The organism is Bradyrhizobium sp. Pha-3 (assembly GCF_042258325.1).
Taxonomy (GTDB): Bacteria; Pseudomonadota; Alphaproteobacteria; order Rhizobiales; family Xanthobacteraceae; genus Bradyrhizobium; species Bradyrhizobium elkanii.
In genome coordinates, this window is sequence record NZ_CP170151.1 from 2725742 (window position 1) to 2782634 (window position 56893).

The 56893-nt window shown below is 65.2% G+C and carries 50 protein-coding genes and 1 pseudogene (2 of these 51 cut by a window edge); 24 read left to right on the forward strand and 27 right to left on the reverse strand.

Annotated features, from left to right (window positions below; genetic code table 11):
• On the reverse strand, positions 1-951 hold the 5' portion of the coding sequence (locus ACE10X_RS12740) for a SulP family inorganic anion transporter (protein WP_038386524.1). It extends 774 nt beyond the left edge of the window; the window shows 951 of its 1725 coding nt (coding positions 1-951); the start codon lies at positions 949-951; the stop codon falls past the left edge of the window.
• 53 nt (positions 952-1004) lie between these two features.
• Positions 1005-1604, reverse strand: a complete 600-nt coding sequence (locus tag ACE10X_RS12745; protein ID WP_038386523.1) for a TetR/AcrR family transcriptional regulator — start codon at positions 1602-1604, stop codon at positions 1005-1007.
• A gap of 204 nt (positions 1605-1808) precedes the next feature.
• On the opposite strand from ACE10X_RS12745, the gene ACE10X_RS12750 reads away from it, so the two are divergent.
• On the forward strand, positions 1809-3053 hold the full coding sequence (locus ACE10X_RS12750; protein WP_038386522.1) for an efflux RND transporter periplasmic adaptor subunit: 1245 nt from the start codon (positions 1809-1811) through the stop codon (positions 3051-3053).
• A 23-nt stretch (positions 3054-3076) separates the two neighbouring features.
• Positions 3077-6259, forward strand: a complete 3183-nt coding sequence (locus ACE10X_RS12755) for an efflux RND transporter permease subunit (RefSeq protein ID WP_038386521.1) — start codon at positions 3077-3079, stop codon at positions 6257-6259.
• A gap of 36 nt (positions 6260-6295) precedes the next feature.
• Here the strand turns inward: ACE10X_RS12755 and ACE10X_RS12760 are convergent, their stop codons facing one another.
• From ACE10X_RS12760 to ACE10X_RS12775, 4 genes are all read right to left on the reverse strand, one after another.
• Positions 6296-6514, reverse strand: coding sequence for a hypothetical protein (locus ACE10X_RS12760; RefSeq protein ID WP_016845043.1), 219 nt, complete (start codon positions 6512-6514; stop codon positions 6296-6298).
• Between the two features lie 260 nt (positions 6515-6774).
• A complete protein-coding gene (locus ACE10X_RS12765) occupies positions 6775-7575 on the reverse strand; it encodes an SDR family NAD(P)-dependent oxidoreductase (protein WP_038386520.1) in 801 nt (266 codons plus the stop codon).
• Position 7576: 1 nt separating this feature from the next.
• Positions 7577-8131, reverse strand: a complete 555-nt coding sequence (locus ACE10X_RS12770; RefSeq protein WP_038386519.1) for a carboxymuconolactone decarboxylase family protein — start codon at positions 8129-8131, stop codon at positions 7577-7579.
• A 47-nt stretch (positions 8132-8178) separates the two neighbouring features.
• On the reverse strand, positions 8179-9129 hold the full coding sequence (locus ACE10X_RS12775) for a hypothetical protein (RefSeq protein WP_304556589.1): 951 nt from the start codon (positions 9127-9129) through the stop codon (positions 8179-8181).
• 233 nt (positions 9130-9362) lie between these two features.
• Here ACE10X_RS12775 and ACE10X_RS12780 point away from each other — a divergent pair, with 233 nt between their 5' ends.
• The 4 genes and pseudogenes from ACE10X_RS12780 to ACE10X_RS12795 all read left to right on the forward strand — a co-directional run bounded on the left by ACE10X_RS12780 (position 9363) and on the right by ACE10X_RS12795 (position 16375).
• Positions 9363-12836 (forward strand): indolepyruvate ferredoxin oxidoreductase family protein, encoded by a 3474-nt coding sequence (locus ACE10X_RS12780; protein WP_038386516.1) that lies wholly within the window; start codon positions 9363-9365, stop codon positions 12834-12836.
• A 239-nt stretch (positions 12837-13075) separates the two neighbouring features.
• Positions 13076-13507 carry a hypothetical protein gene (locus ACE10X_RS12785; protein WP_304556587.1) on the forward strand — a complete coding sequence of 144 codons (432 nt, stop codon included), beginning with the start codon at positions 13076-13078 and terminating at the stop codon, positions 13505-13507.
• A gap of 308 nt (positions 13508-13815) precedes the next feature.
• A pseudogene (locus tag ACE10X_RS12790) lies at positions 13816-15395 on the forward strand (alkaline phosphatase D family protein).
• Between the two features lie 161 nt (positions 15396-15556).
• Entirely contained in the window at positions 15557-16375 is an 819-nt protein-coding gene (locus tag ACE10X_RS12795; RefSeq protein WP_038386513.1) for an aldo/keto reductase, read from the forward strand.
• Positions 16376-16446: 71 nt separating this feature from the next.
• Here the strand turns inward: ACE10X_RS12795 and ACE10X_RS12800 are convergent, their stop codons facing one another.
• Complete coding sequence (locus ACE10X_RS12800; RefSeq protein WP_080583444.1) at positions 16447-16677, reverse strand: hypothetical protein; 231 nt, start codon at positions 16675-16677, stop codon at positions 16447-16449.
• 231 nt (positions 16678-16908) lie between these two features.
• Here ACE10X_RS12800 and ACE10X_RS12805 point away from each other — a divergent pair, with 231 nt between their 5' ends.
• Complete coding sequence (locus ACE10X_RS12805) at positions 16909-18189, forward strand: amidohydrolase family protein (protein WP_038386511.1); 1281 nt, start codon at positions 16909-16911, stop codon at positions 18187-18189.
• A gap of 300 nt (positions 18190-18489) precedes the next feature.
• On the opposite strand, the gene ACE10X_RS12810 is transcribed toward ACE10X_RS12805, so the two are convergent.
• Together ACE10X_RS12810 and ACE10X_RS12815 are read right to left on the reverse strand one after the other, a co-directional pair.
• Complete coding sequence (locus tag ACE10X_RS12810; protein WP_038386510.1) at positions 18490-19728, reverse strand: PLP-dependent aminotransferase family protein; 1239 nt, start codon at positions 19726-19728, stop codon at positions 18490-18492.
• A 60-nt stretch (positions 19729-19788) separates the two neighbouring features.
• On the reverse strand, positions 19789-20331 hold the full coding sequence (locus tag ACE10X_RS12815) for a DUF3124 domain-containing protein (protein ID WP_038386509.1): 543 nt from the start codon (positions 20329-20331) through the stop codon (positions 19789-19791).
• A gap of 59 nt (positions 20332-20390) precedes the next feature.
• On the opposite strand from ACE10X_RS12815, the gene ACE10X_RS12820 reads away from it, so the two are divergent.
• The 4 genes from ACE10X_RS12820 to ACE10X_RS12835 all read left to right on the forward strand — a co-directional run bounded on the left by ACE10X_RS12820 (position 20391) and on the right by ACE10X_RS12835 (position 25901).
• Complete coding sequence (locus ACE10X_RS12820; RefSeq protein WP_028339524.1) at positions 20391-22124, forward strand: cation:proton antiporter; 1734 nt, start codon at positions 20391-20393, stop codon at positions 22122-22124.
• A 251-nt stretch (positions 22125-22375) separates the two neighbouring features.
• Positions 22376-23452, forward strand: coding sequence for a 3,4-dihydroxy-2-butanone-4-phosphate synthase (gene ribB / locus ACE10X_RS12825; protein WP_028339523.1), 1077 nt, complete (start codon positions 22376-22378; stop codon positions 23450-23452).
• 148 nt (positions 23453-23600) lie between these two features.
• Positions 23601-24815 carry an acyl-CoA dehydrogenase gene (locus tag ACE10X_RS12830; RefSeq protein WP_028334515.1) on the forward strand — a complete coding sequence of 405 codons (1215 nt, stop codon included), beginning with the start codon at positions 23601-23603 and terminating at the stop codon, positions 24813-24815.
• Between the two features lie 168 nt (positions 24816-24983).
• A complete protein-coding gene (locus ACE10X_RS12835) occupies positions 24984-25901 on the forward strand; it encodes an MBL fold metallo-hydrolase (protein WP_038386504.1) in 918 nt (305 codons plus the stop codon).
• 4 nt (positions 25902-25905) lie between these two features.
• On the opposite strand, the gene ACE10X_RS12840 is transcribed toward ACE10X_RS12835, so the two are convergent.
• Together ACE10X_RS12840 and ACE10X_RS12845 are read right to left on the reverse strand one after the other, a co-directional pair.
• Positions 25906-26763, reverse strand: coding sequence for a DUF1499 domain-containing protein (locus ACE10X_RS12840; protein ID WP_038386503.1), 858 nt, complete (start codon positions 26761-26763; stop codon positions 25906-25908).
• A 311-nt stretch (positions 26764-27074) separates the two neighbouring features.
• Complete coding sequence (locus tag ACE10X_RS12845) at positions 27075-28703, reverse strand: fatty-acid--CoA ligase (RefSeq protein ID WP_038386502.1); 1629 nt, start codon at positions 28701-28703, stop codon at positions 27075-27077.
• A gap of 76 nt (positions 28704-28779) precedes the next feature.
• Here ACE10X_RS12845 and ACE10X_RS12850 point away from each other — a divergent pair, with 76 nt between their 5' ends.
• A complete protein-coding gene (locus ACE10X_RS12850; protein WP_038386501.1) occupies positions 28780-29988 on the forward strand; it encodes an extensin family protein in 1209 nt (402 codons plus the stop codon).
• 17 nt (positions 29989-30005) lie between these two features.
• On the opposite strand, the gene ACE10X_RS12855 is transcribed toward ACE10X_RS12850, so the two are convergent.
• Positions 30006-30683 carry a L,D-transpeptidase gene (locus ACE10X_RS12855; protein WP_028339518.1) on the reverse strand — a complete coding sequence of 226 codons (678 nt, stop codon included), beginning with the start codon at positions 30681-30683 and terminating at the stop codon, positions 30006-30008.
• Between the two features lie 337 nt (positions 30684-31020).
• Here ACE10X_RS12855 and ACE10X_RS12860 point away from each other — a divergent pair, with 337 nt between their 5' ends.
• Both ACE10X_RS12860 and ACE10X_RS12865 read left to right on the forward strand, forming a co-directional pair.
• Complete coding sequence (locus ACE10X_RS12860; RefSeq protein ID WP_038386507.1) at positions 31021-31998, forward strand: magnesium transporter CorA family protein; 978 nt, start codon at positions 31021-31023, stop codon at positions 31996-31998.
• Positions 31999-32128: 130 nt separating this feature from the next.
• Positions 32129-32350: a hypothetical protein gene (locus tag ACE10X_RS12865; protein WP_063709281.1), complete on the forward strand. Its 222-nt coding sequence runs from the start codon at positions 32129-32131 to the stop codon at positions 32348-32350.
• A 256-nt stretch (positions 32351-32606) separates the two neighbouring features.
• Here ACE10X_RS12865 and ACE10X_RS12870 read toward each other — a convergent pair whose 3' ends face one another.
• A complete protein-coding gene (locus ACE10X_RS12870; protein WP_038386500.1) occupies positions 32607-33359 on the reverse strand; it encodes an SDR family NAD(P)-dependent oxidoreductase in 753 nt (250 codons plus the stop codon).
• A gap of 37 nt (positions 33360-33396) precedes the next feature.
• Positions 33397-34038 carry a pyridoxamine 5'-phosphate oxidase gene (gene pdxH, locus ACE10X_RS12875; RefSeq protein WP_018270355.1) on the reverse strand — a complete coding sequence of 214 codons (642 nt, stop codon included), beginning with the start codon at positions 34036-34038 and terminating at the stop codon, positions 33397-33399.
• Between the two features lie 108 nt (positions 34039-34146).
• Here pdxH and ACE10X_RS12880 point away from each other — a divergent pair, with 108 nt between their 5' ends.
• The gene (locus ACE10X_RS12880) at positions 34147-34554 is read left to right on the forward strand and encodes an RT0821/Lpp0805 family surface protein (RefSeq protein ID WP_304556577.1); all 408 of its coding nucleotides are present in this window, start codon (positions 34147-34149) and stop codon (positions 34552-34554) included.
• Positions 34555-34672: 118 nt separating this feature from the next.
• Entirely contained in the window at positions 34673-35641 is a 969-nt protein-coding gene (locus ACE10X_RS12885) for a DnaJ C-terminal domain-containing protein (RefSeq protein ID WP_038386499.1), read from the forward strand.
• A gap of 375 nt (positions 35642-36016) precedes the next feature.
• On the opposite strand, the gene ACE10X_RS12890 is transcribed toward ACE10X_RS12885, so the two are convergent.
• Together ACE10X_RS12890 and ACE10X_RS12895 are read right to left on the reverse strand one after the other, a co-directional pair.
• Positions 36017-36781, reverse strand: a complete 765-nt coding sequence (locus tag ACE10X_RS12890) for an anti-sigma factor (protein ID WP_304556575.1) — start codon at positions 36779-36781, stop codon at positions 36017-36019.
• Between the two features lie 67 nt (positions 36782-36848).
• Entirely contained in the window at positions 36849-37337 is a 489-nt protein-coding gene (locus tag ACE10X_RS12895; RefSeq protein WP_304556573.1) for a sigma-70 family RNA polymerase sigma factor, read from the reverse strand.
• Positions 37338-37564: 227 nt separating this feature from the next.
• Here ACE10X_RS12895 and ACE10X_RS12900 point away from each other — a divergent pair, with 227 nt between their 5' ends.
• The 4 genes from ACE10X_RS12900 (at position 37565) to ACE10X_RS12915 (ending at position 41466) form a co-directional block, all read left to right on the forward strand.
• Entirely contained in the window at positions 37565-38164 is a 600-nt protein-coding gene (locus ACE10X_RS12900) for a histidine phosphatase family protein (protein ID WP_038386492.1), read from the forward strand.
• Between the two features lie 75 nt (positions 38165-38239).
• Positions 38240-39328: a chorismate synthase gene (aroC, locus tag ACE10X_RS12905; RefSeq protein ID WP_038386491.1), complete on the forward strand. Its 1089-nt coding sequence runs from the start codon at positions 38240-38242 to the stop codon at positions 39326-39328.
• A 44-nt stretch (positions 39329-39372) separates the two neighbouring features.
• On the forward strand, positions 39373-40566 hold the full coding sequence (locus tag ACE10X_RS12910) for an adenylate/guanylate cyclase domain-containing protein (RefSeq protein WP_038386490.1): 1194 nt from the start codon (positions 39373-39375) through the stop codon (positions 40564-40566).
• A gap of 12 nt (positions 40567-40578) precedes the next feature.
• Positions 40579-41466: a DMT family transporter gene (locus ACE10X_RS12915; RefSeq protein ID WP_038386489.1), complete on the forward strand. Its 888-nt coding sequence runs from the start codon at positions 40579-40581 to the stop codon at positions 41464-41466.
• An 11-nt stretch (positions 41467-41477) separates the two neighbouring features.
• On the opposite strand, the gene ACE10X_RS12920 is transcribed toward ACE10X_RS12915, so the two are convergent.
• Both ACE10X_RS12920 and clpS read right to left on the reverse strand, forming a co-directional pair.
• Positions 41478-42242 carry a hypothetical protein gene (locus tag ACE10X_RS12920; protein ID WP_244435893.1) on the reverse strand — a complete coding sequence of 255 codons (765 nt, stop codon included), beginning with the start codon at positions 42240-42242 and terminating at the stop codon, positions 41478-41480.
• 90 nt (positions 42243-42332) lie between these two features.
• Positions 42333-42638, reverse strand: coding sequence for an ATP-dependent Clp protease adapter ClpS (gene clpS, locus ACE10X_RS12925; protein ID WP_038386488.1), 306 nt, complete (start codon positions 42636-42638; stop codon positions 42333-42335).
• A gap of 233 nt (positions 42639-42871) precedes the next feature.
• Here clpS and ACE10X_RS12930 point away from each other — a divergent pair, with 233 nt between their 5' ends.
• Positions 42872-43723 carry a DUF1194 domain-containing protein gene (locus tag ACE10X_RS12930; RefSeq protein WP_028339506.1) on the forward strand — a complete coding sequence of 284 codons (852 nt, stop codon included), beginning with the start codon at positions 42872-42874 and terminating at the stop codon, positions 43721-43723.
• Positions 43724-43828: 105 nt separating this feature from the next.
• On the opposite strand, the gene ACE10X_RS12935 is transcribed toward ACE10X_RS12930, so the two are convergent.
• From ACE10X_RS12935 to ACE10X_RS12975, 9 genes are all read right to left on the reverse strand, one after another.
• A complete protein-coding gene (locus tag ACE10X_RS12935; RefSeq protein WP_038386487.1) occupies positions 43829-44662 on the reverse strand; it encodes a nucleotidyltransferase domain-containing protein in 834 nt (277 codons plus the stop codon).
• Positions 44663-44715: 53 nt separating this feature from the next.
• A complete protein-coding gene (locus tag ACE10X_RS12940) occupies positions 44716-45957 on the reverse strand; it encodes a class I SAM-dependent RNA methyltransferase (RefSeq protein WP_038386486.1) in 1242 nt (413 codons plus the stop codon).
• Positions 45950-46711: a TlyA family RNA methyltransferase gene (locus ACE10X_RS12945; RefSeq protein WP_038386485.1), complete on the reverse strand. Its 762-nt coding sequence runs from the start codon at positions 46709-46711 to the stop codon at positions 45950-45952. Before ACE10X_RS12945 ends, ACE10X_RS12940 begins: the two co-directional genes overlap by 8 nt.
• Positions 46708-47271 (reverse strand): nucleoside 2-deoxyribosyltransferase, encoded by a 564-nt coding sequence (locus ACE10X_RS12950; RefSeq protein ID WP_038386484.1) that lies wholly within the window; start codon positions 47269-47271, stop codon positions 46708-46710. Before ACE10X_RS12950 ends, ACE10X_RS12945 begins: the two co-directional genes overlap by 4 nt.
• A gap of 99 nt (positions 47272-47370) precedes the next feature.
• Complete coding sequence (gene dxs / locus ACE10X_RS12955; RefSeq protein ID WP_375764205.1) at positions 47371-49299, reverse strand: 1-deoxy-D-xylulose-5-phosphate synthase; 1929 nt, start codon at positions 49297-49299, stop codon at positions 47371-47373.
• 582 nt (positions 49300-49881) lie between these two features.
• Positions 49882-50133 (reverse strand): exodeoxyribonuclease VII small subunit, encoded by a 252-nt coding sequence (locus ACE10X_RS12960; protein ID WP_028339500.1) that lies wholly within the window; start codon positions 50131-50133, stop codon positions 49882-49884.
• Between the two features lie 128 nt (positions 50134-50261).
• Complete coding sequence (locus ACE10X_RS12965; protein WP_038386482.1) at positions 50262-51188, reverse strand: histone deacetylase family protein; 927 nt, start codon at positions 51186-51188, stop codon at positions 50262-50264.
• A 288-nt stretch (positions 51189-51476) separates the two neighbouring features.
• Positions 51477-53147: a bifunctional UDP-sugar hydrolase/5'-nucleotidase gene (locus tag ACE10X_RS12970; protein ID WP_304556562.1), complete on the reverse strand. Its 1671-nt coding sequence runs from the start codon at positions 53145-53147 to the stop codon at positions 51477-51479.
• 61 nt (positions 53148-53208) lie between these two features.
• Positions 53209-53970, reverse strand: a complete 762-nt coding sequence (locus ACE10X_RS12975; protein WP_038386481.1) for a crotonase/enoyl-CoA hydratase family protein — start codon at positions 53968-53970, stop codon at positions 53209-53211.
• A 399-nt stretch (positions 53971-54369) separates the two neighbouring features.
• Between ACE10X_RS12975 and paoA the strand changes: the two genes are divergently transcribed.
• The 3 genes in view from paoA to paoC are tightly spaced (at most 30 nt apart) and all read left to right on the forward strand, a layout consistent with a single transcriptional unit that may run on beyond the window.
• Positions 54370-55011, forward strand: coding sequence for an aldehyde dehydrogenase iron-sulfur subunit PaoA (gene paoA / locus ACE10X_RS12980; protein ID WP_038386480.1), 642 nt, complete (start codon positions 54370-54372; stop codon positions 55009-55011).
• Positions 55008-55958 carry a xanthine dehydrogenase family protein subunit M gene (locus ACE10X_RS12985; protein WP_038386479.1) on the forward strand — a complete coding sequence of 317 codons (951 nt, stop codon included), beginning with the start codon at positions 55008-55010 and terminating at the stop codon, positions 55956-55958. The genes paoA and ACE10X_RS12985 overlap by 4 nt, the downstream gene beginning before the upstream one ends.
• Positions 55959-55988: 30 nt before the next feature.
• On the forward strand, positions 55989-56893 hold the 5' end (the start) of the coding sequence (gene paoC, locus ACE10X_RS12990) for an aldehyde oxidoreductase molybdenum-binding subunit PaoC (RefSeq protein WP_038386478.1). The gene runs 1303 nt beyond the window's last position; the window shows 905 of its 2208 coding nt (coding positions 1-905); it begins with the start codon at positions 55989-55991; its stop codon lies beyond the right edge, outside the window.

Below are 56893 nucleotides of genomic sequence, written 5' to 3' on the forward strand. Positions count from 1 at the left end.
CGTGCGCGATCCGCTGCTGCTGATCGGAAAACCCTGAAAAAAGCCGGCCGCCAGATTGGCCGCGCCGAGCCCCACCATCTCCTGGTTGGGATCAACACGATCGCCCAATCGTCCCGCATAGGCGCGCGAAAGCACGCTGGTGTCGGCGAACGACACCAGCGCGACGGCGCTGCCGCCGATCAGCACCTGCACGATGTCGCCATAGCCGATCCGGGGAATGGCAAATCCCGGCAGGCCCTGGGGAAGCGAACCCAGGACTGTCACGCCGACGCGTGCCCCGAGATCGAAAACCCCGGTGATGACCGTCGCCGCGACGACGGCAATCAGAATGCCCGGGAGCCGCTTGTTCCGGGCGAGCAGCAGGATCACCGCCAGCGTCGCAAGGCCGATCCCGAGGGTCGCCCAATTCGTCTTTCCGTCGACGATTGCTCCGATGACCGCCCAGAGGCTGCGCAGAGGTCCATCGCCTTCAATGGAAAAGCCGAACAGCTTTGGCAGCTGGCTGATCAGCACGGTCAGGGCTATTCCGTTCATGTAGCCGTAGCGGATCGGCTTGGAGAGAAGCTCGGTCAGGAATCCCAGCCGCGCGATGCCCGCGACGATGCATATCGTTCCGGAGACGACTGCCATCATGGCGGCCAGGGTTGCCGGGCGCAGGGGATCGCCGCCCGACAGCGGAACGACGACGCCGAGGATGATGGCCGCAAGCGCCGAGTCCGGTCCAAGGACAAGGATGCGGCTCGGCCCGAACAGCGCGTACACGAGCAGCGGAACGATCGTCGCATAGAGCCCGTAGATGCCGGGCAGGCCGGATGCTTCCGCATAGGCGATGCCGACCGGGACCAGCATGGTCGCGAGCACCAGCCCGCCGACGATGTCGTGTGGGAGCCATGCCGCTTGATATCGACGCAGCGTGTCGAGACCCGGCAGCCAGCCGGTCCAATGATTCATCCCCGGTCACTCCCAACTTCGTTGGGGCTCGCAGGCGCTTGACGTGAACTGCTCTACCCCTTCGCCTGCTCATCAAACGCCTTCAGCGACACCGCTGCAATCTCGCGCAGCGCGTTGCGGTCGGCACCCGAGGAGGCCATCACGCACATGCCTGATGTCACCGCGGAGAGATAGCGGGCAAGGGTGGCCGCATCGGCGCTTTCACCCAGGTCGCGTTCGGCCTTTGCGCGGACGAAACGTTCGTGCAACTGGTCCTCGGTTCGGGTGCGGCGAGCTGCCAGTTCAAATGGAACATTCTCCGAGCCGGTGCCGCAGGCAAGGCCGCCCTGCACCAGCAGGCAGCCCGGCGGGTTGGCGGGATCGGTCTGGGCGTCCGCGTGCTCCATCAGAAATCGTTCGGCCACCTCTCGGGCGGTGGCGGCGCCCAAAACCTTTTCCATCCAGGCGTCGCGCTTCTCGGTGTAACGGTCGAGCGCGGCCTTCAGCAGACCCTCCTTGCTGCCGAAGGCGGCATAGAGACTCGGGGGATTGATGTTCATCGCCTCGGTGAGCTGGGCGATCGTCGCGCCCTCGTAACCGTGGCGCCAGAACACATCCATGGCCTGGTCCAAAGCGGCGTCCGCGTCGAAAGCGCGGGGGCGTCCCATTCCCATATTTCGTTGCTCCGTAAGCCGGGTGCCGTTTCTATGACGAATTGTCCCTGGCTTATCCTCTTGTTGCACGTGATGTTTTTCCGCGACTTCCCATTTCCCCATGAATGAGATAAGAAATTCATAGTGCTCGATACATAAGTATCTTGCGAACCGGCGTCCAGCTCCACATCTGTAGCGAACACTACAGATATCTGGAGCGCGTGAATGCCCTCGTCAACCCAAAATCCCCGTTCCGGCCGCTTGCGACGTGTCGTCGGCGGTATCGTGATCCTTGGCGCCGTCGCGGTGGCCGGTTCGATCGCGACCGGTCACTATTTTCATGCCGCACAGGCGACCGCGACTGCCGCGGCTCCCGAGCCGGCGGTCCCGGTCACCGTTGCCGTGATCCAGCCGCGGCCGACCACGCTGTTCGATGACTTTTCGGGCCGGCTCGAAGCCGTCGACCGTGTCCAGCTCCGGCCGCGGGTGGCGGGCGCGATCCTGTCGACCAACTTCACCGAGGGCGCGCTGGTGAAGTCCGGCGATATCCTGTTCAAGATCGACCCTGCGCCCTACGCCGCCGAGGTCGATCGCGCCCAGGCGCAGCTTGAGGCCGCCAAGGCCCGCGTCGTGTTCACCACGAGCGAAGTCGAGCGCGGCGCGCAGCTGGTTGGCAACAACATCGTGACCAAGCGCGATTTCGACCAGCGCGACAACGCCAATCGCGAGGCAGTCGCCAACGTCAAGGCCGCCGAGGCCGCGCTCCAGACGGCCAAACTCAATCTCGACTACACCGAGGTGCGGGCACCGGTCGACGGCCGGGTCGGCAGGATCGAGGTCACCGTCGGCAATCTCGTCGCGGCAGGTACGTCTTCGCCGGTCCTGACCTCGCTGGTCTCGGTCAATCCGATCTATGCGAGCTTCGATGCCGACGAGGAAGTCGTGCTGCGCGCGCTGAACTCGATCGCGGACGCCTCCGGCAAGCGCGGCAATCTCGACCAGATTCCGGTCGACATGGTGACGTCGGGCGGCCTCGGCGCCAAGGGGCACATCCAGTTGATCGACAACCAGGTCAACGGGCAGAGCGGCACCATCCGGGTCCGCGCGGTGTTCAAGAACGAAGACGGCCGGCTGATCCCCGGGCAATTCGCCCGCGTGCGCATGGGCCAGCCCAAGCAGCAGACGCTGGTGCTGATCGACGAGCGCGCCGTCGGCACCGACCAGGACAAGAAGTTCGTCATGCTGGTCGGCGACGACAGCCGTGCGGTCTATCGCTCCGTCACGCTCGGCGGCGCGGTCGATGGCCTGCGGATCGTCACCGCCGGCTTGAAATCCGGCGACCGCATCGTCGTCAACGGCCTGCAGCGCGTGCGTCCGGGTGCGCTTCTGAAGATGGAAGTCGCCGAAATGGGCGCGCGCGGCATGCAGCAGGCATCCACTGAAACCAACCAGCACGTCGTGCAGCGCTAGGCGCTGCGCGCGGGGGCGGAGCCATGAATCTCTCAAAATTCTTTATCGACCGGCCGATCTTCGCCGGCGTGCTTTCGATCCTGATCTTCCTGGCCGGCCTGATTTCGCTGCTGGCGATGCCGATCTCTGAATATCCCGACGTGGTGCCGCCGTCGGTCGTGGTGCGCGCGACCTATCCCGGCGCCAATCCGAAGGTGATCGCCGAGACCGTCGCGACCCCGATCGAGGAGCAGATCAACGGCGTCGAAGGCATGCTCTATATGTCGAGCCAGGCGACCACCGACGGCGCGATGACGCTGACGGTGACGTTCCGGCTCGGCACCGACCCCGACAAGGCGACCCAACTGGTACAGAACCGCGTGCAGCAGGCCGAGCCGCGCCTGCCGGCCGTGGTGCGCCAGCTCGGCATCATCACCAAGAAGAGCTCGCCCGACCTCACCATGGTCGTGCATCTGCTGTCGCCGAACAACCGCTATGACATGACGTATCTGCGCAACTACGCGGTGCTCAACGTCAAGGACCGGCTGGCGCGGATCGACGGCGTCGGCGACGTCCAGCTCTATGGCGCCGGCGACTATTCGATGCGAGTCTGGGTCGACCCGCAGAAGGCCGCCGAGCATTCGCTGACCGCGAGCGACGTCGTGCGCGCGATCCAGGCCCAGAACGTCGAGGCCGCCGCCGGCGTGGTCGGCTCCTCGCCCAGCGTCAAGGGCATCGACCTCCAGCTCTCCGTCAACGCCGAGGGACGGCTGTCGACCGAGGAGCAGTTCGGCGACATCGTGGTCAAGACCGGTTCGGCCGGCGAAGTGGTGCGGCTGCGCGACGTCGCGCGGGTCGAGCTCGGCGCCTCCGAATACGGCCTGCGCTCGCTGCTCGACAACAAGCAGGCGGTCGCCATCCCGATCTTCCAGGCGCCCGGTTCGAACGCGCTGGAGATCTCCGACCATGTTCGCGCGACGATGGCCGAGATCAAGAAGAACATGCCGGAAGGCGTGTCGTACCAGATCGTCTACGATCCGACGCAATTCGTGCGCTCGTCGATCGAGGCCGTCATCCACACGCTGCTCGAGGCGGTGGCGCTCGTCGTGCTGGTCGTGATCCTGTTCCTGCAGACCTGGCGCGCCTCGATCATCCCATTGATCGCGGTCCCGGTGTCGATTGTCGGCACTTTCGCGGTGATGCATGTGTTCGGCTTCTCGATCAACGCGCTCAGCCTGTTCGGCCTGGTGCTGGCGATCGGCATCGTGGTCGACGACGCCATCGTCGTGGTCGAGAACGTCGAGCGCAACATCGAGTCCGGCCTGTCGCCGCGCGACGCCACCAACCAGGCGATGCGCGAAGTGTCCGGCCCGATCATCGCGATCGCGTTGGTCTTGATCGCGGTGTTCGTGCCGCTCGCCTTCATCTCCGGCCTCACCGGACAGTTCTACAAGCAGTTCGCGCTGACCATCGCGATCTCGACCGTAATCTCCGCGATCAATTCGCTGACGCTGTCGCCGGCGCTGTCGGCGCTGCTGCTGAAGGGCCATCATGAGCCGAAGGACTGGCTGACCCGGGTCATGGAAAGGTCGCTCGGCTGGTTCTTCCGCGGCTTCAACAAGGTCTTTACCAAGTCCTCCGAGAACTACGGCCGCACCGTCACCAAGGTGATCTACGGCAAGGCCGTGGTGATCGGCCTCTACGTGCTGCTGATCGGCCTGACCGGCGTGCTGTTCAAGCAGGTGCCTGGTGGATTCGTGCCGGGCCAGGACAAGCAGTATCTGGTCGGCTTTGCCCGGCTGCCCGATGGCGCGACGCTTGACCGCACCGAGGAAGTGATCCGCAAGATGAGCGACATCGCGCTGACCCAGCCCGGCGTCGAAAGCTCGGTGGCGTTCCCCGGCCTGTCGATCTCCGGCTTCACCAACTCCTCCAACGCCGGCATCGTGTTCTCGACCTTGAAGCCGTTCGACGAGCGCAAGGATCCCTCGCTCAGTGGTCCGGCGATCGCGGCGGCGCTGAACAAGAAATATGCCGGCATCCAGGATGCCTTCATTGCCATGTTCCCGCCGCCGCCGGTCAACGGTCTCGGCACCATCGGCGGCTTCAAGCTGCAGATCGAGGACCGCGCGGGCCTCGGCTATGAGGCGCTGAACGACGCGACCAAGGCGTTCATGGCGGCGATGCAGAAGGCCCCGGAGATCGCCGGCGTGTTCTCGAGCTTCCAGGTCAACGTGCCGCAGCTGTTCGCCGACATCGACCGCACCAAGGCGTTGCAGCTCGGCGTGCCGGTCACGGAAGTCTTCAACACGCTGCAGATCTATCTCGGCTCCTATTACGTCAACGACTTCAACAAATTCGGCCGCACCTATTCGGTCTATGTGCAGGCGGACGCGCCGTTCCGCGCGCGTGCCGACGACATCAGGCAGTTGAAGGTGCGCTCGTCGTCGGGCGACATGGTGCCGCTGTCGGCGCTGCTGAAGGTCCGCCAGAGCGCGGGGCCGGAGCGTGCGATCCGCTACAACGGCTTCCTGTCGTCGGACATCAACGCCGCTGCGGCGCCGGGTTATTCCTCCGGTCAGGCCCAGGAGGCGGCGACGCGGATCGCGGCCGAAACGCTGCCGCCCGGATTCGCTTTCGAATGGACCGACCTGACCTATCAGGAGTTCATCGCCGGCAATTCCGGAATCTGGGTGTTTCCGCTGGCGATCCTCTTGGTGTTCCTGGTGCTCGCCGCGCTCTATGAAAGCCTGGCGCTGCCGCTCTCGATCATCATGATCGTGCCGATGGGGCTATTGGCCGCGATGTTCGGGGTCTGGCTGTCGAAGGGCGACAACAACGTCTTCACCCAGATCGGCCTGATCGTGCTGGTCGGATTGTCGGCCAAGAACGCCATCCTGATCGTCGAATTCGCGCGCGAGCTCGAATTCGCCGGGTGGTCACCGATCCGTGCCGCGATCGAGGCGAGCCGGCTGCGGTTGCGGCCGATCCTGATGACGTCGATGGCGTTCATCATGGGCGTGCTGCCGCTGGTGCTGTCGACCGGCGCGGGCTCGGAGATGCGGCGCGCGATGGGTGTCGCGGTGTTCTCCGGCATGATCGGCGTCACGGTGTTCGGCCTGTTCCTGACGCCGGTGTTCTATGTGCTGCTGCGCAGCCTCACCGGGATGAAGCCGTTGACGCAGCACGGCGAGACGACCATCCCCGGAAAAGCACACGCGGCATGATGCCGCGTGTGTAAGCTTGATGTCAGCTTCGAAGGATCAGGCTGCGATATCGAGCAGCAGCAGTGACGAACCGCGGACCAGCACCTTGCGGCCCGCGGGCGTCAGCTCAAACGAGTCTCCTCGCACCGCAACATAGCCGAGCGTGACCAGGCTTTCGACAGCAAAGCGGTTCAGCCGTGAAGGGTTTGCTGCGGGGGCCCGCAACGCTTTCAGCGCATCCCACTGATCGGGTCTGAGTTCGAATTCTTCGCTCATCGGTCTAGGCACTCCAGGAGTTCTTGGCGTGCGAGATACAGAGCGCAGATGAATTTCGTGCGACCACAACGAGTCAGGATTTCGATTTATGTGGACGCGTCGTCACATCGCCGTGTCATTGGAATACTTCAATTTTTTCGAATCATTGCGGCGCATTGACGCGTGATGTCGTCACAGTGATTAACTGCACATCGTCACATAGGTTAATCGTCTCGATTAACCGGGTTAATCACCTGGATTAATCGGGTTAGTCGTCGCGGTTAACCGCGACGCACACTTGCGCCGCCATCGACCGGCAACGTCACACCTGTGATGAAATTGGCCTCATCGGAGGCGAGAAACAGCGCGGCATTGGCGACGTCCCAGCCGGTGCCCATCTTGTGACGCAGCGGCACCTTGCTATCGCGCTCAGCCTCGACCTCGGCGCGGCTCTTCTTGAATTCGCGGGCGCGCGTGTCCACCGCCATCGGTGTGTTCATCAATCCCGGCAGGATCACGTTTGCGCGAATGCCATATTGCGCATTCTGGTAGGCGAGCTGTTCGGTGAAGGCGATCATCGCCGACTTGGTCGCCTTGTAGGCGACGTAGGGATAGGTCGTGATCGCGGCCATCGACGAGATGTTGATGATCGAGCCACGCTGCTGCGTGCGCATGATGGGGATCACGTGCTTGGCGGCGAGGATGCAGCTCTTCAGGTTGATCGCCACGCAGCGATCGAACGCCTCCTCGGTGATATCAAGCAGTTCGGCATCGCCGCCGGAGAGGCTGACGCCGACATTGTTGTGCAGGATGTCGACACTGCCCCAACGGACATGTGCGTCCGCCACCATCGACTTGATGTCGGCATTTTTGGTGACGTCGGCCTTGAAGGCGACTGAAGTCCCGCCTGTGGCCGCGATCAGGTCGACCGTCTCCTGCGCCGAAGCCAGATTGTGATCGACGCACAGCACCCTGGCGCCTTCGCGCGCGAAGGTCAGCGCGGTGGCGCGGCCGTTGCCGATGCCCTCGCCGGGGCTCTGGCCGGCGCCGACGACGATGGCGACGCGATCTTGCAGGCGCATGTCACTTCACTCCCTGTAGCGGGTACTGCTGCAGTACCTCCTTGTAGTGCGGTTCGTTGTCGATCTGCATGGTGGCGAGCACGCGCACCACGGCGCAGTAGAACGCGATCGTCAGCACGAGGTCAGTCATGTGCTCGTCGGAGAGATATTGCTTGATCTCGGCGAAGGTCGCATCCGACATCGCGAGCTCGCGCACCATCTCACGGGCGCCTTTGAGGATCGTCTTCGCCAGCGGCTCGAGCTTCGAGGGTCTACCATCGGTCTCCGCGATCAAGCCCCGGATGTCCTCGTCGGTGACGCCGAACTCCTTGCCGATCTTCACATGGTGGGTGAACTCGTATTCCGACTGCTCGAGCCAGCCGACCTGCAGGATCGCGAGTTCGCGTAAGCGCGGATCGAGCTTGCTCTTGAAGCGGATATAGCTGCCGACGCCGTTAAAGGCGCGCGCCATGTCCGGCGAGTTCACCAGGAGCTTGTGCAGATTGGTGTTGCGCTTGAGCATGTCGCGATATTCGGGAGCGACCTGATCGGCTTCGAGATAGGGCAGGCGGGCCATTGTTGTTGTCCTTGGTTCGGCGGCTTGCGGAAGAGGCGGCTGTTGTTTCAGCCGTAGAGGGCTTTGTGCTCACTGGCGTAGTTGGCGTAGGAGTCCTTCATGCTGGCGCCGTTGAGCAGCATGGTCGCAACCAAGGCGTTGTCGGCATCGAACACCGTCGAGCGCACCCACATGCTCTCGGTGCGCTTGCTGCCGGACAGCGCCACGACCTCGCGCTCGACCCAATAGGTCTCGCCGGGGAATAGCGGCCCGCGCAAAAGACGGATCTCCTGGTCGGCGAACAGCCCGACCGCGGGGCCGCGGACCGGCAGCCGGTCCTCGCGCGCGCGGTACTGGAACAGCACGCTCAGCATCTCCATCGGGATGATGGCGCGGCCCCAGGGATTGTGCTCCAGCGAATAGTAGTCCGACGGCTCGGTGATCACTTTGAGCTTGTCGGCCAGCGAAAACGGATAGAGGTCGCCCATGTTCTGGTCGAAATCCATCTTGATCGCCTGCCGCGGCGTCTTCATGCCGAGCTTGATGTCGGCGAGGATGACGGGATCGGTCAGCGGCTTCAATTCGCCAAGCCGGCGGCTGAGCGCCGTCTCGGTGCCGTCGCCGTCGATCGAGGCGGTGCCGCGCAGGATCTCGGTGCCGTCGCGCTTGATCATCCCGATCGTGCAAACGGTCTGCCCCGGCTTCGGCTTCTCGATCTGGGCCTGCACCTCTTCGCCTTCGAACACCGGGTTGCGGTAGTGCGCCGAGAGGCATCCCGTCATGAACCAGGCGCGGCCCCAGATCCGCTCGCACAGCGGCGCGAACTGGCTGAAATGGGTCGGTCCCTCGATCGTGCCGCCGCGGAAGCCGAGCTTCTGCGCCGTTGCATCGTCGTGAATCGAGGCGTGGGAATCGTAGGTCTGGGCCTGCAGCATCTGCTTCGGGCTGCGCCAGGGACCCACCAGCAGATCGCCGTTCTCCACGATTTCCGTCGTGAATGCGGATTCGACTGTAATCATCCTTGGTCTCCCTTTGCGCGCCACCGTTTCAAAGATGCCGGGGTTCGGCAAGCCTCGCAGAGCAACAAAGCCTCGCAGAGCAACAAGGCCCCGCATGCGCAACATGAGATATGTGCTGCGGCCATGGAACGGGGCTGTTCATGCATAACAAAATCAGTGCATGCTGATGCATGATCATTTCCGAAGATAATGAGACCGGTTCGGACCGGCGTGGCTGACTGACGGGGAAACTGATGGCGTTGATGGAAGTTGGACTGGACGACAAGTACCGGTTGGATACGAAACGAATCTTCCTCTCCGGTACCCAGGCGCTGGTCCGATTGCCCATGTTGCAGCGCGAACGCGACCGCGCTCACGGGCTGAACACCGCCGGTTTCATCTCCGGTTACCGCGGCTCGCCGCTCGGCATGTACGACCACGCGCTGTGGCGGGCGAAATCCTTCCTGAAGGAGCACGACATCGCCTTCGTTCCGGGCCTCAACGAGGATCTGGCGGCGACCGCGGTGTGGGGCAGCCAGCAGGTCGGCATGTTCCCCGGCGCCAAGGTCGATGGCGTGTTCGGTATCTGGTACGGCAAGGGCCCCGGCGTCGACCGCTCGCTCGACGCGCTCAAGCACGCCAATTCCGCCGGCACCTCGCCGAACGGCGGCGTGATTGCGCTGGCCGGCGACGACCATGGCTGCCAATCCTCCACGCTGGCGCATCAGAGCGAGCAGGTATTTGCCTCGGCGCTGATGCCGGTGGTCAATCCGGCGACGCTGCAGGACTATCTCGACCTCGGCATCCTCGGCTTCGCGCTGTCGCGCTATTCCGGCTGCTGGGTCGGCTTCAAGGCGATCTCCGAGACGGTGGAAAGCTCGGCCTCGATCGTCAGCGACCCCGATCGCATCAAGATCATCACGCCCGACGATTTCGAGATGCCACTGGGCGGGCTCTCGATCCGCTGGCCGGATCCGCCGCTGGAGGCCGAGCGCAGGCTGCACGGGCCCAAGATGGAGGCGGTCGCGGCCTTCGCCCGCGTCAACCGCTTCGATCGCATCGTGCTGGATTCCAAGCCGGCACGGCTCGGCATCATGGCGACCGGCAAGGCCTATCTCGATCTGCGCCAGGCGCTCGCCGATCTCGGCATCACCGATGCCGATGCGCAGGCGCTCGGCCTGCGCATCTACAAGGTGGCGCTGACCTGGCCGCTCGAAGCGCGCGGCGCGCGCGCCTTCGCCGAGGGCCTGCAGGATGTGCTTGTCGTCGAGGAGAAGCGCGGCTTCATCGAGGACCAGCTGGTCCGCATCCTCTACAACATGGACGCCGCGAAGCGTCCCTCGGTGGTCGGCAAGCGCGACGAGAGCGGCGCTCCCTTGCTGCCAAGCGAAGGCGAGCTGACGCCGACCATGGTCGCCGCCGCTGTGGTGGCGCGGCTGCGCCGGCTCGGTCACCGCAGCCCGCTGCTGGAGCAGCGTTTGGCAAAACTCGAGGCGTTCGATCGCCCAGCCGAGGGCACGGGCACCGCGAAGCTGCAGCGCACGCCGTATTTCTGCTCGGGCTGCCCGCACAACTCGTCGACCAAGATTCCCGAGGGCAGCCGCGCCATGGCCGGCATCGGCTGCCACGGCATGGCGCTGTCGGTGCCGAACCGCAACACCCAGACCATCTCGCATATGGGCGCGGAGGGGGTGAGCTGGATCGGACAGGCGCCGTTCACCAGCGAACAGCATGTGTTCCAGAATCTCGGCGACGGCACCTACACGCATTCCGGCTTGCTGGCGCTGCGTGCGGCGGCCGCGGCCGGCGTCAACATTACCTACAAGATCCTCTACAACGATGCGGTGGCGATGACCGGCGGCCAGCCGGCCGAGGGCGGCTTTACGGTGTCGCAGATCGCGCATCAGGTCGCCGCCGAGGGCACCAGGAGGCTTGCGATCGTCTCCGACGATCCCGACAAATATCCCGCCAATTATTTCCCTCCCGGCGCGACCATTCATCATCGCCGCGAGCTCGATGCCGTGCAGCGCACCCTGCGCGAGATCGAAGGCCTCACCGTCCTGATCTACGACCAGACCTGCGCCGCCGAGAAGCGCCGTCGCCGCAAGCGCGGGCTGTTCCCCGATCCGGCCAAGCGCGTCTTCATCAACGAGCGCGTCTGCGAGGGTTGCGGCGACTGCTCGGTGGCGTCGAACTGCGTCTCGGTGCAGCCGCTGGAGACCGAACTCGGCCGCAAGCGCCGCATCGACCAGTCGAACTGCAACAAGGATTTCTCCTGCATCGAGGGCTTCTGCCCGAGCTTCGTGATGGTGCAGGATCCCAAGCTGCGTAAGGCCGACCGTACCGCCGCCGATCCCAAGGCGTTGTTCGCCGATTTGCCGACGCCGCCTGTCGCCACGTTGAGCAATCCCTACAACATCCTGATCACCGGCATCGGCGGCACCGGCGTCATCACCATCGGCGCGCTGCTCGGCATGGCCGCACATGTCGAGGGACTCGCCTGCTCGACGCTCGACTTCACCGGCCTGTCGCAGAAGAACGGTGCCGTGATGAGCCATGTCCGGCTCGCGCCCGCCTCCGACATGCTGACCACGGTGCGCATCGCGCCGGGCAACGCCAACCTGATCCTCGGCTGCGACCTCGTCGTCACCACCAGCGTGCCGGCGCTGAGCCGAGCCGAGCGCGGCGTCACCCGCGCCGTCGTCAACGCCGATCTCTTGCCGACCGCGAGCTTCGTGATCGATCCCGATATCGACTTCGAAGCCAGCTCGATGCGCGATGCGCTGAACGGAGCGGTGACACCTGGCGATCTCGACATCCTCGATGCGACGGGGCTTGCCACCGCGCTGATGGGCGACAGCATCGCCACCAACGCCTTCATGCTCGGCTTTGCCTTTCAGCGCGGCGCGATCCCGCTGTCGCTGGAAGCGATCCTGAAGGCGATCGAGCTCAACGGCGCCGCTATCGAGATGAACAAGACCGCGTTCTCCTGGGGCCGGCTCGCCGCGCACGACCTGCAGCGCGTGGTCAGCGCCGCGCGCTTCAAGAGCGCCGGCGCCGCGCCGGCCAAGAAGACGCTCGACGAGGCGATCGCCTTCCGCGCCAAATTCCTCACCGACTATCAGGACGCGGCCTACGCCAAGCGCTATCTCGACGACGTCGCGCGCGTCCGCACCGCCGAGGCGGCGGCCGCGCCTGGCTCGCAGGACCTGACCGAGGCCTTCGCAAAGGGCCTGTTCAAGCTGATGGCCTACAAGGACGAATACGAGGTCGCGCGGCTCTATTCCGACGGCGAGTTCGGCAAGGCCTTGAGGGAGCAGTTCGAGGGCAATTCCGGTCTGAAGGTCTTGCTGGCGCCGCCGCTGCTGGCCCAGCGCGATCCCGTCACCGGGCGGCTGCAGAAGCGTGAATTCGGTCCGTGGATTTTTACCGCGTTCGGCATGCTCGCGAAGCTGAAGGGCCTGCGCGGCACCGCCTTCGACATTTTCGGCTACACCGCGGAGCGCAAGATGGAGCGCGCGCTGCCGGTCGAGTATTCGGCGATGATCCTGCGTCATCTCGATGGCAAGAAGCCGCTCGACCTGCCGCGCCTGGTGGCGCTGGCCAAGGCTGCGGACCTCGTGCGCGGCTATGGCCACATCAAGGAAGGCAACGTCGCCCGCTACCGCACCGAATGCGCGCGGCTGGAGCGCACGATCGACCAGCCGCTGGCGCAGGCGGCCGAATAGGGCAGAGCGTTTTCGAGCGAAGTGGCCACCGGTTCGCGTTAAGAAAACGCGTCAGAACAAGAATCTGGAGCCACGTTCCGATTCCATCGGAACGGAAAGGGCTACAGGTGGCGATTGGGGAACCTTCCACGGCCGCCCTGGTTGACCGGTAACCCTGCCCGCAAACAGCGGCTGGATTCGCGCGGCCGGGCCCCCTACATGATGGCTGTTCTGTTCGAGTGATTTCAGGAGGCCGTTTGATGGTCCTGAAAAAGGCTTTTGTTGCAATCGTTTGCACCGCGTGCCTGACTTGGGGCGGCGTGGCGTTGGCCGACGAGTACGGCCCCAGCGAGTTCTTCAGCCTCGATCTCTCCAAGGCGGTGCTGTCGCCGAAGCGGCTTGGCCCGCCGGCGCAGTTCGAGCCGGTTCCGGTCGAGGCGAAGGCCGACCATGGTCCCGATCAGCATGCGAATGTCGAGCCGCAGGTCGAGGAGACGAAAGTCGCGCCGAAGAAAGCCGTGCGGACCACCGGGGTAACCGCGCCGCGTGAGCGGAAGCGCGCGGCCGCGCACGTTCCCGCCCGCGCCAAGCTCGCGCGCCGCCACTCGAACCCGTTCGATGCGGAGGCCCGCGACACACGGATCCAGACTTGGCCGTGCCGCACCGGCGGCATCTGCAACTGGCATCGGTGAGACGGCGCTCTCGCGCAAATCCACGTGCGCATCCACAAGAATGTTGAGCCCGTCATCCTGAGGAGGCCGCGAAGCGGCCGTCTCGAAGGATGGACGGCCCCGTCTGTGGCCGATTCATCCTTCGAGGCTCGCTCCGCTCGCGCCTCAGGATGACGGGATTAGATCGAATGCTCGGCGTGCTGCGTTCCAATCGACGCGGCCGAGTCATCCCGCCGTCGCAAAACCGTCGGCGGAGAGTCAAGAAACCGTAAGGCCGGAGTCAAGGAGCGCAGGCAAAACCTTCGTTGCGATTCGACGAAGGTTATTCGATGCCGACAGCGAACTCCGCGAGGCGGCGAGGCCTCACCCGGCGTCAGCTTCTGGTGCGCTCGGCGTCGACCGCGGCGCTGGCGGGATTCGGCGCGCTGGCAAGACCATATCTGAGCCGCGCCGCGGATCGGCCCGCGATCGCGGGCATCCAGTCCGGCGACCTCGCCAGCGATTCCGCTGTCATCTGGGCCCGTGCCGATCGCGCGGCGCGGATGCGCATCGAATGCGCGGCTGTCGAAAGCTTCGCCACCATCCTGCGCGCCGCGACCGCCGACGCGCTGCCCGAGCGCGACTTCACCGCCAAGCTGCTGCTCGACGGTCTGCCGCCGGGCCAGGATCTGTTCTATCGCGTCAGCTTCGAGGACCGCGACGGCACATCAGGCGAAAGCGGCATCGGGCATTTCCGCACCGCACCGGCGGATCGGCGTCCGGTCTCGTTCGTCTGGTCCGGCGACGTCGTCGGGCAGGGCTGGGGCATCGACCCCGCGCGCGGCGGTTTGCGCAGCTACCGCACCATGCTGGACGAGCGCCCGGACTTCTTCATCCATTCCGGCGATCACATCTATGCCGACTGCACGGTGCCGCCGGAGCAGAAGCTTCCGAACGGCGAGGTCTGGCGCAACATCGTCACCGAGGAGAAATCCGCCGTCGCGCAGAGCCTCGATCAGTTTCGCGGCAACTACAAATACAACTGGCTCGACGAGAATTTCCGCGCCTTCCACGCCGAGGTGCCGATGTTCGCGCAGTGGGACGACCACGAGGTGGCCGACGACTGGTCGCCGCTTGGCACCGCCGATGCGACCGGTTACGACGCGGACGGCAGCTCGCGTCTGGTGGCGCGGGCACGCCGCGCCTTCCACGAATTCATGCCGATGCGGCTGATGCCGGAGCGCGATGGCCGCGTCTACCGCAAGATTCCCTACGGGCCTCTGCTCGACGTCTTCATCATCGACATGCGCTCGTACCGCGATTCCAGCTGGAACAAGCAGGGCGATCCGGACCAGGCCCGCATCCTCGGCCAGAGCCAGCTTGCCTGGCTGAAGCGGGAGGTGGTGGCGTCGGACGCTGTGTGGAAGGTGATCGCGGCGGACCTGCCGATCGGCCTCGTCAGCCTGGATGCGGTCGCGCTCGGCGACGGCCCCCCGCGCGGCGCGAGCACGAGATCGCCGATCTGTTGTCCTTCATGAAGCGCGCCGGGGTCGGCAATACGGTGTGGCTCACCGCCGACATGCACTACACCGCCGCGCATCATTATGATCCGAACCGCGCGGTGTTCCAGGAGTTCGAGCCGTTCTGGGAGTTCGTCTCCGGTCCGCTGCACGCCGGCACCTGGTCGCCGGGCGAGCTCGACAACACCTTCGGCCCGAAGGCGATGTACCAGAAGGGCTGCTCGGCCGAGCAGGGCGACAATCTCGCGCCGTGCTTCGGCCTGCAATTCTTCGGCCGCGTCGACATCGACGGCAAGACCGGCGTGATGCGGGTGACGCTGAAGGACGTCGACAACCACGATCTCTGGTCGGTCGATATCGAGCCTCGGCCGGACGCGCGGCCCGGCCAGATCATGGCGCAACACATCTAGCACCGTCTCTGATCCCGTCGCGACATCTTGATTGCCGGCGTCTTGCCCGACGGGCGGGTTTGCGGGCAGACTGCGCAGTCCTGCCAATTTCATTCCCACGAAACGATTTGCTGGCGTGACGTCGTCGATGGCATCGGCGTCCCACGCGTCAGGAGCTATCCATGGAAAATCTGCAGACACAGGGCATCAGCCTGCCGCAGCTCGGGCTCGGCACCTTCCGCATGCAGGGCGGCGCCTGCCGCGCGGCGGTCGAGAGCGCGCTCGGGCTCGGTTATCGGCATATCGACACCGCCGAGATGTACGGCAATGAAGAGGCGATCGGGGCGGCGATCGCGGCATCGAATGTCGCGCGCAAGAACCTGCACGTGACCACCAAGGTCTGGCACGAGAACCTGGCGCCGGATGCGATCCGGACAGCGTTCGACGCCAGCCTGAGGAAGCTGCGGCTCGATCACGTCGATCTCTATCTGGTGCACTGGCCGTCGCGGAGCATGAAGCTGCCTGCCGTTTTCGAGACGCTGATGAAGCTGAAGGAGGAAGGCCGCACCCGCGCGATCGGCGTAGCCAATTTCACCACCGCGCTGCTCAAGACCGTGGTCGAGGACATCAAGGCGCCGATCGCCTGCAACCAGATCGAGTATCACGCGATGCTGGACCAGACGCCGGTGCGCAAATATCTCGCCGCGAAATCGATCCCGTTGGTGGCCTATTGTCCGCTCGCCCAGGGCCGCTTCGCCACCGACGAGACGCTGGCGAAAATCGGCAGCAAGCACGATGCGACCGCGGCGCAGGTGGCGCTGAAATGGCTGCTCGATCAGGATGGCGTGGTGGCTATTCCGAAAGCCTCGCGCGCCGAAAGCCAAAAGGCCAATCTCGACGCACTGAAGGTCAAGCTCGACGACGAGGACCGCAAGGCGATTGCGGCGCTGCGCAAGGACATGCGCTGCGTCAATCCGGGGTTTGCGCCGGCGTGGGATTGAGGCCGCTGGCCGCGAGGAAGCAGAAAAGAAAAAATGGCTCCGTGAGGAGCCATTTTCCGTTGTGTCGGTCTTTAGTAGTGATGACGCTTGATGATCACCGTCCGGTCATGGCCGTGATGCCAGCCATGATGCCAACCGCGATGCCAGCCACGGTCATGGCGCATTTCGGCGCGTGCACCCCAGCCGCGGTCCCAGTGATGATGACCGCCATGTCTGATCACGACCGTCTCGGCGCTCGCGATCGACGGAACGGCCACCGCAAGCGCACCAACCGCCGCGAGAACAAAGCCAATCCTTTTCATTTCATCCTCCTCAAATAAGCGAAGAGAAAACCGTACGGAGATTGAAACGTTCCTCAGGAACCAGAGGAGTTTTCTGAACGCTTGTTCAGCAACTGCCTCGAACGCTGCTGCCGTCGCGTGTTGGTGCGCACAACCGATGAGCGAGCGCACGGGCGGCTTTCCCGGCCTTGCCTAACCGCTGCGTCCGACGCATCATCGCGCCATAAAATCAATGTTCGGGGGGACGTTGCTGTGAGCGAATTTTCACGCCGGGATTTTTTGAAAGTGACGGGGTCGGCCGCTGCCACAGCCATCGCGGGGCCGGCCGCTGCGGCGATGGGGCCGGACGACAAGTTCGACCTCGTGATCAAGAACGGCGATGTCATCGATCCCAGCCAGTCGCTGCGCGGCAAGCGCGACATCGGCATCCGCTGGGGCATCATCGAGGCGATCGAAGACGAGATCCCGGCTGCCCGCGCCGCCAAGACCATCGACGCCTCGGGCAAGCTCGTGATGCCGGGCCTGATCGATCTGCACTGCCACGTCTACCCCTACGGATCGGCGATCGGCATTCCCGCCGACGAACTGGTGCAATTTCAGGGCACCACGACGGTGGTCTCGGCGGGCGACGCCGGCGTCAACAACCTCGCGGCGCTGCGGCGCTTCATCGTGGCGCAATCGCGGGCGCGGATCTACGCCTTCGTCCACATCGCCAACAACGGCCTGTCGGCATTCCCGGTGGCCGAGCTCTACAACATCGACAACGCCCAGGTCGAAGCCTGTGCGATGGCACTGGCCGAGAACCCCGACTTCCTGATCGGGGTCAAGGTGCGGATGTCGGAAAACGTCATCTTCAAGCATGGCCTCGAGCCGCTGAAGCGCGGCATCCAGGCCTGCGAGATGTGCGGCTGGCCGGCGCGGATGATGGTGCATATCGGCGGCGTCGAGACCAGGGAGCTGATGTCCGACATTCTCAATCTGCTGCGGCCGGGCGATATCCTGACTCATGCCTATTCCGGCGCGCCGAACATGTCGGGCGCTTTCACCAATATCGTGCAGGAGGGCAAGCTGTTGCCGGCGGCGCTCGCGGCCAAGCAGCGCGGCGTGCTGTTCGACGTCGGCCATGGCGGCGGCAGCTTCGATTTCACGGTGGCCGAAGTCGCGATCCCCGCCGGCTGCACGCCCGATACGATCTCCTCCGACATCCACGTCTTCTCTGGCAACTCGCCCGGCATCCCGTTCCTGCCGAACGTGATGAGCAAGTTTCTCGCGATGGGCTCGTCGCTGGATCAGGTGGTGGCGATGGCGACCTCGGTGCCGGCGCGGATCATCAACCGCACCCCGAAGATCGGCACGCTGCAGCGTGGCGCGCCCGGCGACGTTGCGATCATGGACCTCGTCGAGGGCCCGGTCTCCTTCGTCGACACCCGCAACAACAAGCGCGACGGCAATCTGCTGTTGAAGCCGGTGCAGACCGTGGTCAACGGCGTGCCGTTCGGCCGGCCCTATCAGGCGCCGTTCTCGGTGAGGTAGGCGCGCGGATCGGTAGAGCATGATGAGATCAGATCGAATGGCGACCGCAGGCGCGCTGCGCTCCCTCGCCCCGTTCTTACGGGGAGAGGGTTGGGGTGAGGGGATGCCTCCGCGTATCCGGTGATAGCTGAGGTTGCGGAGGCTCCCCCTCACCCGGAACGCATCTGACGATGCGTCATAGCCGAAGCTCTGCTTCGGCGTTCTTGAGAACGGCCGCCAAAGGCGGCATGCGCCTCTCCCCGCACGCGGGGCGAGGTGAAGCGGAGTCCGCAGCTCGCTTCAGCGCAAAGTCATCATGATCTAGCCGCGCTTCTCCACATTGCTGCTGCGCGCCGGCACGCCGAACTCCTTGCGGCATACCTCCGCCAGCACGGCAACGCCCTCGCGGATCTGCTCGTGCGAGGGGCTGGCGAAGCAGAGGCGGAGCCGGCTGCCGGAATGGGCCTTGCTGGTCGACCATTCCGGTCCCGGATTGATCGAGACGCCGGCGGCAAGCGCTGCCTGATAAAGCTTCAGCGTGTCGACATTGTCGGGCAGCTTGACCCAGAGAAAGATGCCGCCCTTGGGCGCCTCGAACTCGGCCGCGGTGCCGAATTGCTCGTTCAGCGCCTCCATCAGCGTATCGAGCTTGGCGCGCAGGCCCTTGGTCAGGCGCGGCACATGGGTCGAAAAATGCGGCGCGCAATATTCCGCGAGCACCATCTGCTCCAGTGCGCCGGAGCCGGCGTCGGTCTTCAGCGGCAGCATTCGCGACATGATCTCCCAGGGCGCGACGATGAAGCCGACCCGCAGCGCAGGCGCGATCGATTTGGAGAACGAGCCGATATGGATCACACCGCCGTGCTTGCTCATGGCATAGATCGCGGGCGGCCGTTCGCCGCTCCAGATCAAATCGGCATAGCAATCGTCCTCGAAGATCGGCACGCCGTATTCCCTTGACAGCTTCAGCATCTCGGCGCGGCGGCTCTCGGGAAGGATCGAGCCGGTCGGGTTCTGCACCGTCGGGATGGTGTAGATGTATTTCGGCGTGATGCCGCGCCGCTTGTGATCGGCAAGCGCCGTGGCCAGCGCATCGATCCTTATGCCATCGCCATCGAGGGGAATGCCGACCGCATTGACGCCAAGCCGCGTCAGCCGGTTCAGCGAGCCCTGATAGGTTTCCTGCTCGATCAGCACGGTGTCGCCCTTGGCCAGCAATGTGTGATTGACGAGGTCGAGCGCCTGCAGCGAGCCGGAGACGATCATGATCTCGTCCGCCGTGCAGGCGATCCCGGCGTCGCGCTTCAGCTTCTCGGTCAGGAACTGGCGCAGCGGCAGATAGCCCTGCGGCCCATGCGCGAGATTGTAGGTCGCGAGATTCCTGCCCTCACGCTTCAACACGGCGTTGACCGCCTCCAGCAGCCCGTCGACCGGGACCTGGTCGGGATCGTTGTTGCCGCCGACGAAGCTGTATTTGGCGAGCCCGGTCCAGCGTGCGGCCGGGGCAGGCAGGCCGGCCGGGAGCAGCGGTGCAAAGTCGAACTGGGCTGAGGTGGACATGGATGTTTCGCTCCGTGTTGTTATCGTTGAGAAGGCCGCGGCAAGCGGCCTTCCATGAGGTTAGTTCTTGCCGACCAGCCGGATCGGCCGGCCCTGGCTGATGAAAGCGTAGTGCCCTGCGCCGATACTGCCGACCATCAGGGCCTCGACCGCCGGTTCCGCGATGTCGCCGGCGGCCGCCCAATCGACCACGAAATTCGCGCCGGTGCCGCCGCGGGTATCGGTCGTGGCGATCGCGACCTCGACCGTCGCAAACGGTTTTAGCGCGACCGGCGATTTGAGGTAGCTCTCCACCATCTTGCCTGATGTGTCGAAATAGGCGATCCGCTTCAGCACCAGCGGCTTCGTCTCGGAAGCGTTGTGCACGCTGAGCGTCACCGAAAAATCGGCCCTGAGCTTGCCCTGGCTCATCGACACGCTGGAATACACCGGCACGTAGAACGCACCGGAGGCGGTGAGGCCCTCCGATGGCACCGCCGTCAACGAGCTCGCAAAATTTTGTTCAATACTTCCGGGGGATTGTGCTAGCGCCTCTGACATGCGCACGGTGAGCAGGCAGAGCAAAACTGCGAGAAAAATGCCGCCTGCGCGGATGTGACACATTGCTCGGTTGATCCTCACGCCCGGCCCTCTAGGTTGCGGCAACAGGAAGTCTTTGACGCATGCATGAACTGATTCCCGATATCACGCTCTGTATTCTGTTTGCCTGGGGGATCGGGCTGTTGGCCCACTTCTCCCGGCAACCGCTGATACTGGCGTACCTTATCGCCGGCTTTTTCATTGGTCCATTCGGCATGGGCTGGGTCAAGTCCCAGGAATCGATCAGCGTCATCTCCGAGCTCGGCCTGATCTTCATGCTGTTCATGATCGGGCTGGAAATCGATCTCAAGAAGATCATCCGTGCCGGCAAGGTCATCCTGTTCGCCGGTGCCGGCGAGCTGATCGGCGGCTGTCTGATCGGCGTGGCGTTCTTTGCCGCTATCGGGCTTGCGGTCGGCGGCGGCAAGTTCGACGCGATCTATCTCTGCGTCGCCTGCGCGCTGTCCTCGACCGTGATCATCGTCAAGGTGCTCTACGAGAAGCGCGAGCTGGATACGCTGCCGGGCCGCATCACGCTAGGTGTGCTGGTGCTTCAGGACATCTTCGCGATCCTGTTCCTGGCGGTGCAGCCGAGCCTGGACAATCTGCAGATCAGCGTCGTGCTGCTGTCGATTGCCCGCGTCGCGGTGCTGGTCGCGACCGCGCTGGTGCTGAGCCGCTACGTGCTGCCGCGGCTGTTCCACCAGATCGCGCGGCGGCCCGAGCTCGTGCTGCTCGGCGCGCTCGCCTGGTGCTTCCTGATCGGCGAGATCGCCGAGCGGCTGCATCTGTCGCGCGAGATGGGCTCGCTGGTCGCCGGCGTCTCGATCTCGACCTTTCCCTACGCGCTCGACGTCACCGCCAAGGTCACGACGCTGCGGGATTTCTTCATCACCCTGTTCTTTGTCGCGCTCGGCATGACGATCCCGATTCCGGGCCTCTCGGTGATCTGGCTTGCGCTTGTCATCGCGGCCTTCACGGTGGCGAGCCGCCTGATCACGACGTTCACGCCGCTCTATCTGATGAAGCAGGGGCTGCGCGCCAGCCTGCTGCCGGCGATCAACCTGGCGCAGATCTCCGAGTTCTCGCTGGTGGTGATCCAGACCGGTGTCGCCGCCAACCACATCGGAACCGAAACCGCGAGTGCGGTCTCGTTCGCTTTCGTCGTGCTGGCGGTGCTCTCGACCTTCGCGATGGGGCGCAGCGACCAGATCGTGCGCGGCCTGATCGGTCCGTTGAAGCGGATCGGACTGCGCGACCTCGACCAGGAAGGCCAGGGCCGCGGCGAGGCCGGGCACGAGGGCGGACATGGCGAGATCCGGCGCATCGTCATCCTCGGCTTTTTCCGCGCGGCGAGCGCGCTGATCAGCCAGATCGAGCGGCAGAACCAGTCGCTGCTCGAGCAGATCAGCGTCATCGATTTCAACCCGCTGGTGTTCCGCACGCTGTCCGACCGCGGCATGCATGTGATCTATGGCGACATCAGCAATGTCGACACCCTGGTTCATGCCGGTATCGGCAAGGCCGAGATCATCATCCTGAGCGTGCCGGACTTCCTGCTGGTCGGCGCCGACAATGAGAAGCTGGTGCGCCACGTCCGCGCCCTCAACCCGACCGCGCGGATCGTTGCCACCGCGGACCTCCTGACCGGCGTCGACGACCTCTACAGCGCCGGCGCCGACTACGTGACGGTGACCCGGCTCAGCGACGCCGGCGAGCTCTATTCGGTGATCGAGGCGGCCGACGCCGGCCTGCTCGACGACAAGCGCGCCGAGCTGGACGTGCAGCTCAGCGACCGGCGCGAGGTGCTTCCGTAGGGCGAGCCAGTTTTGTAGCCCGGATGGAGCCAACGGGTCGCGCGAACGCGCGCCCGATGACGGGCTCCGCGAAATCCGGGGATCGTGCACGCGGAAATGTCCCGGATTGCGCTTCGCTCCATCCGGGCTACGGAAACCGCCGTCACCGCCCTGGTATGCCTGCCGGATGCATGGCGGGTTGCATAATGATACTGGCGCTGACATCGGAACCCGGCTAATCCACTGCCTGCATATAGCGAGATGTCAGGACAATGGCCGATACGATCCAGGAAGTGCTGCAAGCCTTTGCGAAGGGTGAACTCGTCGTCGTCACCGACGATGACGATCGGGAAGGCGAGGGCGATCTGATCGTCGCGGCGTCGTTCTGCACGGCGGAGAAGATGGCCTTCATCATTCGCCACACCTCCGGCATCGTCTGCGCGCCGATCACCACCGAGGACGCCCGCCGGTTGCGGCTCGACCCGATGGTGGCGCACAACGAGTCCAATCACACCACCGCCTTCACGGTCTCGATCGACTACAAGCCCGATGGCGGCACCGGCATCTCGGCCGAGGAACGCGCCTCCTGCTGCCGCGCGCTCGCCAATCCCAATGCCGGCGCCAATGATTTCGCGCGCCCCGGCCACATCTTCCCGCTGATCGCGCGCGACGGCGGCGTGCTGCTGCGCTCCGGGCACACCGAGGCGGCGGTCGATCTGTGCCGGCTCTCGGGCCTGCCGCCGGTCGGCGTCATCAGCGAGCTGATGAACGACGATGGAACCGTGATGAAGGGCGAGCAGGTCGCGAAATTCGCTGCCGCCCACAAGCTCAAGCATGTCACGATCGCGGACATGATCGCCTATCGCCAGGCGCGCGAGAAGCTGATCGAGCGGGTCGCGACCTTCACCACCGAAAGCCCGATCGGCCCGCTGCAGGGCTATGCCTATCGCTCGCCGTTCGACGAGATCATGCATGCCGCCTTCGTCTATAACGGTATCGGCGACGGCCGGGACGTGCTGACGCGGCTGCACAAGCCCAACATCGTGAAAGACCTGTTCACCGGGCCGGCGCGAATGGAAGCCGTGCTGCGGCATTTCAAGGATGCCGGCCGCGGCGTGCTGGTATATCTGCGCGATGGTGCCGCCGGTGTTCCGGTCGAGCCGGTCGGCGAGCAGAAGACGGCGGAGGCCGATCGCCACAGGCAGTGGCGCGAGGTCGGTGTCGGGGCACAGATCCTGCGCGATCTCGGCGTCACCTCGATCCGGCACCTGACTTCGTCGGTGCACGACTACAAGGGATTGTCCGGTTTCGGCATCGAGATCGTGTCGAACGAGAAGCTGGAGAGCTAGCGCTGTTATTCCGGAGAATCTCGAGATTCCGGGTTCGATGCTGACGCATCGCCCCGGAATGACGGTGAGAGGATCACCAATTGCGCTTCGCAGCATAGCGCTTTAATTTATCCGCCAATTTCCGATAGACGATGCGAAAGGATGTTTCATGAGCGTGCGCCCCCAGGCCAAGGACAAGCCGGCTGCCGCCAGCTTCCAGTGGGATGATCCGTTCCTGCTCGACGACCAGCTCACCGAAGACGAGCGCCTGATCCGCGACACTGCGCGGGCCTATGCGCAGGACAAGCTGCTGCCGCGGGTCACCAAGGCCTATCTGGAAGAGAAAACCGACCGCGAGATCTTCAACGAAATGGGCGAGCTCGGCCTGATCGGCGTGACGCTGCCCGAGGAGTATGGCTGCGCCAATGCGAGCTACGTGGCCTATGGCCTCGTGGCGCGCGAGATCGAGCGCGTTGATAGCGGCTATCGCTCGATGAACTCGGTGCAGTCGTCGCTGGTGATGTATCCGATCTATGCCTATGGCGACGAAAACCAGCGCAAGAAATATCTGCCCAAGCTCGCGACCGGAGAATGGGTCGGCTGCTTCGGCCTGACCGAGCCGGATGCTGGTTCCGATCCCGGCGGCATGAAGACCCGCGCCGAGAAGGTCGCTGACGGCTACAAGCTGAACGGCGCCAAGATGTGGATCTCGAATGCGCCGATCGCCGACGTATTCGTGGTGTGGGCCAAGTCGGCTGCGCACGACAACCAGATCCGCGGCTTCATCCTCGAGAAGGGCATGAAGGGCCTGTCGGCGCCGAAGGTCGGCGGCAAGCTCTCGCTGCGCGCCTCGATCACCGGCGAGATCGTGCTCGACAATGTGGTGGTGCCGGAAAGCGCGCTGCTGCCCAACGTCTCCGGCCTCAAGGGCCCGTTCGGCTGTCTCAACCGCGCCCGCTACGGCATCTCCTGGGGCGCGCTCGGCGCCGCCGAGGACTGCATGCACCGCGCGCGGCAATACACGCTCGACCGCAAGCAGTTTGGCCGGCCGCTCGCCGCCACCCAGCTGGTGCAGAAGAAACTCGCCGACATGGAGACCGAGATCGCGCTCGGCCTGCAGGCCTCGTTGCGCGTCGGCCGCCTGATGGACGAGGGCAAGATGGCCCCCGAGATGATCTCGATCGTCAAGCGGAACAATTGCGGCAAGTCGCTCGACATCGCCCGCATGGCGCGCGACATGCACGGCGGCAACGGCATCCAGATCGAGTATCACGTGATGCGTCACGCCGCGAACCTCGAGACGGTGAACACCTATGAGGGCACGCACGACGTCCATGCGCTGATCCTCGGCCGCGCGATCACCGGCATCCAGGCGTTCTCGTAAGGGCGCTGACGCGCCGTCAAACATCACTGTCATCGTCCGCCCTTGTGCGCAATTGCGCACTTGGAGCGGACGATCCAGTATTCCAGAGGCCTCTCGTTCAATCTCGACTGCCGGTGTTTACTGGATCCCCCGCTTTTGCGGGGGATGACAGCGAGTGTAGGTGTCCCCATGGCCGACAACGACGACATCCCGTTCAACCGCGATTTTCCGCTGAAGCCCGGCGTGGTCGAACAGGTCCGCCCCGGCGTTCGCCGTGTCCTCTGCAACAATCCGAGCCCGTTCACCTTCACCGGCACGGTCAGCTACATTGTCGGCGAGGGCAAGGTCGCGATCATCGATCCCGGTCCCGACGACGAGGCGCATGCCAAGGCGCTGCTCGATGCGGTCAAGGGCGAGACCGTGACGCATATCCTGGTCACCCATACCCATCGCGACCATTCGCCGAACACGCCACGGATCAAGGCCGCGACCGGCGCGCCGGTCTATGCCGAGGGACCGCACCGCGCCTCGCGCCCGCGCTTCGAGAGCGAGAAGCACAATCCGGAATCCGGCGCCGACCGCGATTTCCGGCCCGATGTGCAGGTCAAGCATGGCGACGTCATCGAGGGGGCGGGCTTTGCGCTGGAGGCCGTCGCCACCCCCGGCCACACCGCCAATCACCTGGCGTTCGCCTGGACCGAGCGCAGCATCAATTTCGTCGGCGACCATGTGATGGGCTGGTCGACTTCGATCGTGGCGCCGCCGGACGGCTCGATGATCGACTACATGGCCTCGCTGGAGCGGCTGGAGCAGCGGCCCGAGCAGCTGTATTTCTCCGGCCACGGCCCGGAGATTCCGGAAGGCCCGCGCTACGTCCGTTTCCTGGCGCGGCATCGCCGGGCGCGCGAGGCATCGATCCTGCATCGTCTCGGCAAGGGCGAGGCCGACATCCCGACCATGGTGCGGGCGATCTATATCGGGCTCGATCCGCGCCTCGCCAATGCCGCCGGTTATTCGGTGCTGGCGCATCTGGAGGACCTCGTCGCACGCGGCATCGTGGCGACGGATGGCGATCCCGTGATCGGTGGAACGTATCGGATGGCGTAGGGCGCTATTTCTTCACCGTCTTCGCCGGCGGTGCCTTTGGCGCGACAGGAGCGGCCTTCTTCGCCGGCTTGGAATTGTCGTTCTCGGCGGCGGTGTTGAGGTCCTCGATCAGCTTCTTGACGCGGGCGGCGTTGCTGCCGAGATCGGTGTCGAAATAGCGCGATGCCGAGCGGATATCGACGCGGGAGTCCTCGTCGTCAGGCGTGACCCGGATCGAGACGTCCTCGCGGAAACCCATGATCGGCGTCCGCGCCACCGCCTCGATGCGGCCGATGCGGCGCGGCGGCTGCGGCGCGCGTGCGTCGATGACGAGCCATTTGCGGCGGTTCACCAGTCGCAGCGTCAGCTCATAGGCGCGGTCGACCGGGGTTTCGAGCTCGACGGTTTCGATATCGGGATAGGCCGCGCGCTGCTTCTCGGCCGAATAGAGGCCGGCATAGGCGGCAGGATTGGTGCCTTCCCCGGTGCGCAGCCGCGCCAGCGCCTCGAACCTCGGCGGGTCGATCGCGTCGGTGGTGACGTCGTAGATCCGCGGCAGCTTGCGGTACTGATAGATGAGGTAGGCCGGGTAGGCGAGGATCGCCGCGTCGATCAGCAGCGCGAGCAGGATCCGGCCCATGCCGCGGGTGCCGTTCTGCCAGATCGCGGCAAAGGCGGCCAGCCCAAGCAGGATCGACAGGCCGGCCAGGCCCAGCGCGCCGAAGAAGGTCGCCAGCGCCGGTTTGACCTCCAGGAACCCGAAGCGGACGATCAGGATCGAGACCACCACCGCGACGACGGAGAAGATGGCGAGGTTGCGCGACCAGGTGGCGAGACCGGACACGGGCTCCTGCTGGTAGGGAGCGGAAAACCTGCGCGCCATCGTCGAAAAATCTGCCGGTTGAGATGTCCTCAGGCGACCTCGGCCGCCGCGATCAGTCGTGTGAGACCACGGACCTGCGGCGAATTCAAGGGATTTGGGCGTCGAAACGTCCCCGGATAGACCGTCATGCCCGGTCCATCTGGTGCGAAGACGCGCTTCGCACTCTGCCACGGCGTCAACCAAGGTCATTCACGCCGGAGCAGGTTCGTAGCCCGGATGGAGCGAAGCGAAATCCGGGGGCAGGTCTTTCCCTTGAGCGCCGAACCCCGGATTGCGCTTCGCTCCATCCGGGCTACGGTTCTCGTGTTGCGTCACGCCGCGGCGGTCGGGAACGTGTAGTCCTTGAACTGGTCGCGCAGCGCTGTCTTCAGGATCTTGCCGGTCGCGGTGTGGGGGATGCCGTCGACGAAGGCGACGTCGTCGGGCATCCACCATTTGGCGATCTTGCCGTCCATGAACTTCAGGATGTCCTCGCGCGTTGCGCTCTGGCCCTGCTTGAGCTGTACGATCAGCAGCGGCCGCTCATCCCATTTGGGATGATGGACGCCGATCACGGCGGCTTCCGCGACCGCAGGATGGCCGACCGCGAGGTTCTCGAGATCGATCGAGGAGATCCATTCGCCGCCGGACTTGATCACGTCCTTGGAGCGGTCGGTGATCCGCATGTAGCCGTGCTCGTCCATCGTCGAGACGTCGCCGGTGTCGAAATAGCCGGTATCGTCGAGGATGTTGCTGTCGACCCGGAAATAGGCCTTGGCGATCGCCGGGCCCGAGACCTTGAGACGGCCGAAGGTCTTGCCGTCCCACGGCAGCTCCTTGCCGGCATCGTCGGTGATCTTCATCTCGACGCCGAACGGCGGATAGCCCTGGGTCTGCAGGACGTCGAGCCGCTCCTCGCCGGTGCGCTCGGTGAACGGCGGCTTCAGCGTCGCCAGCGTGCCGAGCGGGCTCATCTCGGTCATGCCCCAGGCGTGGCGCACCTGGCTGCCCATGTCGAGGAACGCCTTGATCATCGAGCGCGGCATCGCCGACCCGCCGCAGATCACCATCTGCAGATCCGGCAGCTTGACGTTGTTGGCGGCCATGTACTGCAGCAGCATCAGCCACACCGTCGGCACGCCGGCGGTGTGCGTGACCTTCTCGGTCGACAGCAACTCGTACACCGAGGCGCCGTCGAGCTTCGGGCCCGGCATCACGAGCTTGGTGCCCATCGACGGCGCGGAGAAGGCGATGCCCCAGCTGTTGGCATGGAACAAGGGGACCACCGGAAGCATTGTGTCCGACGCGGAGGTGCCGAGCGCGTCCTTCGAGTTGGCCATCAGCGCGTGCAACACGTTGGAGCGGTGCGAATAAAGTACACCCTTGGGATCGCCCGTCGTGCCGGAGGTGTAGCACATCGCCGCCGCGGTGTTCTCGTCGAAGGTCTTCCACTCGAACTTGCCGTCGGATGCCGCGATCCAGTCCTCATAGGCGACCGCGTTCTTCAGCGTGGTCTGCGGCATGTGCGCCCTGTCGGTCAGCACCACGTAGCGCTCGACGCTCGGCAGCTGGCCTGCGATCTTCTCCAGCACCGGAACGAAGGTGAGGTCGGTGATGACGATGCGGTCCTGGGCGTGGTTGACGATCCAGGCGATCTGTTCCGGAAACAGGCGCGGATTGACCGTATGGCAGATCGCGCCGATCCCCATGATGCCGTACCAGACCTCGAGGTGGCGCCAGGTGTTCCAGGCGATGGTGGCGACGCGGTCGCCGAGCTGGATGCCGTCGCGTTCCAGGCTCTGCGAGACCTTCAGTGCGCGGGCGTGGATTTGGGCGTAGGTGGTGCGATGAATGGGGCCTTCGACCGACCGCGTCACGACTTCCTGCGTGCCGTGATATTTGGCGGCGTGCTCAATAATCTTGTGACACAGCAAGGGCCAATCTTGCATCAAACCAAGCATACGCAAATCCCTCCTCGATCCTCACACATGATCCGCCGGCATCTTGGACGGCCGGCAGTAAAATCATGGAACTGACATGAACTTTAGCGCGGAGAAAGCAAGCCGAAAATGGCCTCTTGGCGCGTTTCGTCGCGGGGGCGCGGCAATGGTTACCGCCGCCGCCCTGCTGCTTTGCCTTGGCATGCAAGCAGACCCCGCCGAGGCCGCCCGCCGCGCGCCCAGCTTTCCGTGGGACGATCTGTTCGGTACCCGGCCGCAAAGGCCGCACAAGGCAGTCCGCCGCTCAGCGGTGCCGCTGCCGAAGCCGCGCCCGGCGCAGGCGCCGGCGGCAGCTCACGTGCCGGCGGCAGCTCACGTGCCGGCGGCAACTCACGCGCCGGCGGCAACCGAGCCCCAACCTCCCGCAGCCGAGAGACAGCCTCCGGCCGCGCCTACTGAGGCTGCGAGGCCCGCCGAGCCGGCCGCGCCCGCCGCGCCGCAGCTGTCGGCCTGCCGGCAGGCGCTGACCGAGGAGATCGCGATCGCCCCGAGCATTCCGGATATTCACGGCGCCGGGGGCTGCGGCGGCGAGGATCTGGTGCGGCTCGAGGCGATCGTGCTTGCGGACAAGCGCGAGGTCGCGGTCAAGCCCGCGGCGATCCTCCGCTGCAAGATGGCCGCTGCGGTCGTCGACTGGGTCCGCACCGATATCGCGCCGCTCGCGCAGAGCCTCGGGGGCGGGATCAGCAATCTCGACAATTTCGACTCGTTCGAATGCCGCGGCCGCAATCGGGTCGCCGGCGCGCAGCTCTCCGAGCACGGCCGCGCCAATGCGCTCGATGTGCGCGCCCTCGGTCTCGCCAACGGCAAGTCGATCTCGCTGACCGACCGCAGCGTGCCGCGGGCCTTGCGCGAGACCGTGCTGCACTCGGTCTGCGCCCGCTTCTCCACGGTGCTCGGGCCGGGCTCGGACTGGTACCACGAGGACCACATCCATCTCGACCTGATCGAGCGTCGCAACAATTACCGGATCTGCCAGTGGAACGTGGACGACCCGCTGCCGCAAGTCGCGCCGCTGTTGCCGGCCGAGCGCCCCGAAGAGGCGCCGCCGCGCGAGGTCGCCGCCAAATCCGACGCGTCGAAGACGGACGCCCCCAGAATTGACCAAGGCAAGGCTGACCACGCCAAGTCTGACGCCGGCAAGAAGCCGGACGGCACAAAATCAGATGATGCGGCTGCGCCTGACCGCAGCGCCGAGACCAAGCCGCAGCCAACAAAAAAGCGCCGGCAAAGCCGGCGCTTTTGATCGCGATTGCGATGGGATCAGTAGGTCGTGCCGCCGCCGCCCTGCAGCGCCATCTGCGGCTTGTAGGGCGAGTCGCCGTGCTTCGGCTCCAGCACCACGACGATGGTGCCGAGCTTGACCCGGTTGTAGAGGTCGATGACGTCCTCGTTGGTCATGCGGATGCAGCCCGAGGAGATCGACGCGCCAATATATTCCGGCTGGTTGGTGCCGTGGATGCGGAACAGCGTGTCCTTGCCGCCAGAATAGAGATACATCGCGCGCGAGCCCATCGGATTGTCCGGGCCCGGGGCCACGAAGGTCGGGACGCCGAGGCGCGAGATTTCGCCGGGGGTCGGGTGCCAGGCCGGCCATTCGGTCATGCTGCCGACCTTGGCGATGCCGGACCAGGCCATGGCTTCCTCGCCGACGGTGATGCCGTAGCGGATCGCCTTGCCGTCGTTCAGCACGTAATAGAGGTAATGGTTGTCGGAATCGACCACGATCGAGCCGGGGGCTTCCTTGCGGTGATACTCGACGATGGCGCGGCGGAACGGTTCAGCCACCGGCGTCTTGACGTAGGTGGTTTTGGCCAAGAGTTCCTTGTCACGCGGCTTGAAGTTCGAGGTATTGGTTGCCTCATAGGTTGTGGCCTGCATGCAGCCCGACAACATCAGGCCCGCGGCCAGAATCCCGAAGGTAACTTTGAGCGACGACATGATTACATTCCAATCGAAAATCCGCGCTCGAAAGCGCCACTATTACGCCCCAAACGCCACGATTCCATGAGGGCAGTATTGCTGAAACCCGCCATTATTCCCAGAGTCTAGATGCCTTTCCCGCATCGCGGGACGTCGTCTGTGGCTTTTTTGCCGCAACTGTTCTGGCGCCGGGTTGGTTTTTGTGCAAACAGGCAACGGTCGACGAGTCGGCGCCACGTCACTGCCACCTGGCCGCCACAAGTATGGATGCCCGGTTAATGCCCCGGTCATGAAGCGCCCCCCAGAATCGCGCTAAGTCGGCGGGTCCTGCCAGCCCCGTTTCGTGGAGTTCGTGATGCTGTCGGTGTTCGTTCCGTCCGAGTTTTCGCTCAAGAAGGCCACCGCGACCGACCTCGGTGCGCTGCCCGAGGGAGCGGTCTGGGTCGATCTGGTGAATCCGACGGTGGAGGAGGACCGAGCGGTCGAGAAGCTCGCGGGGATCGCGGTGCCGACCCGGGAAGACATGCAGGAGATCGAGATCTCCAGCCGCCTCTATATCGAGAACAGCGCCCGCTACATGACCGCGACGCTGATGTGCCAGTCCGACACCGACATGCCGCGCACCACGGCGGTCACCTTCATCCTGACCAGCCATCGCCTGGTCACGGTACGCTACGACTTGCCGAAACCTTTCGCGCTGGTTGAGAACAAGCTGGCGCGCGCCTGTGCTCCCGGCATCACCGGCGAGCAGGTGCTGATGGAACTGCTGGATGCTGTGATCGACCGTTGCGCCGATCTCCTGGAACGCTGCGGAGCCGATATCGACCAGGTGTCTCACGACATCTTCGAGCCGGAGAGCGAGCGCCACGGCCACGCCAAGCAATATTCGCAGATCCTGATCGCGATCGGCCGCAAGGGCGACCTGACCTCCAAGGTTCGCGAAAGCCTGGTCTCGATCGGCCGCCTCGTCACCTTCCTCTCCGCGGTGGTCGAGGGCGTGAAATGGTCCAAGGACATGCGCGAGCAGCTCAAGACCATGCAGCGTGACGTGGCCTCACTGACCGACCACGCCTCCTATCTCTCCAACAAGATCACCTTCGTGCTCGACGCCATGCTCGGCGTGGTCAATCTGGAACAGAACAACATCATCAAACTGTTCTCGGTGATGGCGGTGGTGCTGATGCCGCCGACGCTGATCGCCTCGATCTACGGCATGAATTTCAAGATCATGCCGGAACTCGAGTGGGCGCACGGCTATCCGTATGCACTGGTGCTGATGCTGATTGCGGCCATTGTGCCGTACTGGATCTTCAAGTGGAAGAAGTGGCTATAAACCGGTTCCACACGTCGCGTTTTGGGACGCGTTTTCTGCCTTATTTCCTCTGCTAAAATTTGAGCGTTGCGCTGAACGTTTGGGCGAAACTTGTCTGCGATAACGCCCGCCTCGAAGCCGGAGGACAGCAATGGTTGAGAAGATCATAACGCCACGGCGTAACGTCATCGACTTTGCGCGCTATCAACAGGACCGCGCAGCAGGCAAGGTACAGGCGATCTCGCCGAGACTTTGCCGTTACTGTGGCGCTGCGTTGCTGGATGGCGAGGACGAAGACGAATGCTCCAGCGCGCTGAACGACGTCGCGCTGCGGCAGCCCGAGAAGAAGTCGCGTCGGTTCTACGCAGACTAGAGGCCGAAGCCTCGGAGGCAGAAGCCTCGTTTGCGTTTGTTACGCCTGCAAGTGAAGCAATCCCAGTGACGGCCGCGGCGGCGGCCGGGATCGCCTCAAACCTCTCTCCCCCGAAATGCCGATTTGTGCTCCACGTCTTTGTGCTCCGCGTCATTGCGAGCGAAGCGAAGCAATCCATCGCGCTGCAAGCATTGACATGGATTGCTTCGTCGCTATCGTTCCTCGCAATGACGGCGCGACATAGATTGGCAGCCGCTCAGACGTGCTGACCACCGTTGATGTGGATCTCCGCACCGTTCACGTAAGAGCTGGTCTCCGTGCAGAGAACGTAAATGATCTTGGCGACCTCGTCCGGCGTGCCGAGGCGATGCATCGGGATCTGCTGGTCGACGATCTTCTCGGTGCCCGGCGACAGGATCGAGGTGTCGATTTCGCCCGGCGCGATCGAATTGACGCGGACGCCGACGCGGCCGAAGTCCGATGCCATTTCCCGCGTCAATGATGCCAGCGCGGCTTTCGACGTCGCGTAGGCAACGCCGGCGAACGGATGCACGCGCGAGCCCGCGATCGAGGTGACATTCACCACCGCGCCCTTGGCGTGCTTGAGTTCATCAATCAGCCCACGGGCCAGCATGATCGGCGCGAAGAAGTTGACGCGGAACACGTGCAGCCATGTTTCGATATCGGTGTCCATGGTCCCGAGCCGCGCGCCGCCTGACCCCTTTGGGGAAATCGCGGCATTGTTGACCAGCGCGTGCAACTCGTCGTTCACCAACCGCTTGCGGATTTCGCTGATCGCGCGAACCGTGTCGTCATGATCGCCAAAATCGACCTCGATGTGGTCTTCCGGTCCGGCGCCCCAGGGGCAGACTTCCGGAAATGCATGCCGCGAGCAGGTGATGACGCGCCAGCCGGCGGAAGCAAACCGGATCGCGGTGGCGTGGCCGATGCCGCGGCTGGCACCGGTGAGAAGCAGGGTACGGCGCGGCGCATTGGAAGGTGGGGACATGATGTCTTTCAGGTTGGCGTCGTTCAGGCTGTCGTCATCACGGATAGAGCCGCACCTTCGACCAGGCGCTGCCGGCGCCGTCGCGGCGGAATTCGATGCGGTCGTGCAGGCGGTACGGGCGGTCGTGCCAGAACTCGAAGCGTTGCGGCGTGATCCGCCAGCCGCTCCAGCCCGGCGGCCGCGGCACCTCGCCGATGACGTATTTCGCACCGGTCTTGGCGATCGCCTGCTCGAAGGCGAAGCGGCTCTCCAGCGGCTGCGATTGCTTGCTGGCCCAGGCGCCGATCTGCGCCTGCTTCGGCCTCGTGGCGAAATAGGCGTCGGCCTCGGCATCGGTCACCGGTGTGACCGGTCCGCGGATCCGCACCTGGCGGCGCAGCGATTTCCAGTGAAAGAGTAAAGCGGCCTTAGGATTTGCGGCCAGTTCGCGGCCCTTGGCGCTCGCAATGTGGCTGTAGAACACGAAGCCGTCGGCATCGAAGCCCTTCATCAGCACCATCCGCACGTCGGGCAGGCCGTCGGGATCGACGGTCGCAAGCGCCATCGCGTTCGGATCGTTCGGCTCGGACTTGACCGCCTCCGCAAACCATTCGGCGAACAGGGCGAACGGCTCCTCCGCCGCGGTGAAATCACCCGATGTTAACGGTGTCGGGTGTTTGATGGAGGTCGTGTCGGTCATGTCAGGAGTCCCGATTTGCATCCGCCCGCGTCTGAAAGCGCGTTACTAGCCCTATATAGGGCATGGGGGCGCGTTGGCCTATCGGCGATCCACCCCGCAAGCGCGGTGGTGACATTGATCCTGATCGGCGTCGGCGCAAGCGGCTGCAGCCTGTCGCGCAGCGACGCCTTCGCCAAGATCGACGACAAGGATGTGACGGGCTCGATCCGCCCGACCCAAGTCAATGCGGTGATGCCGACCGACAGCGATCTCGCCTTCGCCCGCAATGCCGCCTCCGACGTGCTGACCAAGGGCGACAAGGACTCCAGCCAGCCCTGGGAAAATCCTGAAACCGGCGCGCGCGGCTCGGTGACGCCGCTGGCCCAGGCCTATTCGGGCGAGGACGGCAAGACGTGCCGGGATTTCCTTGCCAGCTACGTCAATGGAGCCACCGAGAGCTGGCTGCAGGGCGCCGCGTGCAAGGCTGGACAAGGGCGGTGGGAAATCCATAGCCTGAAGCCCTGGAGAAAATCCTGAGAATTCCGGCGAAGCCGGACTAGTTGCAAAAATGCCACTGAGCCCCCACATGAAGGCAAAGTGGGCCCGGACGGGTTCCCGGCCAGGACTGATTTTTCCCGTAAAGGAGACGTGACGGATGCGCGACCCCTATGAGGTCTTGGGGGTGCAGCGGAGCGCCAGCGCTGCGACGATCAAGAGCGCCTATCGCAAGCTCGCCAAGAAGCATCACCCCGACAACAACAAGAATGATCCGAAGGCGGCGGCCCGCTTTGCGGAGATCAACACGGCCAACGAGATCGTCGGCGACGAGGACAAGCGCAAGCAGTTCGATCGCGGCGAGATCGATGCCGAAGGCAAGCCGCGCTTCCAGGGCTTCCCTGGCGGCGGCGCCGGCGGCCGTGCTGGTCCGGGCGGCTTCGAGTACAGTTTCCGCTCTGGGCCCGGCGGCGGCACGGGCGGCGGCAGCTTCGAGGACATCCTCAACAGCATGTTCGGCAATGCCGCTCGCGGCGGCGGCGGCGGCCGCGGCGGCCGCGCGGGCCGGGCCAGTCCGTTCGAGTTTGACGGCGGCGGGGTCGGCGTCGACCTCGATCTTTCGGTCGCCATGACGGTGTCGCTGGAGGAATCGGTCAGGGGCGGCGACAAGCGCGTCCGCCTGCCGACCGGCCGCGAACTCAACGTCAAGATTCCGCCCGGGGTCGCTGCGGGTCAGCAGATCCGGCTGAAGGGGCAGGGCGAGACCGCGCAAGGCCATCCGCCCGGCGATCTCCTGATCACGATCTCGATCGCCCCGCACCCGTTCTTCAAGGTCGACGGCAACGATCTCCGGATCGACCTGCCCATCACCCTCTACGAGGCGGTGCTGGGCGGCAAGGTCCGCGTGCCGACGCTCGGCAGCGCGGTCGAACTGTCGATCCCCAAAAACACCTCGAGCGGCCGTACTTTCCGCGTCAAGGGCAAGGGGCTATCGAAGGCAGGCGTTGTCGGCGATCTCTACGTCACGACCCGCATCATCCTTCCCGACGGGAACGATGCCGAGCTTGAGGCATTGATGCAGGCTTGGCGGGATCAAAAACCCTACAATCCGCGTAGCGATCTCGGCTGACCGCCGACCGCGCGCCAGATGCGAAACTGCACTACCCCGGACTCTATCGGGGTAGACGCGGGCATTGCGAGCGCGTCAAAAAGATAACCGGCCGCCGGAAGTCCCATCTGCGGTGTGCAGATTGGACGGCGGAAAGGAGTGCGGCCTCGAGAGGGGGACCAGCGCGGTACACAAAACCCCAATCGAGGCCGCGTGCGCCGATCGGCGGATCGGGCGCGGATCATCTTCGCGTGAGCATCCGGTGCGATAATGAGACGCGTCGATGACGCGAATCGAAGTTTTCGATGTCGGAATTGGGACGCTGAGTGAGGCTGGATTCACTTACTGGAAATGAAGCAATTTCGACGACCTGGTCTTCCGTAGAATTACGGAAGATCACCCGCCGCTCTTCTCCATCTGATCGTAGACGGCCTGCGCGACCTGGGTCAGGCGCGTGCGATCGGTGCCGCCGCTGACGACATAGGCAACGCCCCGATCGGCCCAGAACAGCGCGCCGTCGCTGCCCTGCGCGGCGTAGCGCATCTGGGTCGCCTCGGTCTTCGCCTTGGCGGTGTAGACCGTGAAGCGCTCGCCGGACGTGCTCTCATACATCAGGAACGACGCCGGGCCGCTCGGTCCGGGCAGCAGGCGGCCGCCGACCAGCTTCAGCCCGGTCAGCTCCGGCGCGCGGACGTCCCAGCCGCAGCGCTTGGTCAGCCATTGCTGCAGGTGGTCGCGCTCGCTGCCGGGCACCTCGACGGGATGGCGGACCTCGACCACGTAGAGCCGATGCGCATCGAGTGCATCGACCGTAAAGCTCTGGAACGTCGACGGCGTGGCCGAGGCGCCGCGCGCGATCCAGCCGGCGCCGCCGCCGGCGACGAAGGCCATGAGCGTCGCCGCCACCGCGCCATAGATCCAGCGGCGCGGCTGGCGCACCAGCCGCTCGAGCTCGAGCCGTTTCGGCACCGCCTCGTCCAGCACGGTGTCGTAGCGTGCATGCAATGTCTCGGCCATCGCACGCCATGACTGCACCCGCGCCGCGTCGTCAGGATGCGTGCCAAGCCACGCCTCGACATCGCCGCGGCGTTCGGCCGGCAGCTCGTTGTCGACGTAAGCGTGCAACTCGTCTTCGGTGACGGGAATGTTCGGGTCGGTCATATCAGTCGTCTCTGCCAAATCTTGTTCGAAAATCGTTCATGCATCACGCCGGCCGTCGCGCACATTATCATTTCACCCGCCTCAGCGCCGGGCGCTGGCCCTCGATCGAAGCCCGGACATGGGCGCGGGCACGAGCAAGGCGGGACATCACCGTGCCGATCGGCACGCCCTGGATGTCGGCGACTTCCCGGTAGCTCATGCCCTCCAGCATGACGAGCAGCAGCACCGAGCGTTGCTCCTCGACCAGCGTCGACAGCGCGCGATCGATGTCGCGTCCCTCGGCCTCGGTGCCGCTGGCGTCGGCATTGTTGTCGAGCAGCGGCACGAACGCCGGCCGCCGCGCCAGCGAACGCCGGCGGTTCTTGTTCAGATTGGTCAGGATCGTGTAGAGCCAGCTCCTGACGTCGCCGCCGAGAAACAGCCGCTCCGAGCGCAGCGCCCGCACCAGCGTGTCCTGCACCAGATCGTCGGCGATATCTGTGTCACGCGCCAGCGCGCGCGCATAGCGGCGCAGCGCGGGAATCATGGCTTCGACACTTTGACGAAACGCGGTCATGCATCCCAGTCTTCGATGGTCGCGGCGATAGCCGCCTTGTCCAACATAACACCCTGGCGGCGTGGCTATTCCGTCTGCGCCGATCTGCGCGCATACCGCCCAAGCTGCGGCCGATTTGGGCTTGTCGCCAGCCGAAGTGCTGGTGTACCTCCGAGCCGAAAAAATTCGAAGCGTGGAAGCCTTGAGGCGGCCGACATCTCGCTCAGCAGGGACCAGCCGTTACGGGAATGCCGGTACCGACGATCTATTACATCCGCCACGGCGAGACCTCGTGGAACGCCGAAGGGCGGCTCCAGGGGGTGCAGGACATCGCCCTCAATGAGCGCGGCCGCGCCCAGGCAGCGCATGCCGGGCGCATCCTCGCCGATCTCATGGCGCGCGACGGCCGTGACAAGACGACGGTGCCGTTTGTCGCGAGCCCGCTGATCCGGGCGCGCGCCACCATGGAGCTGGTGCGCGCCGAGCTCGGCCTGCCGCCCGGCGATTACGCCCTCGACGCGCGGCTGCGCGAGATCGGCTACGGGACGTGGGAGGGCTCGACCTTGGTACAGGCGCAGGCTGCGGACCCCGTGCTGTATGCCCGCCGCCTGGCCGAGAAGTGGACGGTGTCGCCATCCGGCGGCGAGAGCTATGTTGACGTCCAGGTGCGGATGACCGACTGGTATCGCTCGGTGACGGCAGACACGGTTGCGGTTGCCCATGGCGGCACGGCGCGGGCGCTGATGGTGGCGCTCGGCTTCGAGACGCCGGCCTCGGCCGCCGAGCTCACTATCGAGCAGGGGGCGGTCTATGTGTTCGGCGCCGCGGGGTTGCAGAAGTATAGTTAAGGGCGCCCGGCCACCCGCGTCTTTGGAGCCATGAAACTCGTTTGACGCTGCCGACCCTGCGCGTTACGACACGCCATGTCCTTCAATACTTTCGGCCATATGTTCCGCGTCACGACCTTCGGCGAGAGCCATGGGGTCGCGATCGGCTGCGTCGTCGACGGCTGCCCGCCGCTGATCCCCCTGACCGTGGAGGAGATCCAGCACGACCTCGACCGCCGCCGCCCCGGCCAGTCGCGCTTCACCACCCAGCGCCAGGAGCCGGATGCGGTGAAGATCCTGTCCGGCGTGATGGCGCATCCGGAGAGCGGGGTGCAGGTGACGACCGGTACGCCGATCGCGCTGCTGATCGAGAACACCGATCAGCGTTCGAAGGATTATTCCGAGATCAAGGACAAGTTCCGGCCCGGCCACGCCGACTTCACCTATGAAGCGAAATACGGTCTGCGCGACTATCGCGGCGGCGGACGCTCCTCCGCGCGCGAGACCGCGACCCGCGTCGCGGCCGGCGCGATCGCGCGCAAGGTCCTGCCCGAGGTGAAGGTGCGCGGCGCGCTGGTGCAGATGGGGCCGCACAAGATCGACCGCGAGAAGTGGGACTGGGACGAGATCGCCAACAACCCGTTCTTCTGTCCCGACAAAGACAAGGCGGCGTTCTTCGAAAGTTATCTCGACGGCATCAGGAAGAGCGGCTCCTCGATCGGCGCCGTCATCGAGGTCGTCGCCGAAGGCGTGCCGGCCGGGCTCGGCGCGCCGATCTACGCCAAACTCGACAGCGACCTGGCGGCGGCGATGATGAGCATCAACGCGGTCAAGGGCGTCGAGATCGGCGCCGGCTTCGGCGCCGCCGAATTGTCGGGCGAGGAGAACGCCGACGAGATGCGGACCGGCAACAACGGAACGCGTTTCCTGTCCAACCATGCCGGCGGCGTCCTCGGCGGCATCGCGACCGGCCAGCCGGTGGTGGTGCGCTTTGCGGTCAAGCCGACCTCCTCGATCCTGACCACGCGCCGGACCGTGGACCGCAAGGGTGCCGATACCGACATCCTGACTAAAGGCCGCCACGACCCCTGCGTCGGCATCCGGGCGGTGCCGGTCGGCGAGGCCATGATGGCCTGCGTGCTGGCCGATCATTTTCTGCGCGACCGCGGGCAGACCGGGCGCTGACCCCCTATATAGTGGCGGTCGCCAGACCGCCCTGGGGGAATGCCATGAACGCGTCGGAGCTTCGGGACATCATCGAGTGGATGATCGGCGGCGCGCGGTCGGCGCCGACCCCGCCGCAGATGATGGCGGAATGCTGCGAACGGCTGGTGCGGGCCGGATTGCCGCTGTGGCGCATCGGCGTCTTCGTGCGCACGCTGCATCCGGAGATCTATGGCCGCCATTTCTTCTGGAAACCCGGCGCCGAGGTCGAAACCGGCACCGTCGATCACAACATCCTGGACTCCCCGGAATTTGCCGTCAGCCCGCTGTCGACCGTGTTCAGGCAGGGCATTGAGGTCCGCGCGCGGCTCGACGATCCCGCAAGCGCCCGGTTTCCGATCGTCGTGGACCTGCAGGCCGAAGGCGTCACCGACTACATCGCCGTGCCGCTGGTCTATACCGACGGCTTCGTCAATGCCTCGAGCTGGACCACCAGGCAGCCGGGCGGATTCACCGACGAGCAGCTCGATGCGATCCGGTCGATCGCTGTGCCGTTGGCGCGCTATATCGAGATCATCACCCTGCGCCGCACCGCCTCGCTCTTGCTCGACACCTATGTCGGCAACCGGGCCGGCGAGCGCATCATGGGCGGCCAGATCCGGCGCGGCCATGCCGATACGATGGATGCCGCGATCTGGCTGTCGGACCTGCGCGGCTTCACCGCGTTGTCGGACCGCCTGCCGGCCGAGACGGTGGTGGAGATCCTCAACCTCTATTTCGATTGCCAGGTCACCGCGATCCGCGACCATGGCGGCGAGGTGCTCAAATTCATGGGCGACGGCCTGCTCGCGGTGTTCCCGGTCGACGAATATCTCGGCGACGAGGTGCAGGTCTGCTCACGCGTGCTGGAGGCCGCGCGCGCGTCCCGCGCCGGCGTCGAGGCGCTGCAATTCGCCAATGGCGATAGCGTCGAACGCTTCCGTTTCGGCCTCGCGCTGCATCTCGGGCGCGTGCTCTACGGCAATATCGGCGGCGGCAACCGGCTCGACTTCACCTGCATCGGTCCCGCGGTCAATCTCGCCGCGCGGCTGGAGAAGATCGCCGGCCGTCTCGGCCGCACGGTGGTAGCCTCGGAGCGCTTCGCCGGCATCAGCGACGGCGGCTGGAGCGATCTCGGCGAGTTTCCGATCGCGGGATTTGCCAAGGCCGAACGGGTCTACGGTCTGTTCGACGAGGCGCCGGTCGCTGCTGCGAGCTAGCGGCGGCGTGACGTGACTGACACGGGCGCGCAGCACCGCAGAGGGATCGCGCTGGTCGTTGCGGCCGCGGCGGCCTGGAGCACCGCGCCGTTCTTTACCCGGCTGCCGCACTTCGATTCCTGGACCATCCTGTTCTGGCGCGGGCTGTTCGGCGGCAGCGCGATCGCGCTGTTCCTGGTCGCCATGCAGGGCCGGCGCGGCGCACGCGATCTTGTCGTGATGCCCTTGAGCGGATGGCTGGTCGCCGGCCTCTCGACCTTCGGCATGGTGACGTTCATTCCGGCGCTGCAGCTGACCAGCGTCGCCAATGTCGCCATCATCATCGCGATGCAGCCGTTTGCGGCGGCTGCGATCGCCTGGCTCTGGCTGCGCGAGCCGGCGCGCCCCGGCACGCTGCTGGCGAGCCTCGTCGCGCTCGCGGGCGTCGCCATCACGGTCAGCGGCGCCGCTGGCATCACGGATTACCGCGGTATCGGCCTCGCCTGCGTGATGGCGCTGGCGATTGCGCTGATGACGGTGGTGATCCGCCGGCATAAGGGTACGCCGATGATCGCCGCCGCGGCGCTCTCGAATTTCCTCGGCAGCGTGGTGAGCCTGCCGCTCGGGCAGGGCATCGGCGCGGTCACTGGCGCCGATCTCGGCGTGCTCGCGATGTTCGGGGCATGCCAAGTTGGTCTCGGTCTCACCTTGTTTACGATCGGCTCCAGATTGCTGCCGTCCGGGCAGGCATCGCTGATCGCCACGCTCGAAACGCCGCTGATGCCGTTCTGGGTGTGGCTGGCGTTCGCCGAGGTGCCGTCGCCGCGCGCCCTGATCGGCGGCGCGCTGGTGATGGGCGCGGTCGTGGCCGACATTGTGGCCAGCCAGCGGGCGCAGCTGACACGGCCCACGGACCGCTGACGGCACGCCGGCTAGCCGCCGCGGGCGTAAGACTGCTTCAGGCCGAAGGTCAGGATCGACAATGTGATCCACAGCCGCAGCATCGCGAAGCCGAAGATGAAGACGACGTAGACCAGGTTCTTGAGCGGCTGGCCCACCATCGAGATTTGCCAGAAGTGCCAGATCGCGGTGCGCACAAGCGCCTGCCCGTAGCCCAGCGCAACGTTGATCGCGCCCAGCACGAGCACCGCCGCGCCAAGCCAGAGCGCGTGCCGGCCAAGGTCCTTGACGGCGGCAAACAGCGCGACGCGACCGCCATTGCCTTCCGCATTGACGATGATCAGCAGCACCAGCGCCGCGATCGCCGCACTCCAGAACCGGCCGAGATGGGTGACCTGATCGAAGGCCATGCCGTCGAGGCCCGACAAGAGATACGGTGCAAACGACGAGAAGCCGATCGCGGCGGTGCCGAGTGCCGCCACGATCATCACGAGCACGATCCGCCACAGGATCGACAGCGACAGTCTGATCTGCTCGGCCAGCGTCAATTCGCCGAGCGACGATCGGCCGCCGGAAGCCTGGATCGAGTCCCGTGCCGTCGCGAAGAAGGCGAGCAGCACGCAAGCGTTGGCCAGCGCCAGCGCGGGCACAATCAGGCCGAGATTGCCGTAGCCGACGATCCGCAGCGCCGCCGCCATGATGAGCCAGGGCAGGGCGGGCAACGGGCGAAACGGCCCGAACGAGGTCTCCGGGCGAGTCTTCCGCAGGGAAAGTTGTTGGCGCAGCGCGACGGACATGCCGCGTTGGTACCATGCGATCCCTAAAGCACCGGTCGCCGCGATCGCTAAAATACGTGGCAAGGCCCGCGGCAATCTGGCGCCGGCGCGCTATTCCTCGGGTTCGGTGGTGAACAGCAGCGGATAGCCCTTGGCGCGGCCGGCGTCGGTGGCGCGCGTCGCCTTGGTCTCGGCGATGTCCCTGGTGAACACAGCGACGACGCAGACGCCGCGCTGATGCGCGGTCAGCATCACCTTGTAGGCCTGGTCGTCGGTCATGCGGAATTCACCCTTCAGCACGGTGACGACGAATTCGCGCGGCGTGTAGTCGTCGTTGACCAGGATCACCTTGTGCAGGCGTGGCCGCTCGACCTTGGTCTTCGTCCTGGTTTTCGGCGTGACGACGGTATCTGGCATCGCACTCCCTCGCGATTGCCCCGTAAGAATACCGTCTTCGGACGCGGCTTGGAACCGTTCGATTTGCACGGCGTCATTGCGGCAACGGCACGGCGCGTGTCGCCGCATTCGAGACAGGCGAAGTCTGACTTGAGTGTGGACGTCTAACCTGAATGTGAAGGACAGCTGATATCTGCGCTTTTCGCCGCCTGAATTGCGTGTCACGATGACACTCATACGACGGGAGGGCCGCAATGCGCTGGTATGTCTCGATCGGAGCGGTGCTTGTCGCGGGCATGCTGGCCAGCGGCGATGTGGCCGGTGTTGCCGCGCCCGGCCCGGGAACCCAGCCTGGCCATCGCCTGGCTGAAAAGGAATCCACACCGAGCGTCGACATCGAGTTGATCATCGCGGTCGACGTCTCCTATTCGATGGACATGGACGAGCTTGCGATCCAGCGCGAGGGCTATGCGCAGGCCATCGTCTCCAAGGATTTCCTGCAGGCGCTGAAGGCCGGTCCGAACGGCAAGATCTCGATCACCTATTTCGAATGGGCCGCCTCCAACGATCAGAAGATCATCATCCCCTGGCGGGTGATCGACGGCCCTGAATCCGCCGATGCGGTCGCCGCCGAGATCATGAAGACGCCGGTGCGCCGCGCCTCGCGCACCTCGATCTCCGGCGCGATCTATTTTGCGATCCCGATGTTCGACGAGAATCCGCATCGCGGCCTGCGTCGCGTGATCGATATTTCCGGCGACGGGCCCAACAACAACGGCACGCCGATCACGCCCGCGCGCGATGCGGCGCTCGACAAGGGCATCGTCATCAACGGCCTGCCGATCATGGTGAAGGAGCCGTCCTACTCGACGATGGATATCGAAAATCTCGACTATTACTACGAGGACTGCGTGATCGGCGGACCGGGCTCCTTCGTGGTGACGATCAAGGATCGTGAGAAGTTCAAGGAGGCGATCCGCACCAAACTGCTGCTCGAAGTCGCCGGCCGCACCCCCGAGCGCCCGATCATGCGGACCGCCGAGAAGGAGCCGCGGGTCAATTGCCTGATCGGCGAGAAGATCTGGCAGGACCGCTGGGGGCGGTAGCCGATCATGTGGATCTCGTAGGATGGGTAGAGCGCAGCGAAACCCATCAACTCATATCCGCGGCGCGAATGATGGGTTTCGCTGCGCTCTACCCATCCTACGGTTCTAACTCGTCCTACAAATCTTCTGGAGCTCACTCTCCAGCATGCGCAACGTCTGCAACGCGGCGGCGTGCTCGGCCGCGCCGATCTGCCGCCAGACCTCCGTGGCGCGGCCAGCGAGACCGCGAACCGTCACCGGAAAATTCGCGGCCTGCGTCAGAGCGCCCTTTTCGTTGATCAGATACGCCCCGTTCAGCGCAAACAGCACCTGCGCGATGCAGGCCAGCGCGCGATAGGCGCAGCCGGCGATATGCGTGCTGTCGCCGCGCGGCACGGCGAGCTCGGCATTCTCGATGCTGAACAGCACTTCCCATTGAAAGCGCCGCACCAACGCATCGCGGAGGGCCGGCGGGTAGGGCGCGGTCCTCGCCTTCAGCGCCGCGACGAGGCCGCCGGGATCGTGCAGCTGATGGCACAGCGCGACCTCGCCCATCCAGATCGCCGAGCAGAAGCCGTGCGGATGGCCCGGCTGGTAGTGCATGCTGATCTCGCCGTTCCGGCAAGCATCGATGACAGCGGAGACCTGATCGATGCTGCGGTAGAGCAGGTCGACCTTGCGGCCGCCGATCGTGAGCCAGGCACCGCCGACGATCCACGGTCCCCATTCGCCGACCGGCGTGACCTGCGCAGCAGCGGGGTCGTCGACCAGACCCGTTACAGCTTCGCGCAGCCGATCGATATCCGGCGCGGCGCCATCCCGATAGTAGAGCCCGATATCGGTGTCGGAGGCGTCATGCGCCGTGCCGCGCGCCCGCGAGCCGCCGAGCACGATGGCGGCGACGCCCGGTACGGCGGCGAGAACGGGAATGATGCGCGCGAGCAGCGGATCGTCGGACATGGGCGCGGACTATAGCGTGACTGCCCGCGCTCAGCGATAGTCGCAGCGTCCTGTCAGCGTGCGAAGCGCGCCACCAGCTCGACATGCGCCGTGTGGCGGAACTGATCGACCGGCGTGACGGCTGCGATCTTGTAGCCGCCGTCGATCAGGATTTTCGCGTCGCGCGCAAACGTTGCGGCGTTGCAGGACACCGCGACGATCACCGGCACCTTGCTCGCCGCCAGCTGGGTGACTTGCGCCTGTGCGCCTTGCCGCGGCGGATCGAACACGACGGCGTCATAGTCGCGCAATTCCTGCGGCATCAGGGGGCGGCGGAACAGGTCGCGTGCGTCGGCCTTGAGCGGCTTCAGCCCTGGGGTCGATTGCGCGGCCTTCTGCAGCGCCGTGATGGCGCCGGCATCGCTGTCGAAGGCCGCGATCCGCGCCTTCTCCGCGAGGCGCAGCGCGAACGGACCGACGCCGCAAAACAGGTCGGCGATATGCTTGGCGCGTCCGCAATGCTCGCGAACCAGCGCGGCCAACGTCTCCTCGCCCTTGACGGTCGCTTGCAGGAACGAGCCGGGCGGCAGCACGACCTTCGCCTTTCCGATCGCAATCTCGGGGGAGCCGCGCTGCAGCACCAGCTCGCCGTGGCGTGTCAGCCGCGCCAGCCGGTGCTTCTGCGCGACGCGCGACAAAGTGGTGATCAGGCTGGTCGGCAGCGCGCCCGAGCCGCGCACGTCGATGTCGAGGCCGTTGACGGTCGCGGTCACCTGGATGTCGAGCGGCTTGCCGATCGCGACCAGCGGCTCGGCTGTGGCCCAGGCCGCCTCGAGCGCACCGTCGAGCGCAGGATCGAGGATCGGGCAGCGATCGACCGGGATGATGTCGTGCGAACCTGCCGCGGCGTAGCCGACCCTGAGGACCTCATGGGGGCCCATGCGCCCGTGCAGCGTGATGCGGCGACGGCCCGCGCCGTGGGCGTCGAGCAGTGGCGCGACGTCGGCTGCAATCTTCGCCTGCGCCAGCGTCTCGACCACGATGTTGCGCTTCCAAGCGTGGTAGGGCGCGTCGTTCCAGTGCTGGATCGCGCAGCCGCCGCAGACTCCGAAATGCGGACAGAACGGCGCGATGCGCTCGGGGCTTTCCTGCGCGACCCGCAGCAGCAGCCGCCGGTCGGGATGGTTGCCCGGGACGTCGTCGACCTCGACCGTTTCGCCGGCCAGCGCATAAGGCACGAAGATCGATTGCGATCCCTCGATCGCGACGCCGTCGCCGCGGTGGCCGACATGGTCGATGGTGAGAAGCTCAGCCACGGCGCGCGCCGAGGAAGAATTCGATATTGCCGTCGCCGCCCGGGATCGAGGACGGGAACACCTGAATGTCGGTGCAGCCCAGTGAGGCGGCAAAGGCGGCGATATCGTCGCAGATCTCCTGATGCACCATCGCGTTGCGGATCACGCCGCGCTTGGAGTGTTTGCGCGCCGCCTCGAATTGCGGCTTGATCAGCGCCAAAAGATGCATCGGGGCGGCCGCCAGCGACAGCGCCACCGGCAGCACCAGCTTCAGCGAGATGAAGCTGACGTCGATCACCACGATGTCGGGCCGCGCCGGCAGGCGCTTGCCCTCGAAACTCCTGATGTCGGTCGCCTCCATGGAGACGATCCTCGGATGCCCCTGCAGCGAGGGATGCAGCTGGCCGTGGCCGACATCGATGGCGAACACGAGGCTTGCGCCGTTGGCGAGCAGCACTTCGGTGAAGCCGCCGGTCGAGGCGCCGACATCGAGGCAGACATGGCCCTCGACGTCGATCGGATAGTGCTCGAGCGCGCCGGCGAGCTTGACGCCGCCGCGCGAGACATAGGGATGCGCCGGCTCGGCCGAGAGCGCCGCGCCCGGTGCGACGATCTCTGACGCCTTCGCGATCTGCTTGCCGTCGGCGGTGACGAGCCCGGCGTCGATCGCCGCGCGCGCCCGCGCCCGGCTTTCGAACAGGCCGCGCTCCACCAGCAGCACGTCGATGCGCTTGCCGGCGGATGCGTTGTTGTCGTTGTCGACCGCCCTGGTCACTTCGCCGCCTGCCGGCGCTGCGCGGCAGCGAGCCGCACGCAGGCCTCGAAGGAGGTGAGGTCGTGCCAGAGGTCGGCCGACGGCTCGCGCGGGGTCACCAGCGGGCTGCCGTGCAGGTCGAGCGCGTGCATCATCATCAGATTGTCCGGTAATCCAAACTCTTCCACCGTCAGCCCTTCCGCATCGATCAGGCGTCCGTCGGATGCCGGCACGACCTGGCTCAGCCGCGCCACGCGATTGGCGTAGGACGTGGGATCGTTGGAATAGGCGAGGCACAGTTTGCCGCGTCCCGCCATGTAGCCGAGTTCGTAAACCGTGCCTGCGTCGGCACTGGGGCCGCGGAACGGCGTCAAATTGGCGATGACGGCGTCGGCAGACTCCATCATCGCCTCGTTGCTCTTGAAGATGGCGAGTGAGGCGCCGGCGGCGGTGGGATCGATGCTGTTGTCGAGCGGATACAGCCCGGTCAGCCCGTGATAGGCGCAAACCTCCGCCTTGCGGCGGCCGATCTCCACGGCATCCGGCAGGAACACGTCAGGACCTGCCAGATAGATCTTCATGGACGTGCCGGGGCTAGTGCGTTTTCGAGCGAGAGCCCGGAGCTTCGGTTCTGATTCAATCAGAACCGAAAATGGTCCAGTGAGCGCCGCCCGTAGCGATTAGGCGAGCTTGACGGTCTCGGTCTTGTAGTCCTTGCCGAGGGTCTCGAACACCTTGGCAACGATGCTCTTGGCGTCGAGACCGGCGCGGGCATACATCGCCGCCGGCGTGTCGTGGTCGAGGAACACGTCGGGCAGGATCATCGAGCGGAACTTGAGCACGCCGCTGTCGAGCATGGCGTTGTCCGACAGGAACTGCATGACATGCGAGCCGAAGCCGCCGATCGAGCCTTCCTCGATCGTGATCAGGATCTCGTGGTCGCGCGCGAGCTTCATGATCATCTCTTCGTCGAGCGGCTTCATGAAGCGCGCGTCGGCGATCGTGGCGGAGAGGCCGTGGGCGGCGAGCTCGTCGGCCGCCTTTTCGCACTCGGCGAGACGGGTGCCGAACGACAGCAGCGCGACCTTCTTGCCCTCGCGGATGATGCGGCCCTTGCCGACTTCCAGGGCAACGCCGACTTCCGGCATCTCGATGCCGCGGCCTTCGCCGCGCGGATAGCGCAGCGCGCTCGGACGATCGTTGATCGCAACCTGCGTCGCCACCATGTGGACCAGTTCCGCCTCGTCGGCGGCGGCCATGATCACCATGTTCGGCAGACAGCCGAGATAAGCGCTGTCGAACGAACCCGCATGGGTCGCGCCGTCGGCGCCCACCAGGCCGGCGCGGTCGATCGCGAAGCGGACCGGAAGGCTCTGGATCGCGACGTCATGGACCACCTGGTCATAGCCGCGCTGCAGGAAGGTCGAATAGATCGCGCAGAACGGCTTGTAGCCCTCGGTGGCGAGGCCGGCGGCGAAGGTCACAGCGTGCTGTTCGGCAATGCCGACGTCGAAGGTGCGATCCGGGAACGCCTTGTTGAAGATGTCGACGCCGGTGCCCGACGGCATTGCCGCAGTGATGGCGACGATCTTGTCGTCCTTCTCGGCTTCCTTGACGAGGCTCTGGCCGAACACGTTCTGGTAGGCCGGCGCATTCGGCTTGGCCTTGGCCTGGGTGCCGGTCGCGACGTCGAACTTGACCACGGCGTGGTACTTGTCGGCGGAGGCTTCGGCCGGGCCGTAGCCCTTGCCCTTCTGGGTCACGACGTGAACCAGGATCGGGCCGGTCTCCATGTCGCGGACGTTCTTCAGCACCGGCAGCAGATGGTCGAGATTGTGACCGTCGATCGGGCCGACATAGTAGAAGCCGAGTTCCTCGAACAGCGTGCCGCCGTCCATCATGAAGCCGCGGGAATATTCCTCAACGCGGTTGGCGCGGTTGGCGAGGATCTTCGGCAGACGCTTGTTGATCTGCTTGGCGGCCTCGCGCAGCGAGCGGTAGGTCTTGCCGGAGTAGAGGCGCGACAGATAGGCGCTCATCGCGCCGACCGGCGGGGCGATCGACATGTCGTTGTCGTTGAGGATCACGATCAGGCGCGAGTTCATCGCGCCGGCGTTGTTCATCGCCTCATAGGCCATACCCGCCGACATCGCACCGTCACCGATCACGGCGATAACGTTGTTCTTGCCGCCGGAGAGATCGCGCGCCACGGCCATGCCGAGGCCGGCCGAAATCGAGGTCGAGGAGTGCGCGGCGCCGAACGGATCGTAGTCGCTCTCGGTGCGCTTGGTGAAGCCGGAGAGGCCGCCGCCGGTGCGCAGCGTGCGGATGCGGTCGCGGCGTCCGGTCAGGATCTTGTGCGGATAGGCCTGGTGGCCGACGTCCCAGATCAGGCGGTCGCGCGGGGTGTCGAAGATGTAGTGGATGGCGGTGGTCAGTTCGACCACGCCGAGGCCGGCGCCGAAATGGCCGCCGGTCACCGACACCGCGTCGATGGTTTCCTGGCGAAGCTCGTCGGCAACCTGCCGCACCTGCTCGACCTTCAGCTTGCGCAGGTCATCCGGCGTGTGAATAGTGTCAAGAAGCGGCGTCTTACTAAATGTGGTCACAGCGAATTTCCAATTTTTGCCTGTCGGAACGAACCGCCCGACGCGAGATGGGATGGCGCGCACACCGCGCAGCGAATCCAGACACTGGGTGCCGCCCCGGCAGGCCGGTGCCTGGTTGTAAGCCTAGATTCACTCCGGATTGGACCACGTGATATGCATCACCTTGGTCGCTCTTCACCCGTCCCGGTTCAGTTTTGTCGAACCATTTGAGATGCTTGCCGCCCGAAAAATTCGGGCCGCCTGCCACCTTCAAATGCCCATAGAACTGGAAGCATTACACCAAAGCTGTAGCCAAAGCCAACCCGATAGGGGGTGCAGGGTTCCTATGCGCTGTCTCGAAAAACCTAGACTTTTCAATGCCTGGGTCGGAGCTGGGTTCCAATAATGCCCATTTTAGCGGCGGGCGGTCGGTACCGAGCGGGCTGATTCGCACGCCGCGCCGATCGCCGCGATCGCTCCGCGGCGTGATGGATTGCTGGAAATAAGCAGCAACAATTGCCCGCCGGGGCGGACATTCCGTCGCATGATCGTGGGGGCCGACGCCCGGAGCCTACTCCGTTTCGACGGAATCGGAGCGGGGCTCTACTGCACGTCGAGCGGCTCGGTCCCGGTCGGCTGGCCCGAGGCGTCGGTGGTGATCTTGTCGACGCGGGCTTCGGCCTGGCGCAGCAATTCCTCGCAGCGCCGCTTCAGCGCCTCGCCGCGCTCGTAGATCGCGACCGATTCCTCAAGCGGGACCTTGCCATCCTCGAGCCGCTTGACGATCGATTCGAGTTCCTCGATCGCGCGTTCAAAGGAGAGCTTCTTCACATCGGCTTGGGTGTTGTCGGCCATTCTTTGCGTTCCCGATTGCGTGGATCAGATCGCAACCTGATCTTGTCGTCCAAACATGACCTGTCGCAGGCCATGCTCGCCCCGGCGCAGAATCAATCGAATTTTTGCGGGCGTATTGTGGCGGGGATTTACCCGCCCATCAATGCGGTGACGTGAGATGCCACCGACTCTTTCAGGCCCTGCAGGTCGTAGCCGCCTTCCAGGACGGAGACGACGCGGCCGCCGGCGCTCTTGTCGGCGAGATCCATCAGCTTGCGCGTGACCCAGCCGAAATCCTCGCCCGTCAGGTTGATCGAGGCCAGGGGATCGCGGTGATGTGCATCGAAGCCCGCCGAGATGACGACGAGTTCGGGGGAGAACTTCTCGAGCTGCGGCAGGATCAGGTTCTCGAAAGCGGAGCGGAACTTGGCGCCACCGTCGCCGGGCGCCAGTGGCGCGTTGACGACGGTGTCGTGCTCGCCGCGCTCGCCGGCGGCCCCGGTGCCGGGGAACAGCGGCATCTGGTGCGTCGAGCAATACATCACGGTCGGGTCGGCCCAGAAGATATCCTGCGTGCCGTTGCCGTGATGGACGTCGAAATCGATGATCGCAGCGCGCTTGATGCCGTATTTGCGCTGCGCGTGGCGGGCGGCGATCGCGGCATTGTCGAAGAAGCAGAAGCCCATCGGTGTCGATTTCTCGGCGTGGTGCCCGGGCGGGCGCACCGCGACGAAGGCGTTTTGATGCTTGCCCTCCATCACCGCATCGGTGGCGGCCACCGCGCCGCCGACGCCGCGCATCACCGCTTCCCAGGTGCCCGGCGACATCGAGGTGTCGCCGTCGATATAGATCATGCCGGAGGTCGGCGCGATGTGGCGGAGTTCGCTGACATAGTGCTCGCCGTGACAGAGCAGCACGGTGTCGAGGTCGCCTTCCGGCGCGGAATCGCGCACCAGCGCCTTGAAGCGATCCTCGCCGAGCACCTCGGCGACCGCCCGCAGCCGGTCGGGGCGTTCGGGATGTCCGGGAGGGGTCAGGTGGTCGAGACAGGCGGAATGCGTCAGAAGCAGTGTCATGCAAATTCCCGGCGCAATGGATGCGCGTGCGAGGGCGCATGATCCGGAAAAGTGCGCAGCGGTTTTCCGAACGAGATCATGCAAGAGCAGGCCCTAATCTAGGCCGTTAGCGGCGTTCCGGAAAGGGCCGACATCATCTCTGTTCCCGTCCTTTCAAAGCCGGGGTGTTTTCCGCGTCATTGCGAGCAGAGCGAAGCAATCCATGCTGCCGCATGCTCGGAGACAATGGATTGCTCCGCTCCGCGTGCAACGACGCGAGGGGCTGCGTACGCCACCCCTAGACCTCGCTCAATTGATCCGCTCGATCCGCTTGCCTGCCGTCGGGCCCACCGGGCTGTTGGCCTTGAAGTAGGCATAGAGCGCATCGACGTCGTAGATGCCGAACTGCTGCGCGGTTCCTTGCTTGAACACCGTGAAGCCGTCGCCGCCCTCGGCGAGATAATTGTTCACGGTGACGCGGTAACTCGCGGCCGGGTCGATCGGTTTGCCGTCGAGCGACATCCGTGCGGCGATGATGCGCGCGCCATCGCCCTTGCTCGCATCCCACGCATAGGAGAACCCCTTCGAGACCTGGAGGGCGCGCGGCCGCTTCGGATCGGCCCATTGCTGCTCCAGCGCGTCCTTGAGCTGCTTGCCGGTCAGCGTCATCGTCACGAGCTGGTTGCGGAACGGCTGGCTTGCGAAAATATCGGCATAGGTCACCGCGCCGTCCTCACGCTTGACGATGTCGGTGCGTACGCCGCCGGGATTGGTGAAGGCGATCACCGCGCCGCCATTCGGCTCAGCGCTGGTTGCAAGCAGCTGTGCGTCGGCGACGATATCGCCGAGCACGCTTTCGCCGGTCTCGGCGGGCGTACGCGACAGCGTTTCGGTGACCGAGCCTGCCGCGCGGCTCGCGATCGGCGCGGCGAGCCGGTCGTAGGATTCCAGCAGCGCGCTCTGCTCGGGATCCTTGGCGGTGCCGGCGATCCGCACGATGGTGTTGGCGGCCCTGGCGCTGATCACGTCATGGCTGTTCGGATCGAGCTGAAGATCGATCGCGGTGACCAGGGTGCCGTATTTGTCGCCGGAGGTGACGAGCCGTCCGTCGATCTCGCAGACATAGGCCTGGTGGGTGTGGCCGGAGATCACGACGTCGACCGCGCGATCGAACTTCTTGACGATGTCGACGATCGGTCCGGAGATGCCGGGACATTCGTTATAGTCGCCGGTCGGAAAGCCGCCTTCGTGGATCAGCACCACGATCGCCTCGACGCCCTTCGCTTTCAGCTCGGGGACCAGCGCATTGACGGTCTCGGCCTCATCGCGGAAATCGAGGCTCGCGACGCCGGCCGGCGACACCAGGTTCGGGGTGTTCTTCAGCGTCAGCCCGATGAAGGCCACTGGAATGCCGTCGAACTGCTTGATCTCGTAGGGCGGAAACACCGGCTTGCCGGTCGCCTTGTCGATCGCAGAGGCGGCGAGATAGCGGAATTTGGCCCCTGTGAACGGGTGCGGCCCCTGGCATTGGCCGATCGGATGGCAGCCGCCATTCTGCATCCGCAGCAGCTCGTCCTTGCCCTCGTCGAATTCGTGATTGCCGACCGAGGAAATCGCAAGCCCCATCAGCGAGAGCGACTCGATGGTCGGCTCGTCGTGAAACATCGCCGACAGGAACGGGCTCGCGCCGATCAGGTCGCCGGCCGCAACGAAGATGTTGTTCTTGTGTCCTTCGCGCAGTTGCTTGACGACGGTGGCCATCCGCTCGGCGCCGCCGGCGGGCTCCATGATCTTTTTGGTCGCGTCAGTGGGGTCGGTGATGCGGATGCCGCCCGGCGGCGGCCGCAGATAGCCGTGGAAATCGTTGATCGCGAGAATGCGCAGGCCCACCGGCTCCGCGGCCGGCGCCAGGCAAGGGCTTGCTGCGGCCAGTCCGAACGCGCAGAGCGCGGCGAGAGGGGAAAGGCGGGGCTGTCTCATGACCTGTCCATGGAGCACGGGATCATGGCGCCGCGCCACTACAATTTTGCGACGCTTCGTTTCAATCCTTCGGGCGAGCCATGAATGCCTTGAACGCCTCGACTGCTTCCTTGGAGCGCATCCGTTCGCTGAACAGATGGTTCTCCTGCTCGATGCGGCGGGTGACGTCCTCCGGCGGCAGTCGGATCAGGCGCCGCGAGATCGCCACCGCCTCGGCCGGCAGCGCGCAGATCTCGCGCGCCACCTTGTGCGCCTCCACCTCGGCATGCCCCGGCGCCACCACGGTGTTGACGAAGCCGGCGACGCGGGCGTCGTCGGCCGACATGGTGCGGCCGATCACCAGCATCGCGAAGGCGCGCTGGTGGCCCATCATGCGCGGCATCAACAGGCTTGAGGCGCCTTCCGGCACCAGGCCGAAATTGGAGAACGGCGTCGAGAACAGTGCAGTCTTGCTGGCGAGCACATAGTCACAGTGAAACAGCATGGTGGTGCCGATGCCCATCGCGACGCCGTCGACGGCGGCGATGATCGGCTTCACATTGTGGGCCAGCGAATACAGGAACTTGACGAGGTCGGAGGCCGGCGGCGGCTCGCCGGTCGAGGTGCCCTGCGCGAGCAGGTCCTCGATGTCGTTGCCCGCGGTGAACACGCCGGAGCCGCCGGTGATGATCAGGCAGCGGATCTTCGGATTGTTCTGCGCCTTGTCGATCGCGTCGCTGATCGCGCGAAACATCTCCTGGGTGATCGCGTTCTTCTTCTCGGGCCTGCGCAGCCGGATCACGCGCGTGGCGGCTTCGTCGGTCACTATGACATGCGCGGTCATCGAGCGGTCCCAGGGTCGGCCGGCATCGTCGCCGGTGGAGGTCGTAGCGCCATCCTACATGATCCGGTGCAAGCCCCAAGAGCTCCAGCGTGTTCCGGGCCGCTTTTCCCCGTGGGCGAGCATGAGGACGGCGCAATGCAGCTAACCGGAATTTCGCGATACCGGGCAGGAGACGTTGGTCGTAGGCCGGACCTGTACGGCGATGCTGCCGCGCAGGCCGCCCGCGCCTGATGGCGCTGCTGCCTCCCAGGAGCGGCCGTGGCGCTCGCGACGAGTTTAACTTCCCCGCGAGAAACATTCCGCTGTTCGCGGCATTCCCCCCTTTGCTGACAGGCCGAGCAGACCTCGACACGTCGTTGTCGTGGTTCCGCGTCCGGCTGACTTGAGGAGAGCAGCGGCATGCAGATCTCCGGACGTTTGGAACTATCGCGGCGCCATCTGTTGATTGTTGGAGCCGCCTCGCTTGCGGCGTCGTCGATCGCGACGCCTCCGCCTGCGGCCGCCCAATCTGCCCCGATCGGAGCGCCCGTGATGACGAGAGTATCCTTTGACGTGAACGGCGAAACCCACCAGCTCGAGCTCGACACCAGGACCACGCTGCTCGATGCCCTGCGCGAGCACCTGCATCTGACCGGCACCAAGAAGGGCTGCGACCACGGCCAATGCGGCGCCTGCACGGTGATCGTCGACGGCCGGCGGATCAATTCCTGCCTGACGCTCGCCGTGATGCATCAGGGCGACGAGATCACGACGATCGAGGGCCTCGGCACGCCGGACGGGCTGCATCCGCTACAGGCGGCGTTCGTCGAGCATGACGGCTATCAATGCGGCTATTGCACGCCCGGCCAGATCTGCTCGGCGGTCGCCGTGCTTGCCGAGGTCAAGGCCGGCATCCCGAGCCATGTCACGGCGGATCTGATTGCGCCGGTGCGACTGACCAATGCCGAGCTCCGCGAGCGCATGAGCGGCAACATCTGCCGCTGCGGCGCCTATTCCAACATCGCCGAGGCGATCAGCGAGGTCGCCGGGAGGAGCGCATGAGATCATTCAGCTATGAACGCGCCGCCTCGCCGGGCGCGGCCGCCGCAGCCGCCGCCCGCACCGCGAACGCCAAGTTCATCGCCGGCGGCACCAATCTGCTCGACCTGATGAAGCTCGAGATCGAGACGCCGGCGCATCTGATCGACGTCAACGACCTGGCGCTCGACCGCATCGAGGAGACCGCGGACGGCGGCTTGCGGATCGGCGCGCTGGTGCGCAACACTGATCTTGCCGCCGATATTCGCGTGCGGCGCGACTATGGCGTGCTGTCGCGCGCGCTGCTCGCCGGCGCTTCCGGGCAGCTCCGCAACAAGGCGACCACCGCCGGCAATCTGCTGCAGCGGACGCGCTGTCCTTATTTCTACGACACCAATCTGCCCTGCAACAAGCGCAAGCCCGGCAGCGGCTGCGCCGCGATCGGCGGCTTCAGCCGCCAGCATGCGGTGGTCGGTGTGAGCGACGCCTGCATCGCGACCCATCCGAGCGACATGGCGGTGGCGATGCGCGCGCTCGACGCGACCGTGGAGACGGTGCGGCCCAACGGCACGACGCGCAGCATCCCGATCGCCGAGCTGCATCGTCTGCCCGGCGACAGCCCCGAGATCGAAACCAGCCTGGAGCCAGGCGAGCTGATCACCGCGGTGGTGCTGCCGAAACCGGTCGGCGGCGCGCAGGCCTATCGCAAGGTGCGCGACCGCGCCTCTTATGCCTTTGCGCTGGTCTCGGTTGCGGCGATCGTGCAGCGCGACGGCACCGGCCGCGTCGCGCTCGGCGGCGTGGCGCACAAGCCGTGGCGCGTCGAGGCGGCGGAGGCGGAATTGCCTGCTGGCGCCAAGGCCGTCACCGCGCGCCTCTTCGCCGATGCGAAGCCGACCAAGGACAATGCGTACAAGCTGCCGCTCGCCGAGCGAACGCTGGCGGCGGTGCTGCGCGAGGCCAGAGCTTGAAACGAAGGCTTAAGATGAGGGCCTGACATCATGCGTTTTGAACATCCCGCCACCTTCAATCCGATCGACCAGCTCAAGGTGATCGGCCACCCGACCAGCCGGATCGAGGGGCCGCTCAAGACCACCGGCACCGCGCCTTACGCCTATGAGCGGCATGACGTCGCCGCCAACCAGGCCTATGGCTACGTGGTCGGTTCGGCGATCGGCAAAGGGCGGATCGGTTCGATCGATCTCGAGGCGGCGAAGGCTGCACCGGGCGTGCTCGCCATCGTCACATCGGACAATGCCGGCAAGCTTGGCAAGGGCGAGCGCAATGCGGCACCGCTGCTCGGCGGGCCCGAGATCGCGCATTATCACCAGGCCGTCGCGATCGTCGTCGCCGGGACCTTCGAGCAGGCGCGGGCCGCGGCGCAACTGGTCCGGATCGACTACGTCAAGGGCGACGGCAAGTTCGATCTTGCCGCGGAGCGGGACAAGGGCATCACGCCGCACCCGTCATTCGGCGGCCCGGCCGACACCGCCGTCGGCGATTTCGCCTCCGCCTTCGCTGCTGCGCCCGTGCAGCTCGATGCCACCTACACCACGCCCGATCAGGGCCACGCGATGATGGAGCCGCACGCTTCGATCGCGGCCTGGGACGGCGACAAGCTCACGGTCTGGACCTCCAACCAGATGATCGCCTGGGGCGCCGAGGACATGGCGAAGACGCTTGGCATTCCCAAGGAGAATGTCCGTCTGGTGTCGCCCTATATCGGCGGCGGCTTCGGCGGCAAGCTGTTCCTGCGCGCCGAGGTGCTGCTCGCCGCGCTCGGCGCCCGCGCGGCCGGCCGGCCGGTCAAGGTCGCGCTGCAACGTCCGCTGATGTTCAACAACACGACGCACCGTCCGGCGACGATCCAGCGCATCCGCATCGGCGCCGAGCGCGACGGCAAGAT

What these genes read in the sequence shown, in the direction of transcription:
- ACE10X_RS12820 (WP_028339524.1), top strand. Translation starts at nt 20,391, where the DNA reads ATGCATGAACTGATTCCCGATATCACGCTCTGTATTCTGTTTGCCTGG.
- ACE10X_RS12860 (WP_038386507.1), top strand. Translation starts at nt 31,021, where the DNA reads ATGCTGTCGGTGTTCGTTCCGTCCGAGTTTTCGCTCAAGAAGGCCACC.
- ACE10X_RS12830 (WP_028334515.1), top strand. Translation starts at nt 23,601, where the DNA reads ATGAGCGTGCGCCCCCAGGCCAAGGACAAGCCGGCTGCCGCCAGCTTC.
- ACE10X_RS12795 (WP_038386513.1), top strand. Translation starts at nt 15,557, where the DNA reads ATGGAAAATCTGCAGACACAGGGCATCAGCCTGCCGCAGCTCGGGCTC.
- ACE10X_RS12935 (WP_038386487.1), bottom strand. Translation starts at nt 44,662, where the DNA reads ATGTCCGACGATCCGCTGCTCGCGCGCATCATTCCCGTTCTCGCCGCC.
- ACE10X_RS12745 (WP_038386523.1), bottom strand. Translation starts at nt 1,604, where the DNA reads ATGGGAATGGGACGCCCCCGCGCTTTCGACGCGGACGCCGCTTTGGAC.
- ACE10X_RS12765 (WP_038386520.1), bottom strand. Translation starts at nt 7,575, where the DNA reads ATGCGCCTGCAAGATCGCGTCGCCATCGTCGTCGGCGCCGGCCAGAGC.
- ACE10X_RS12770 (WP_038386519.1), bottom strand. Translation starts at nt 8,131, where the DNA reads ATGGCCCGCCTGCCCTATCTCGAAGCCGATCAGGTCGCTCCCGAATAT.
- aroC (WP_038386491.1), top strand. Translation starts at nt 38,240, where the DNA reads ATGTCCTTCAATACTTTCGGCCATATGTTCCGCGTCACGACCTTCGGC.
- ACE10X_RS12895 (WP_304556573.1), bottom strand. Translation starts at nt 37,337, where the DNA reads ATGACCGCGTTTCGTCAAAGTGTCGAAGCCATGATTCCCGCGCTGCGC.
- ACE10X_RS12750 (WP_038386522.1), top strand. Translation starts at nt 1,809, where the DNA reads ATGCCCTCGTCAACCCAAAATCCCCGTTCCGGCCGCTTGCGACGTGTC.
- ACE10X_RS12855 (WP_028339518.1), bottom strand. Translation starts at nt 30,683, where the DNA reads ATGTCGTCGCTCAAAGTTACCTTCGGGATTCTGGCCGCGGGCCTGATG.
- ACE10X_RS12970 (WP_304556562.1), bottom strand. Translation starts at nt 53,147, where the DNA reads ATGAGACAGCCCCGCCTTTCCCCTCTCGCCGCGCTCTGCGCGTTCGGA.
- ACE10X_RS12850 (WP_038386501.1), top strand. Translation starts at nt 28,780, where the DNA reads ATGAACTTTAGCGCGGAGAAAGCAAGCCGAAAATGGCCTCTTGGCGCG.
- ACE10X_RS12845 (WP_038386502.1), bottom strand. Translation starts at nt 28,703, where the DNA reads ATGCTTGGTTTGATGCAAGATTGGCCCTTGCTGTGTCACAAGATTATT.
- ACE10X_RS12930 (WP_028339506.1), top strand. Translation starts at nt 42,872, where the DNA reads ATGCGCTGGTATGTCTCGATCGGAGCGGTGCTTGTCGCGGGCATGCTG.
- ACE10X_RS12885 (WP_038386499.1), top strand. Translation starts at nt 34,673, where the DNA reads ATGCGCGACCCCTATGAGGTCTTGGGGGTGCAGCGGAGCGCCAGCGCT.
- ACE10X_RS12890 (WP_304556575.1), bottom strand. Translation starts at nt 36,781, where the DNA reads ATGACCGACCCGAACATTCCCGTCACCGAAGACGAGTTGCACGCTTAC.
- ACE10X_RS12760 (WP_016845043.1), bottom strand. Translation starts at nt 6,514, where the DNA reads ATGAGCGAAGAATTCGAACTCAGACCCGATCAGTGGGATGCGCTGAAA.
- ACE10X_RS12975 (WP_038386481.1), bottom strand. Translation starts at nt 53,970, where the DNA reads ATGACCGCGCATGTCATAGTGACCGACGAAGCCGCCACGCGCGTGATC.
- ACE10X_RS12865 (WP_063709281.1), top strand. Translation starts at nt 32,129, where the DNA reads ATGGTTGAGAAGATCATAACGCCACGGCGTAACGTCATCGACTTTGCG.
- ACE10X_RS12840 (WP_038386503.1), bottom strand. Translation starts at nt 26,763, where the DNA reads ATGGCGCGCAGGTTTTCCGCTCCCTACCAGCAGGAGCCCGTGTCCGGT.
- ACE10X_RS12950 (WP_038386484.1), bottom strand. Translation starts at nt 47,271, where the DNA reads ATGAAGATCTATCTGGCAGGTCCTGACGTGTTCCTGCCGGATGCCGTG.
- paoA (WP_038386480.1), top strand. Translation starts at nt 54,370, where the DNA reads ATGCAGATCTCCGGACGTTTGGAACTATCGCGGCGCCATCTGTTGATT.
- ACE10X_RS12920 (WP_244435893.1), bottom strand. Translation starts at nt 42,242, where the DNA reads ATGTCCGTCGCGCTGCGCCAACAACTTTCCCTGCGGAAGACTCGCCCG.
- ACE10X_RS12835 (WP_038386504.1), top strand. Translation starts at nt 24,984, where the DNA reads ATGGCCGACAACGACGACATCCCGTTCAACCGCGATTTTCCGCTGAAG.
- ACE10X_RS12910 (WP_038386490.1), top strand. Translation starts at nt 39,373, where the DNA reads ATGAACGCGTCGGAGCTTCGGGACATCATCGAGTGGATGATCGGCGGC.
- clpS (WP_038386488.1), bottom strand. Translation starts at nt 42,638, where the DNA reads ATGCCAGATACCGTCGTCACGCCGAAAACCAGGACGAAGACCAAGGTC.
- ACE10X_RS12965 (WP_038386482.1), bottom strand. Translation starts at nt 51,188, where the DNA reads ATGACACTGCTTCTGACGCATTCCGCCTGTCTCGACCACCTGACCCCT.
- ACE10X_RS12960 (WP_028339500.1), bottom strand. Translation starts at nt 50,133, where the DNA reads ATGGCCGACAACACCCAAGCCGATGTGAAGAAGCTCTCCTTTGAACGC.
- ACE10X_RS12900 (WP_038386492.1), top strand. Translation starts at nt 37,565, where the DNA reads ATGCCGGTACCGACGATCTATTACATCCGCCACGGCGAGACCTCGTGG.
- pdxH (WP_018270355.1), bottom strand. Translation starts at nt 34,038, where the DNA reads ATGACCGACACGACCTCCATCAAACACCCGACACCGTTAACATCGGGT.
- ACE10X_RS12800 (WP_080583444.1), bottom strand. Translation starts at nt 16,677, where the DNA reads ATGAAAAGGATTGGCTTTGTTCTCGCGGCGGTTGGTGCGCTTGCGGTG.
- ACE10X_RS12775 (WP_304556589.1), bottom strand. Translation starts at nt 9,129, where the DNA reads ATGATTACAGTCGAATCCGCATTCACGACGGAAATCGTGGAGAACGGC.
- ACE10X_RS12815 (WP_038386509.1), bottom strand. Translation starts at nt 20,331, where the DNA reads ATGTGTCACATCCGCGCAGGCGGCATTTTTCTCGCAGTTTTGCTCTGC.
- ACE10X_RS12985 (WP_038386479.1), top strand. Translation starts at nt 55,008, where the DNA reads ATGAGATCATTCAGCTATGAACGCGCCGCCTCGCCGGGCGCGGCCGCC.
- ribB (WP_028339523.1), top strand. Translation starts at nt 22,376, where the DNA reads ATGGCCGATACGATCCAGGAAGTGCTGCAAGCCTTTGCGAAGGGTGAA.
- ACE10X_RS12870 (WP_038386500.1), bottom strand. Translation starts at nt 33,359, where the DNA reads ATGTCCCCACCTTCCAATGCGCCGCGCCGTACCCTGCTTCTCACCGGT.
- ACE10X_RS12785 (WP_304556587.1), top strand. Translation starts at nt 13,076, where the DNA reads ATGGTCCTGAAAAAGGCTTTTGTTGCAATCGTTTGCACCGCGTGCCTG.
- ACE10X_RS12755 (WP_038386521.1), top strand. Translation starts at nt 3,077, where the DNA reads ATGAATCTCTCAAAATTCTTTATCGACCGGCCGATCTTCGCCGGCGTG.
- ACE10X_RS12810 (WP_038386510.1), bottom strand. Translation starts at nt 19,728, where the DNA reads ATGTCCACCTCAGCCCAGTTCGACTTTGCACCGCTGCTCCCGGCCGGC.
- ACE10X_RS12780 (WP_038386516.1), top strand. Translation starts at nt 9,363, where the DNA reads ATGGCGTTGATGGAAGTTGGACTGGACGACAAGTACCGGTTGGATACG.